Raw genomic sequence first — 54,850 nt, 5'->3', positions numbered from 1 at the left:
GCCCTCCAATCGAGTTAGCCCGGTCAGAGTTCGGCTTGCAGGGTTTCACGCTAAGCACGATCCACGCGAGCAAGGGACGTGAGGCGGATGTGGTAATCCTGATGATGCCCGAGGCCCGCAAGTCGCGGTTGGTAGAAGATGTCGTCGAAGAAGCCCGTGTTCTGTTTGTCGGTGCGACACGCGCCCGCAAGGAGCTTTATGTTGCGCCAAACAAGTCCTTGCGGACCGATCGGCTAAATTCTGGACGCCTGTTCTGTTCCAATCAAAACTATCGCGAACAACAGGTGTATATAGAAATTGGGCGGAATGGTGACATCGAGCCAAGGTTTCTTGTCGGTGCGACTGAGTTCAAGTCGGCTGAGGCTACAGCCGCTCAAGACTTTCTTGCCGCCGTCTCAAGCTCTGTCACTGCATACCATCTAGTCAAGCGATCAGGCAGCGATCTCAAATATGGGATTCACTTCGGCGAACCTGAAACGTGTGTTGGCGTCATGTCGGGCAGCTTCTCGAGAGACATTCAAGAAATATCATTCAAACCTGGCGGCGTTTCTTTTAGAATCCCGGACCAGATTGATTATGTGAAAGCGCAAGGCTGTTCATCCATTGTGCTGGCGCCAGAGGATGGTGATGCTGAGAGCTTGCATGAGCCGTGGGCGTCCTCTGGATTTCTGCTTGCACCTAAAATTGCAGGATTTCCGTCTTACAGAACTGATCGGGGCTGAGCTCATGCAAGACAAATCACTGGACAGAGATACCGTCGCCTGTAGGCTCGCCGAGGATCTGGTCGGACCCCGTGCCGAGGAAGAGGAACTGGCCGCGCGTCCTTCCGATGTCTACCTCACCGGCATCCTTTGGCCCCAGCGCACGGCGATGTCGGGCGAGGATGATGAACGCCTCGGGACCGCGGGCGCTGGCTCGGGCGATGAGACCGACGGCGAGAACGATGCAGTCAGGACTGGCTCGATCCAGAAGCCCTCCGTGGCAGGCATATCATTCAGCGTTGTTGCGTCCAGTGGTATCCCGCAAGTGCGGGTTACCTGCAGCTTCGCCACGTATCGGATCGAAAATCGCGACGACGTCGACATCTGGGTCCGCCAACCGCACAGGGCTGAGATTCCGGTTCTTGATCTGCCGCCCGGACCTACGCGTGAGATTGAGCTGGCGGAATACGGTGACGGGCTACCCAACGTCTCGCTCAGTGTCCGATGCATCAATGCAGGTGAGTCCGTTCTCGTCACTCTCTCGCTCGTGAATTCGATAGTCCCAGAACAGGGTAGAAACGAGATCGAGGCTGCATCGCTGTTCCAGACGGCACTTCGCGTCGAGCCTTGCGAGGGCACTTTGCTGGTGCCGAAGCCCCCCCGGCGCGCGGCGTCGCGGCATCAAGGGGGGGACGATGGAACCGCCGCCGTGAGTGACGAGGAAAGCGGAGCTCTGCTGTACAGGAACGTGGCCGAGTTCGCTGTCGGACATGTCTGCTCCGCCGAGTGGGAGTCCTTGGACCACGCAGCCGGAACCCGCCCAACTGCACGATGGGTCGGGACGACCTGGCTCCCTTCAGCGATCGTCGAGGGCGTCGATCCGAATGGCCACCCATTCTTTTCCGAGCTTGGGAAGGACAGCGTGGGTTTCGATCCGCTTTCGGCTGAGGCACTGGCCTCCGCCGATGCAGCAACCCTCAAGCAGGGATTGCAACTTTTCTGCGATGCCTATGACCGTTGGATAAATGTGCAGCGGAAGCGCCTCGACGATACTTCAGACGTGCGATCAGAACTGAGAGCCGTGGCTGAGGCGCATCTAGCGCAATGTGATCTGGCGCTTGGGCGCATGCGGGCATCGGTTGACCAGCTTGGCACTGATCCGCGTCTGCGCCGCGCTTTCCAGCTGGCAAACCTGGCCATGCATCTGCAGCATTCTTGGGACAACTCAAAGAGCCGCCACGGACCCCTGCGCTGGCGCCCATTCCAGCTGGGCTTCCTGCTCCTCAGTGCGCCATCCTCGGTCATCCGTGATCACATGCACCGGGGCGTCATGGACCTCCTCTGGTTTCCCACCGGTGGTGGCAAGACCGAGGCATACCTCGCGCTGATCGCGTGCATCGCCGTGTATCGTCGGCTCTCGGATGATCCGAGTGACCACAGTGGTGTCTGTGCCCTCATGCGCTACACGCTGCGACTTCTCACGACCCAGCAGTTCGCACGCTCTGCCGCGATGATCGTGGCTCTGGAGGCGATACGCTCTGGTCGCGAGTCTGCGCCCGACGGCCTGCCGCTTCAAGGTGACGAACCTTTCTCGATCGGCCTCTGGGTCGGAGGAGACGCTACTCCCAACAAGCGTGCCGACGCATGTGCCTTCTTCCGAGGGTCTTCGGAGGTGGCTTCGCCAAAACAGCTCGCCCGCTGTCCAGCCTGTGGTGAGAAACTGACCTGGTCGATGGCGAGCGCCACTTCACCCGTTGATGCCAAATGCACGAACAGCACGTGCAAGATGCACGGAATCCTGCCGGTCTTCACTGTGGACGAAGATGTCTACGACAGGCGGCCGACGTTGCTCATCGGAACGGCTGACAAGTTCGCTCAGATCGTTCGAGAAAAGCGAACCAACGGCCTGCTTGGGGTTTCGAGTGGCTCTCCGCCTGACCTCATCATCCAGGACGAGCTGCATCTGATCTCCGGTCCTCTGGGAACGATCGCGGGCGCATATGAGGCGGCATTCGACCTGATGTTCGCCGCTCGCGGACACCGGGCAAAGGTCATTGGCTCGACCGCCACGATCCGCAGAGCGTCGGAACAGGTGTTGGCCCTTTTCGATCGCGAAGCATTCCAGTTCCCACCGCCAGCGATAGATCACGACGATTCCGGTTTCGCGGTTCGTGATCGGCGGCCGAAGGCTGTGGGGAGACGCTATCTCGGTGTCACAACGGCCGGTCGATCGGCAAAGTTCACGTTGCAGGCAGTTGCGGGCTCCCTGCTGCAAACGGCGTACGGGGCATTCAGCGATGACGTTCGCCGAGACGCTTACTGGACGCTCGTCGGGTACTTCAACTCGCTTCGCGAGCTTGGAGGTGCGCTCGTCCTCATGCAGGACGACGTCACCGACAGCATAGCGCTCTATGCTGATGCTCGCGCCGAGGAGAGAAGACCCCTCAGCAACGTCGAGGAACTTACATCCCGGCGGACGCAGGAAGAAATCCGCGGAATGCTCGACGTGCTAGACATAAAGGTCGGTTTCCCTGGCGCTGTCGATGCCGTTCTCGCGACCAACATGGTCAGCGTCGGCGTGGACATTTCGCGGCTGGGACTGATGCTGGTCAACGGACAACCCAAGACCATCGCCGAGTACATCCAGTCGACCAGCCGCGTCGGGCGGGGAGACGTCAGCGGCCTTGTCGTCTCGGTTCTCAACAACGCGAAGGCGCGCGACCGTTCTCACTTCGAGACGTTCTGCAGCTGGCACCGCACGCTCTACAGGGATGTCGAGGCGACCAGCGTTACTCCCTTCGCGTCACGGGCTCGCGACAGGGCGCTGCATGCGGCACTGGTTGCCGCTGTGCGCCACCTTGTTCCCGACATGCTCGACTCTCCCAGCATGGACGACGACGCGGAAGATCTGGCGATGGACATCATCGACCTGCTCGTCGAGCGGGCGAAGCGGGTCGATCCGGAAGAGACTGAAGTCCGAAGAGAGCTTGAGCGCCGCCTCGACACATGGCGTGCAAGGTCCCCCACAGTTTACTGGAGTGACCACAAGGGAGGGAAATCCCTTCTCCAGAGTGCCGAGCGCGCTGCCGCTCGCCGGGCCGCCGGTCGCGACGCCGGTGCCGCCTGGCCCACCCTCAACTCCATGCGGACTGTGGAGGCTGGAACTCCCTTCAGGATGGCCCATGTCCTAAGGGCAAAGGATGATACGCATGAAGAATGACCTTCAGGATTTGCGTCGCAGCGCAGTCGTTTCGACATTTGGCCCCGGCTCGGTGGTGGATTTCAGGGCGGGTGGAGGAGCTGTTTCGGGTATCGCGGCGGGCCTAGAGGAATGGGATCGGTCCTTTCCCCCCGCAGGTCTGGCCCACCCTCAGGTCATCCGTGAGACGCGCTTGCAGAAGAAGCTGGGCGTGAAGGGCTTCAGGACGCCCCCTGTGACGCTCGAGCGGGGAAAGGATGACGAGCCGGATACCCGACGTCTCGTCGCCGTTCGCTTCCCGAAATGGCTGCAATGTCCCAGCTGCGATGTCATCAAGCCGGAACGGCGATGGAAGAACGATCCGGGCAAGGCCTATCGCTACTGCGCTACGTGCACGGAAAAATCCCATGGCGACAGCAAGGTCTTCGTCATCCCCGTCCGCTTCGTGATGGCCTGCAAGCATGGCCACGTCGACGAGTTCCCCTGGGACTGGTGGGTGGGGCACAAGCCGGATTGCACGGTTTCGAAGCGTGACAATGCGGAGCGTCATCCTGGCCTGATCCTGCGTTCCGAGAAACCCGGCCTTGCCGGCCTCATCCTCAGTTGCCCCAAGTGCGGCGCGCGTCGGTCGATGGACGGCGTTTTCTCGAAGAAGACTTGGGAACGTGGGCCGAAATGCCGGGGGCACAGACCTTGGCTGGCCGATGGCGATGAAACTTGCGGCAAGGAGCAGTACGCGGTGCAGCGAGGTGCGTCCAACCTGTACTTTGCCGTGACGGAGTCAGCCCTGAGCATCCCACCCTGGTCCGACCGTCTTCAGGAAGTTCTGGGCGACTGGTGGAGTTCCCTGACGAATCTCGATGACCTGTCCAAGCTTGAGGAATACATCGGATTCCTGGCTAAAGGTGACCTGGAGAGCATCCTGAAGGAGCTCGAGATGTCACCTGCCGAACTGGCAGAGGCGATCCGTGCGCGCCTCACCTCATACGGACAGATGCGGACCGACGACCTGCGTCCGGCAGAATACCGACAATTCGTCACGGAGCCTGGTCGGAGTCGGACCCCCGACATCGACTTCGAAACCCGAAGAGAAACGGTATCTCCTGATATAGCTCCGTGGATCTTCAGAGTTGTACGGGCTGTCCGCCTTCGTGAGGTGCGTGCCATCAAGGGATTCACCCGGATCAATCCGCCTGGGGATCCCGACTCACCCGAAGTGGCACGGCTCTCCAAGGCTCCGCTTGAGTGGCTGCCGGCGATTGAAGTTCGAGGCGAAGGCATCTTCCTCGCATTGAACGAGGAACGGCTGGCGACGTGGGAAGCCCGACCTGATGTCATCGCGCGCGTATCCGAGTGCGAGACGCGACACCAGGCGGACTGGAAGGAACGCTATGGCGACGATGCAAAGCCGCCGCAGGCGATTACCCCGCGCTACATGCTCTGTCACACCCTCGCGCACGCGCTCATGCGTCAACTGACGCTCGAGTGTGGATACTCCTCCGCGTCCCTTCAGGAGAGGATCTATGCCGGGACGGGCGATGAGCAGATGGCTGGGCTTCTGATCTATACCGCAACACCGGACTCCGATGGAACGCTCGGCGGGCTAGAAAGGCAGGGCAAGGCGGGGCGCATCGAGGGCATCCTGCAACGTGCCATCGACGCGATCGAGTGGTGCTCATCCGATCCGCTGTGCATCACGGATATGATGGGAGCGATCAACAGCTACTCCCATTCGGTCTGCCACGCATGCTGCCTTGCTCCCGAGACATCATGTGAGGCCTTCAACAGCTTCCTTGACCGCGCGCTGCTGACCGGGGACGGGACGGGTTCGGGGCTCGGATACTTCGAAGACATGCTTCGGAGAAGCTGATGGCGGTGCTCTGGCCAAGGAAGCTCCCCCGCTCGGTCCTCGATGATCCGAGACGTCGGGCTGAGGTTCGCGTTTACGATCGCCTCGCTGACGTCCTCGACGACAGTTTTCATGTCTTCTACTCGAGCCCTTGGCTGGGCACTGACAGTCTCGGTAACGAGAGGGACGGTGAATGCGATTTCCTGATCGCGCACCCCATCCATGGCATCCTCGCCATCGAGGTAAAGGGCGGGAAGGAAATCTCGTTCGATCCGAGAGACGGTCAGTGGCGCAGCACGGATCACGGCGGTTTCGTCCACAAGATCAAGGATCCGGTTGCACAGGCGCGAAGCGCAAAGCATGAGATCCTGAAGCGGCTCAACGAGTCAGCAAGATGGCCCAAGCGCTTCATTCATTCTGCCCATGGAGTGATCTTTCCCGGTACGGGCTCGCCTCCCGGCAACCTCGGAGCTGATCGCCCGGCCTCGATCTTCTGTTGTTCGCGCCAGTTGCAGCATGGTCTTCGCGGATGGTTGGACGACCGACTAAAGGCAGGGAAACGGCCAGACAATTGCGAGGCTCTGGGCCACGACGGCATCGCCGCGCTGGAAAGGCTGCTGGCGCATCCTTTCACGCTCAGCTTCCGCATCGGCGCTGCTCTTGCAGAAGCCGACACGGAGTTCCGCGTCCTTGAACCGTCCCAGTACCATATCCTCGACGTCATCGCCGATATCCCCCGGGCGCTCATCCGTGGAGGCGCAGGGACTGGCAAGACCGTGGTGGCAATCGAGGAAGCGATCAGGTCTGCCGCGGCTGGACGGAAGACCCTTCTGACCTGTCACAGTCGGCCGCTCGCGACGAACCTCGAGCGAAAGCTGAAGGGCGTCGAGAACCTCACGGTGGCCGGATTTCACGCTCTGTGTGGGCGCATCTCGCATCAGGCTGGTGTTCCGCCACCTTCTGATATCAGTGAGCGGGAACTTTATGAAACAGCGCTTTCCCACGCGCTCTACCGCGCGGTGGAGGTTCAGCCTGCACTCAGGTGGGACACGATTGTTGTCGATGAAGGCCAGGACTTCAGCGCCGACTGGTGGATCGCAATCGATGCCTGCCTGACCCATGGAGGACACCTGCGTGTGTTCATGGACAACAACCAGAGGGTCTACGAGAGCGCGGGGGTTAGCGTTCACGACCTGAGTGTCATTCCGGTTCGGCTTTCCCGGAACCTCCGAAACACAAAGAACATCCACAGTGCCGCTTCAGTGCATTATTCCGGTCCCGAGATAATCGCAGATGGACCCGATGGTCTCGAAGTATCCTGGATCACTGCCGAAAATGCTGATCAAAAAATCGAAGCGGCATACAGGGAGCTTAGACGGCTCGTGTTCAACGAGGAAGTTGCCCCTGGCGACATTGCCGTGCTTGTCAACGGACCAGCCGCCCGCACAAGTTTCGTCGAAAGAAGCAGCGGAACCAGCATCCCACTCACAGATGCAGAAACGATGGCGCTAGAGGATGTGGTGGTGGATACCGTGCGGCGGTTCAAGGGTCTGGAGCGCCCGGCAATAATCCTGATTGCCAGTGGCGATGAAATGGACCGCCGCGAACTGGCCTATGTCGCGTTCTCTCGCGCGCGGGCCTACCTTTGCATCGTGTCATCCCGAAGCGAGGCCAAGTGGCTGTCGGAAGGGTTGCCGGAGGACTGAGAGCGCAGGGTGAATGATTGCCAGGATCAGATCACTGCTTTCAGGACAAGCATGGCAATCTGCCTCGCAAGAAACGGCGGTACAGCATTGCCAACCTGGACATACTGCTGCGTGCGGTTGCCGAGGAACAGGTAATCGTCGGGAAAGGTCTGCAGACGAGCAGCTTCGCGCACTGTCAGGCTGCGACACTGAATGGGATCAGGGTGAATGAAGTAGTGACCATCCTTCGAGATATGGCTCGTGACAGTGGTCGAAGCCTCGTCCGCCAGCTGCACCCGAAAGCGGTCATTGAAGACACCGCTGTGCCAGTTGCGGTGGTCCGGGCTGAGCACCAAGGGAAAATCAGCGGCCTTCGGGCTGTAGCCACGGACAGACCCGAACACGGCCGCGAACAGGTAGCGGCCCAGATCCGACTTCATATGCCCGCGGGTCTCGTGCTGAGCTATCGCGCGCAGGTCTGGCCGTTCGAGCCATTGCACCAATTCATCGTTCGCGATGCCATAGCCTTCGGGAAGCCATGAGGCCGCGCGATCAGCTGGTGACGCAACTCGCATCCTGCTTGAAACGGACTGAAAGGCTTCGCGAAGCGCGCCGTCATCCTTGCCCTTGTAAATGCTGGCCAACAGTCTTGCGGCATCGGTGACTTCTCGCTGCCACGCAGTTGCGTCGTCGTAACCTCGGCTGATTCCGCTACGCAGGGGGGGCAAGAAGCCGATGACATCGCTGACCGTCCTGGTCCCTCCTGACACGGCGATCTCGGCACCCGTGGCCCGGTGCGCGAGATCAGAGCGGATCCCGACGATGATCACCCTGTGGCGGCGCTGTGGGACGCCGAACCCCTCGGCCCGGACGATGAAGTCGGATGGCTGCATCGCTTCCTTCAGGCCGGCCTGGCCATCCAGGATACGGATTGCCCGCAGCTCGTAGTGATGGTCCCGCCCAGTACCGAGCGAGGACAGGTCTTCCATCAGCATCTCGAAGACCAGTCGGCTCTCGACCGTCGACGAGAGTATGCCCTTGACGTTTTCCATCACGAAGGCGGCCGGACGGAGCTTGTCCAACACCCGAATATACTCTCGAAAGAGGTAGTGCCGCGCATCCTCCTCCGGGACATATCCGACCTTGCCTCTCGACCGAGCTCGCCCCACGAGGGAATAGGCCTGGCATGGCGGGCCGCCGATAAGGACCGTGTCGTCGTACTCGGCTTTCAGTTTCTCGACTGCCCCGTCGATTGCTGTCGCAGCAGCTTCCGTTCCAAGCTCGAGCGCACGCGCCTCTTCAACAGCATGCCGCCATGCACCTGGATCGACGGCTGACCAGTCCGGTTCAGATGTCAGCCCAGCATGGAAATCGATGAATTCTTTCGGCAAGACTCCATGACGCACGCGGTACTCGCGCAGGAACGCGCGCAGCGTCAGGGTCCGATGGGCCGACACCTCCTTCTCGACCGATATGCCGATCCGGAACGGCGCATGGCCGTCCTCGACCAGGGAAGCAAACCCTTCGCCAAGTCCGCCCGGGCCGGCAAACAGATCGACAATGCCGAAAGTGGAAGGCAAATCAGGCTCCTGACGAAATTCACCCAGCCGGTGTATACCAGGTTCAAGGACAAAAACCAGGACACAATGGCCGATATCGTCGATGAGCTGACCCGTTCCCGGATGATGTCCGGAATACGCGGAAAGAACACGAAGCCAGAGCTTGCTCTCAGGCGAGCCCTGCACGCGCGCGGCTTTCGCTTCCGGCTTCATTCCAGCGTCGTACCAGGACGGCCCGACCTCGTACTCCCAAAGTACCATGCCGTCGTCTTCGTGCACGGTTGCTTCTGGCATCGTCACGAGGGGTGTCGATACACAACCAGCCCTTCGACACGCCCCGAATTCTGGCAGGCGAAGTTCGCAGCGAACATTGCAAGAGACAGCACCGTCCGACGAGATCTTCTGGAGGCAGGCTGGCGCGTGGCGACGATCTGGGAGTGCGCTTTGCGGAAGCCTGAGCGGGTGAGCGAAGCGGTCAGCACGTTACAGAAATGGCTGCTGGGGAGCGAGGACGAGATCGAGATCGGTGGTGAAGCCTGAACCAGTTTTGCTGGAGAACAGTCAATTGCCGATGCCAATACGAAGCTGGGACTCCTCCTGCACCTCAGAAATCGGTCTCCACATAGACCCCGGCGCAGTCGTAGGCGACGGCGGCGGCTGTCGCGCCGGTGTTGAGAAAGAGGCGCGGCGACAGGAATTGCGTGTTCGCAGGCAGGTCGGCGGTGATCTCCTGCTCGAAGACCGCGCCGGAAACTTCGTCCACAACTCGCACCCAGACGGATGATCCGTTCGGCGGCGCGGCGATGAACAGGGTCAGAACGCCACCCGTGACGATGGCGAAACTCGCCCCCATGTCGGTCAGCGTCGGCGCGCCGGTCCCGTCGTTGCGAACCAGCTGCCAGTTGGCATGCGTGCCGCGCTGGAAGCCGATGCCGATGCAGTTGATGGCTGCGGCCACCGTAAGGGTGGTGGCCAGTGCGGCCGTCGATCCATAGAGGCCGAAGAATCCCATGCCCGTTGCCTGCAGGGTCGTGAGGGACAGGCGCGTGACGAAGGTCCAGCCACCAAGGCCTGCGGCATTGCCGCGCCAGCAGGCCCAGCCTGCGGATCGCTGGTCGGCCACCGAGTCCGCGACGGCCGCCGAGGTCAGACGCCAGCGGCGCATGGAAGCTGCCAGGTTCGTGGCGGCGAGCGTCGGGTGGGAGACCGTGCCGACCGAGGTGATGGGCAGGCCTTCGCTGGTGATCGTCGTGCCGGTCGAAGGCGCCCAGTTGGCGATCCGGTTCACCCCGAAGTGCGGCTGCAGGGGAAAGTCCCGGCCGGAGGGGCGCATGACGTCGATCCACGGCGCACCAGCCCGGCTGCGCGCGTAAATCGCGGCCTTTCCCGCAGGCGGCGGGGTCGGCGCGGCGGCCAGTCCCGGCAGGACCGTGGGTTGCGGCAGTTCCAACTGGCCGCTGGTGCGGTCGATGCGGATCGCGTCGAAGAAGGCCGTCCCGTCCGGGCTGACCTTGAAGCTGAAATCGTCATTGCCGAGCAACCCGATCAGCGCGCGGGCGGAGAAGCCGGTCTTGAATGCGAAGGCGGCGTCGTTCGCCGGGGCCGCCTTGTTCACGGTGGCTTCGATACCTGCGCCGGCGTTGTTCAGAAGAACGGCCGGGGTGTTCACCGACAGACGGTTGAAACTGTCGGCCGTCGCCCCGCCGAGGCCCAGAAGCTGCGCGGTGAGGTTCGCCTGCGGCATGCCGACCTGCGTCACGGCATTGGCGAAGGTAACGGTCGGCGTGTTGATGACGCTCGTCCCGCCAGCTCCGGCGGTAGCCGAGCCGATGTTCACGACCGTGGTCGATCCGGCGGCGCCACCCGTGCCGATGTTCACGGTCTTGGTGACGCCGGTGGTCGTAGCGCCGGTCCCCATGCCATAGGTCGCAGTGCCGGTTGCGGTCCCGATGGTCGCAGTTGCCCCGGATGTCGTCACCGTGCCCGAGGCGGTCAGCGTCCCCGAGAAGGTCTTGTTGCCGGTGAAGGTCTGGGTGCCTGCGAGGATCGCAAGTTCCGACGAGGTGTTCGGCAGTGTGAAGCTGCGCGTGGTGCCCGTTGTGATTCCCGCCAGCGAGAAGGTCGCCTTCTTCGTCGGATCGGCGTCGTTGACCAGGCTGAACACGGCGTCCGACACGTCGCGCGGCTCGCCCACCACCTCCCAAGCGCTGCCGGTCCAGACGAGGAACAGCCCCTCGGCCGCCGCCCAAACAAGCCAGCCGGTGCGCGGCACAAGCCGGATCCACGCACCGTCAACCCAGAAGGCCACGTTCAAGTCCCACCCAGCCCAGAGGCCGGTGGCGCCCGAGGCCACAAGATGCCGGTTCCCATCGACGGGGCTGGCGGGCGGGGCCGTCCGCGTGCGGTCGAGAACGGAAAGCTGCACCATGGCGTCGAGCAGGCGCAGGGCCTCGTTGTGCGTGGCATGCTTCTGCGCCTGAGCCGCCAGCAGGTAAGGCATACCCAGATGGGTCGTGGTGTCGGACATGGGAGCTCCCGTCAGAACTGGAGGGTCACAGACGCGGGCGTGCCGCGGCCGAGGCGGTTCGAGAGCTGGAAGATGCGGATCGCCAGCGTCTGGCCGGGCCCGAGCGGCGCGCCCCAATCGGCGCTCTGCTGGGCGGCCGTATAGAGGACGGCGGTCGTGGTGCCGGTCAGCGTGCGCTTGACGGCAGCCCCGTCGAGGATCTGCACATCGTAGCTTTCCAGGTCCTCGGCCAGCGGCACCTCGACCTGCTCCCAGGCATCGGCCACCATCGCGCGGGATCGCCGCGTCCAGCGGATGGTCAGATCGCCCGGGCTGCGGGCCGTCCGCCAGGGCTGTTCGACATGGACCGGCGCAAAGGGAACAAGCCCCCGGCCAGTGGGGGTGAAGCCCAGCGCGGTGTAGCTGTCATCCGTGACAGAACGCGCGGCCGGACCCACCCGCCAGTTCCACGGCAGTCCGAGATCGGCCTCGGCGATGGGCAGTGATGCCAACGTCGTATCCAGTACAACGACCCGCGCACCAGTCGGGACCGGATTGCCCATCGCATGTTCCGTTCCGCGCTGGCCGCGCAGGAGGCGGGTCAGTCGGTAGCGGCCGGGGGCGATGAGTTCAGCCGCGCCTGCCTGGACGATTTCCCAGACCCCGGCCTCCGTCTCCACGGCCAGCGCATTTGCCCCGCCGAACAGGGCAACGTCGGTCACGCTTTCCAGCGTTCCGGACAGAAGATCGACGACCAGCGCGTTGCCCAGATCGAAGCGGGAGGTGGGCCCCGGAAAGAAGTCGAAGGCCAGCGTACCGATCCGCGCGCGACTGCCGAAGGTCGTCAGCAGATTGAAGCCGTCCGTCGAGGCGCTGCGGAAGACCGCGATCTCGCCCGGCCAGGGGCTGGCATGGGCGGCGATCAGGGGACGATGGACGGACTGGTCCTCGCTGATCTGCGGCAGGTCCAGCATCACCACGTCTGGCGTGCCGAAGACGACGGGGCTGGCAAGGCTTGCGGGCCGGGGATCTCCGGGCGGCAGGTCATAGGCGGCGCGGTCCTGGCGGACAGCCTCGATGCCACGCCCATCGGAATCGGCGATGGACACCAGGCGCAACTCGATCTCGCGGCTGTCATGGACCAGCCGGATCACATCGGCGGGGTCTAGCGCCAGTCGCGAGGGCGGCAGACGGAAGGAGGCTGTCTCCCGGCCGATCCAGGCTTCCATCAGCGCGCGGCGGCAGCGGCGCTCGGCCTCCTCGGGCGGGATCGCCATGGGGAAGGACTCGGAGGCAATGCGGGTCGTGTCGACGGTGATGCGGCGTGCCTCGACCAGCGCGGCGTCATAGTCCTCATCCGCTCGCGCGGCCTGCCACTTCAGGGCCTGGGGCAGTTCGGTCTCCTGGCCACGGGTTAGCTCAAACGCCTCGCCTTCCCGGCTGGCCGCCAGATCATCCACCGTCAGGGTGAGGCTGGATGCCCGCCCGCGCATGACGAAGCGGATCACCCCCTCCGTTTCGATGGCGTCAAACCCGAAGTGGCGGGCCAGGGTGGAAATCGACGCGCGGGGGCTTTCCAGCGCGCCGATCACATAGCCTTCGACCGCGCCCCAGAGGCCGGAGACGTCGATGAGGTCTTCCGCCAGCCCAGCGCGCAGGCATAGGTGGCGCACGAGGGCGGCAAGCGACACCGCGCCCAACCGCCCCGTCAGCCAGTGCCCGAGCCGCCAGTTCGGCCCGTCCGTCCAGATGCCGGTCAGTTCGGGGAAGAAGGGATAGGGACGCGCGTCCCAGGTCCAGGCGGCGCATTCGGGGACATGCACCATCTGGCCGCCGTAGACGGACGACGTCGGGTTGTTCGCCCCTTCGCCCCACCAGAGGTAGCTCGCTTCGAGATAGGCCCGCTGGATCGCATCGTCGCGCCAGCCGCGCGAGAACCAGGGCGTGAAGCTCTCTGACGACTTCGGGTCGAAGAAGACGTTGGGCTGGTTCGTTCCCCTGTCGATGGCGGGACAGCCGAGTTCCGTGAACCAGATGGGTTTCGACTGCGGCACCCACGACGTCGGCGTGCCGCTCTCCACCCCGCCCGGCCGGTTGAAATGCGGGTTCGACCACCAGGCCCGCAGATCCTTGTAGCGGAACACCCAAGGCTTGCCCGCGGCGCCATCGGTGATGGGCGTGCGGATCTGGGCCGACCGGTCGGCGGCCGAGGCGTAGAACCAGTCGAAGCCTTCGCCACCGGCGATATTCGCTTGCAGATAGCCCCGGTCATGGATTGCGGGCCAGCCCTCGAGGGCATCGGCATGATCGAACCCGTCGCGCCAGTCCGACAGCGGCATGTAGTTGTCGATGCCGATGAAATCGATGTTGGCATCCGACCAGAGCGGATCGAGATGGAAATAGACATCGTCGCTGCCGTCGCTCGGCTGGTGGCCGAAGTATTCCGACCAGTCGGCGGCATAGCCGATCCTTGGACCCGCGCCGAGGATCGCGCGCACATCTGCCGCGAGGGATTTGAAGGCGGTGACGGCGGGATAGCTGCTGGCACCCGACCGGATTGTGGTGAGGCCGGGCATTTCGGAGCCGATCAGGAAGGCATCGACGCCCCCGGCCGCTTTGCACAGATGCGCGTAGTGCAGGATCATCCGGCGCAGCGACCATTCGCCGACCGGGCCGGTCCAGCTGACATTGGTGCCTGACACGCTGAAGTTCGCGGGCGCCGCCGTGCCGAACAGTGCCGAGACCTGCGTGGCAGCGGGGGCGGTCTTGTCCACCGACCCTGCAAAACCCGCAGCCGGGGAACAGGTGATCCGCCCCCGCCAGGGGAATGTCGGCTGGCCCAAGGCAGCGGCATTGGCGCTGTAGGGATTGGGCTTGGTGTTGCCGGGCGGCACGTCAAGCAGCAGGAAGGGATAGAAGGTCACCCGCAGCCCGCGTGCCTTCATCTCCTGAATGGCCTGAACTACCGCGAAATCCGCAGGCGTGCCGCCATAGACCGGACGATCCTCGGCATCTCGGCTGACCAGAAATGCGTCTGCACGGCTGACGCCATTCACGACCCAAGTCGAAGGTGTCGTGGTCTTGGTGTCCACCTCGACGCCCGGCCGCACCTTGCAGTTCCCGGCGCGCAGATCATCTCCAAACCAGGCGACGACGAGGCTGACGCTTTCGACAGCCGGGGCCATGGCCTGCAGCCGATCGAGGGCCACGACGATGTCGGCGGTGTCGGAGATCGCGTTCAGGTTCTCGGCGACGGTCATGCCGCCAGCGCCAGTGGATTTCTTGACCGGGGCGGTCGCATAGGTGAACTCGCCCGAGGCCGGGATCATGGTGACGGCCTTCACCAGCCCCTCGGCCGTGTCGGGATCAGCCAGTGGTCGGAAAACCTCGAACGACAGCTGCGGCAGGCGGTTGCCATAAGTGGAAAGCGGCAGCTCCTCGAAGACGACATAGGCGGTGCCGCGATAGGCCGGGGTGTTGGCGGCGCCCATCTTGGCCGCGATGAACGGGTCGGCCGTCTGGGTCTCGTTCCCCGGATACCAGCGCCAGGTGATCCCCGTCATGTCGAGCGGCTTGCCGTCGGCCCAGATGCGCCCGATGCCGGTGATCGGCCCTTCGCACAACGCGACGGCGAAGGACGCATAGTAAAGGTACTCGGTCGTCCGGACCTTGCCGCCGCCGCCGCCCTTGCCGCCGCCCTGCGTGGTGGTCTTCGTCTCCTCGCGGAAGTCCGTGGCCCAGACGATGTTGCCGCCAATGCGCATGCGGCCGTAAAGACGCGGGATGATGGCGCCCTCGGTGGCCGAGGTTATCCGCAGGCTATCGAGGCGTTGCCCTTCGATCTTCTGCGCCGGGGCCAGTGAGGACACGATCCAGCTGTCGACGACCGAGCCGATGGTCGAGCCGATGAAACCGCCGATGGCGGCCCCGGAAAAACCGAGGATCGCACCGCCGAAGGCCCCGCCGATGGCGGAACCGACGGCGCCGAGGACGAGCGTGGCCATGGGAAAATCTCAGCGTGCGGGGAAGAGGAAAGCGAAGGCGATGCGGCGTCGCCAGGCGGGCGTCAGCGGTTCCTCGATCACGCCCAACCGCTCATAGGCGTGCAGGAAGGTGTCGGGGCCGGTGAGGATCCCGACATGCTTTGCTATGGCGCGCGGCACCATGCGGAACAGGATCAGCGCACCGGGTAAGGCGTCGGCCGGTGCGATCTCCGGCATCATCGCCCGCGCCCCGTCGGTCAGCACCTCGCGCGGCCCGGTCTCGCCCCAGTCCCGGCTGTAGGGCGGGATCGGGAATGGCTCTGGCCCGACCACCTGGCGCCAGACGCCGCGCGCGAGGCCGAGGCAATCGCAGCCGACCCCGCGCAGGCTGGCCTGGTCGTGGTAGGGCGTGCCAAGCCACGACCGCGCGACGGCGATGACGCGGGCCGGATCGGCGGCCGGGACGGGCACGATCACAGCACCGCCCCCTCGTGGCCGCCATCCTTGGTGGCGTAGCGCATGACTGCGTCTTGGCCCGGGATGTGCGGGAAGCCCCGGAAGTTGGCGACATTGGCGAACTTCGTGCCGCAGGTGGCGATCCGCTTGTCGCAGCCCGCCCGGACCACGAGGGCATCCGTCGCCATGATCGGGCGCACCGGGGCTTCCAGCAAGGTCAGGATCGCCACGCCATCGACCAGATCGTGCGACAGCACCTCGATCCGCCGTCCGGCATTCGCGCCGCTGGTCCATTCGACCAGCCCGAAGGCGAACCAGCCCGCCGCGAAGGCGCCGAGGCCGGTTGTGGTGAAGGTCCGGTCCCGCAGCACATCGATGACCGCACCGGTCCCGTTGAAGGCCGGGGCCTCAAGATTCACCCCGCAGCGCGCATCGCCCAGCGCGGCATCGCAACTCGCCTGGAACGTCCGCCCGACCGTCTGGCCGAGGACATGGGCAAGGCTGCGCACCTCGGCCACAAAGGCGAGCCGCCCGCGCCGGATCTGGCCGATGGCCCCACGCCGCAGAAGCACGCGCTGCGCCGGGCTGGCCCAGTTCACCCGCCAGACCTCGACCGCCGCATTGTCCCACCGGCCGTCGAGGATGTCTGTCTCGGTGATCCGGTCGGAGGAGAGCACGCCTTGCGCGTCCTGCGCATCGACAGAGAGGTCTGAGCCCGAACGGACCTCGGATGCCGTCAGCCCGCTTTCCGGCTCGAACTCGGTTCCGTCGAAGGTGAGGGTCCGGTCATGATCCGTGAAACCGAAGGTCACGCCATCGGCGCGGGAGATACGCCAGCACCACGCGAGCGTCGTCGTGCCCTCGTCCAGATGGGCCTGCAGTGCGGGGTTCAGGAACTTCATGGCCGGTCTCCCCGTGCTGCAGCCGCGCAGAGGGCGGCGATCAGGATGCCGACGGCACCGCCCACGACCATGCCCGCGAGGAACTCAATCATCGCCGCGGAACCCGCGTTCGAGGCGGTCGCGCAGACCGATCAGGCCGAGGCCGAGGGCGATCAGCGCGGCAGGCGATGCATCGCCTGAGCCTGCCAGCGTTGCGACAAGGCGGGCAAGATCGGCGAGCGTGCCGGTGGCGGGCAGCAGGAGCGAGGCGGCGCCGGTGGCGAAGGCGAGCAGCCCTGCCCACCAGGTGAGCGAGGTCGGACGAATGTAGCGCATGGGATCAGGCCCTTCGGATCAGGGTGGTGAAGATGTCGGCCATCCGGGCGAGCCAGCCGGAAGGCGCTTCGGGCGCAGGCTCGGGAACAGTTGGGTGCGGCACGAGCGGCGGGCGCAGGAACGCCAAAGCCTCGGCCTCAGTCAGGCGACGAACGGGGCGCGAGAAATCGACGCGGCCCCCGCGGTCCACGGACCAGACCGGAATCGTGCCGCCGGGATAGCGGCCGTGGCGGAACAGGTCGCGCTCGGCCTCGCGGCGGGGAATGATCGAGGCCGGTCGCCGCCAGTTCAGAAACGCGTCGGCGGCTGCAACGCGATTGCCCGCGTTGAGTGCCTTCGTCAGCGTGGCCCTGGCGATGGCGCCCGTATTGTAGTGGAACGAGACCAGCGCATCGAACTCGTGCGGTTCCAGCGGCACCTTCACCGCGCGGCGCACCCCGGCCTCGTAGGCGGCAAGGTCGGCGCGGAAGAGCCGGAACGCCTCGCAGATCCCGACGTCGATGTCGGCAGGCATCCCGCGCGCCATGGTCGCCGGATCGGGCGGACCGGCGGCGGCCGTGTGGCCGATGCCAAAGGTCCAGACGGTCTTCACGTCGAGATAGGGTCCGGGCACGACGCCTTCGTGCCGGACGAGGGCCAGAAGGCCCCGGTCTGTCATGTGCATGGAATTACCTGAGAAGCGAGAGGACGAAGATCAGCGCGGCGATGGCGAGGCCCACGCCGAGGCGGTGGCGGAAGGCCTGACCGGGATCGCCCGGCTCGCAGCGAAGGGCGCGCGCGCGGCGGAGAAGGTCATTCATCGTCGGCCCCTCCCTTTGCGCCGCTGAGCCGGGCGAGGACGAGTTCGATGAAGGCGGGGCCGAAGACGCCGACGAGGTAGGCGGCCGAGCCCGCCGCCCCGCCCGCGGGGATCGCCTGCGGCGGCAGGGAGAGCCAGGCGGTGACGAGCGCCATCGAGAAGCTGCCCATTCCGGCCGCGATCAGGCCTCCGAGCAGAATGTGGCGCAGGGCGTCGCGCAGCCGCATCCGGGTGGTCAGCGCATTGGTGGCCCCGCCAAGCGCGCCCCAGGCGGCGAGGATCACCGCCGTCGAGGCCGCAAGCTCGCGCAGGACCGCCGCCAGAAATCCGGTCTCGTCGTTCATGTGCGGATCTCCAGGAGCGGGATCGAGGTGATCGACCCGAGCCGTTCGAGGTCGAGGGTGACGTCGAGGGCGTCGGTGTCGAAGCGGACGGGCACGTCGAATTCGAAGCCCCCGGTGATCGCGACGCCAGCGGCGGGGGCGGTGGTGAAGGTGATGAGGCCTGTCGCGGTCGAGACCGACCAACCGGAGGCTTGCGGCAGGCCGTTCAAGGCAATGGTGACCGTCCCGGCGACGGGCTTGGTGATGGCCCGCGACCAGGACTGCGCGCCGGATGTGTATCGCTTGGTCAGCTGGAACTGCGTGGCCGCGCCGTTGCCAGTGCCGATGGGTTGATCGTTGGGCCCCGGCGTCTGCGATGGCAGGCAGGATTTGAAATCGGCCCAGTCCTTGAAGCGGAAGCCGTGGAGGCGGCCGTTCCGCGCCTCGAAGAAGGCGACGACCGCCGCCAGATCGTCGGCGCGGCGGATGCCGTAGGCCACGTCGTAGCGGCGGCGCGAGTTGGCCCAGCTGGCGTTGCGCTCCTCGGCACCGCTCGCCAGTTCGACGATCTGGGTGCGCCGCTCGGGGCCGCCGCGCGCGCCACGGCTGATGTTGTCCGGAAACCGGACCTCGTGAAACGCCATCACATCCCCCTCCGGCCCAGCGACACGGCGCGGGCGATGTCGCTGGCGACCTGCGTACGGGACTGGCGGAAACTCTCGGCATCGCGGGCGTTGATCGTGACGTTGACGGTCGATGCGCCCGACTGGCCGAACCCTGCCGCCTCGCGCCGGGACAGGACACGCTCGCCCCTTTGCAGGATCGCGGGCACCTCGTCCGGGCGCAGACCGGCCCAGCCCCCATTGTGCATGCGCGGGGCATTGGCGAAGGCCATTGCCGAGACCATCCGTCCGGGACCGGATACGCCGACGACACCGCCCGTATGCAGGATGTTCGCGAAGAGCCCACCCGCCCCGCCCAGCGCGCCGGAAAGGGCGTTGGCAATCGGGCCGAGAATGAAGCGCCGGGCGGCCAGTTTCGCGAGGTCGGCGATCATCGACGTGACCAGATCGCGGAAGTCGAGCTTGCCGGTCTTCACGAAGTCGCCGATGGCATTCTCAGCCGAGGTGAAGGCCCCGACCAGCGCGCTGCCGACATCCCCGCCGATGTCGCGCGCCTTGGCGGCGTAGTCGGCGAGGGCTGCGGTGACGGCTTGCCAGCCGGTCAATGCGGTGTCTGCGCCCTGCGCCGCAGTTGCCCCGGCATCGCGCGCGGCACTTCCCGCGCCATCGGCTGCGGTGGCCGTGTCGTTCAGCCCGGCCGTCAGGGCATCGGCCGAAGCGGCTGCATCGGCGAGTGCGGTTTCAGCTTCGGTCCCCGTGCCAGTCACCGCATCCTTCAGCGCCTGCCAGCTGGCCAGCGGCCGACCGGCGGCATCGGCGAGCATCCCGGCCGCCTCGCGATAACCGTCGGCTCGCGCGCGGGCATCGTCGGCCATGGCACCGAGGCCAAGATCGGGTGGGTCGAGGTAGGTCCGCGACAGCGCGGCCGAGAAGGCATCTGCGGCGGCGGCACCGGCTGCGGTCGCGGCGCCCTCGAAGGGATTGCCGATGCGGCCGAGTTCGACCGGATCGAGGATGCCGATCCGTACCCCGCCTTCGCCGGTGGCCCACTCCGGCAGCAGCGCCAGCGCGGCGTTCAGGGTCTCGATGAAGCTGTTGATGCGCGTCACGACGCCATTCAGCATCGCTTCGACGCCCGAGATCAGCCCGTTTGCGGCCTGGAAGGCGAAATCGCCGATGGCCCCGGGCAGGCTGCCCCAGGTCGCCACGGCCGCGTCATAGGCTCCCTGGAAGATCGCCGCCGTCCGGTCGCCGAAGCTGACCACGCCTGCGATGGTTCCTTCGAGCGCCGAAAGACCGGCCGCCTTCAGCCCCTCCCAGCCAGCGGCCATCCGCGCCAATGCCGCGTCGAGCGACAGGCCGATCCGAGACCAGACCTCCGATGCAAGATCGCCCAGCAGGCGGAACGCTTCGCCCACGCCTCCGACCCGGGCCACGAGCTGTGAGAACTGGTAGACCAGCTCGCCCACCCCGACGATCAGGGCTCCGATCCCGGTGCGGATCAGCGCGCCGCGCAGGAAGACCAGTGCGGTGGCAAGGCCGCGCACCGACAGGGCTGCGGCCGCCATTCCCGCCACCCAGCGGCCTGCCATGACGGCGGCAAAGGCCGCGGCATAGGTAGCCAGCCGCCCAAGGTTGTCGAAAAGCGCCGTGATCGCCTGCCCGATGGGGCCGGTCGCGCGTGCCATATCGGCGAGCTTGGTGGCGATGGTTTCCAGCGCCGGGGCGACGGCGACCGTCAGGCGGTTCACGAGACCGGTCCAGATCAGGCTGAGCCGCGCGATGGCATCACCCGTGCGCTCGATCTGTGCGGCGTCGGCCGCGCCGACCGCCACCCCGAAGTCCTGCACGTCGCGGGCAGCATCGCGCAGCGTGGCGCTGTCGATCCGGAGGAACGCGAGCGCCGCCCGGTCGCCGAAAAGGTCCGAGGCGACAGCCGCCCGCTCGGCCTCAGGCACGAAGCGGGTCAGCGCGTCCTGGATCGTCACGATGCGCTGGTCGAGCGGCAAGGCCTGCAGTTCCGCCGCCGTCAGGTTCAGCCGCCGCAGCGCGCCGACCGCCGCGCCCGAGCCGCTGGCGACCTCCGACAGGCGCGTGGTCAGCTTCTTCGTCGCCTGCTCGATCTCGCCCATCGAGACGCCCGCCAGTTCCCCGGCCCAGGTCAGGGTCTGGATGCTTTCGACGGTCGTCCGCATCGATTGCGCCAGCTTGGCCTGCGCGTCGATGTTGGCGAGCCCCGAGCGCACCATCGCCGCGCCAGCCGCGGCCGCAGCAGCAGCGACCGCCGCCTGCGCGATCCCGGCCCGGCGCGCGAAGCTCGCCAGCCGCGTGTTCGCCAGTTCCATCTCCGAGGACAGGCGGCCGAAGCCACGGGATCCGGCCTCGCCAATGCCCTCCAGTTCGGCGCGCACCTGGCGGCCACCGACGGCGGCAAGCCGGACGGAGACGCGTTTCTCGGCCATGGGATCTGGGCTCCGGGTGGGATGGGGTCAGTCGCGGTTCGCCGCGATCTGTTCGTTGACGCGGCGGACCATCACCGCTTCGAGGGCGGGCAGCAGTTCGGCCATGGCAGGCGAGGAGATGCCGAGGGCCAAGCCCAGCGCCAGCGCCGCGCCCATGTCCCAGCCGATCACCGCGCCGGGGATGACGCGCATCTGCCCGCCAAGGCGCTGCGCCAGGTCCCAGACCTGCGCGCCTTCGAGCGTCAGCGGCTGGTTCAGCCGTGCGGGGCAGTCGGGACAGGATCCCGCGCAGGCCGCGCAGTAGCCCTCGCCCCCGCCGAAGGACCAGTCGGCAAGGGCGCAGAGCCGTTTTTTTCCGCGTCCAGCAGGAGAGCCTTGGCGACGTATGAAGTCTGGAACGCCTCGAAGGCGGGCCAGATGTCGAGAAGCGCGTCGATGGCCTCGGGGCTCGGATCGATGGGATTGCCATCCGCATCGCCGATCCCCTCCCATTCGAGGATCGCACGCCGCGCCAGCGCCTTGGCCATGGCGAGCGCGGCCTCCTCGGTCGCGGCCCCCTCGGGCAGGTCGGCAATCGCCGGATCACCGCGTGCAGCCACCATCAGCGCCGTGGTCAGTGGGCGGAGCCGGAGGCGCACGCCGGGGACGAGGTCGCACCACTGCGGCGCGTTCGAAAGGTCGAGGGTCAGCATGGAGGGCCTTCTCAATAGGTTGCGACGGTGTTGACGAGGACGGCGGTGCACATGCGGGCGGGGCTGGTGGCCTTGGCCGCCTGCCAGTCGAAAGTGGCCTGGATGCCCTGTGGGCCCGGGATTTCGATGCGCGGGCGCGGCAGGTAGACGGCATGCGCCGTGAAGGTGAAGCTGGCCTCGGCCCCGAGGCTCCAGGCGAAGATCAATTCGCAGGGCGTGCCGTCGATGGCCTGCGTGATCAGCGCGGTGTCGGCAAAGCGCACCTCCACCCGGCCGGTCAGCGCGGCCATGCCCGGGTCGGCCCCTTCGATGCGGCCGTCCGAGCGGATGGTCTCAATCCGGTCGAGACCGTTGGAATAGGTCACCTCGGCCGAGATGACGTTGCCGAGCGGCGTGCCATTGCGCGTGATCGCTCCGTTGAAGTGGCCGAACCGCTGCAGCGCCAGCGAGGTGGGAGTGCCTGCGGCCGTGGTGGCGGCAACATTCTCGCCCTGCGCCACCAGTCGCGCGGTGGCGGTCAGCAGCCCCGACCGCGCCATCTGCCACGACAACTGGTCGCAGACGCAGCCCGTGTACATCGCATAGCGCGGCACCTCGGGCATGGCCGTCTCGATGGCCATCGAGGGCAGCGTCCAGCTCCCGGACTGGAAGGTATGGGTTTTGGGCGTCGTACCAGAGGTGACAGGCGCACCGAAAGCCGCCTTCAGCCAGAGGCCGAAGTTCTCGACGTCGATCGGCACCACCACATCGCCGTCGGCGGTGACCGCATCCTTGATCGGGGCCAGCGGGTCGCGTCCCTGGCCCAGCAGTTCCGAGGCGATCAGCGGCTGCTCAGAGCCGAGCGTGGTGCTGGCGAAAGGCACCGTACGATAGCCCGTGGCGGGCGCGGTGCCATAGACAGATTCGAACGCAAGCGCCATCTGCGCCCGCGCCCCATGGGCTCGTGCCATCGTGTTCTCCTGTGGTGAAGGGGATCAGCCGAGCGGGTCAGCCGTGGAATAGTGAAGGACGACCGGGATCACCGCCGCCTTCAGGCTGGCGGCACCCTCCACGGCCAGATCGACCGGGCGCGGCGCTTCCGCCTCGACCCAGTCGCAGAGACCGCCCAGCGTGCGGTCGGCGGCAACCGCCGCGCCGATGCTGGCGCAGAGTGTGTCGAAGGCGGCGTCGCGGGTGGCCCCTTGCACGACCGCCTCGATCTCGGTCCGGTGCTGGTAGTGATAGCGCAGAGGCGAGAGCGTCACCTCGGGCTCGCCAGGTTCACCGTCGCGCAGGATCAGGAGGCCCGCCGTCGGCACGCGTTCGGGCAGCACATCACCGCGCAAAGCGGTTGCGGGCAGCGCCGAAAGCCGCGCGTGCAGCGCGGCGAGGATGGTTTCGCGAGAAGTTGGCATTCGGCGGCCCTTGGCTCAATTGTGACTTCTGCGACAGTCAGTGATGTGCTAAAGGTAATACCCATGAATACTCACCCGGAGCCGTACCCATGAGCGCCGTCCGCCCCATCGCCGTGAAGCTCGATCAGGATACCCGTGACCGCCTCAAACGGTTGGCGGATGCAAAGGACCGCTCGACACACTGGATGCTGCGCGAGGCCGTCGCGCAATTCATCGAGCGCGAGGAGAAGCGTGAGGCGTTCCGGCAAGCGGGGTTGCAGGCCTGGCATGAGTATCAGGCGACCGGCAAGCATGTCACACATGACGAAGCCGATGCTTGGCTTGCCAAGCTGGAAGCAGGCGAAGAGGCGGCTGCTCCTGAATGCCACAACTGATCTGGTCGCCCGCCGCGCTGCGGGATGTCGAACGGCTTTACCGCTTCCTTGCCGACAAGAACCCTGACGCTGCCCGACGCGCCGCCAAATCCATCCGCGAAGGCATGAACATCCTGCGCGATCAGCCCGGTGCCGGGCGGCCGGTCGAGGACATGGAACCGGAATTCCGCGAGTGGTTCATTACCTTTGGCGACAGTGGCTATGTGTCGCTCTATCGGCTCGACGGCGAGACGGCGGTCGTATTGGCCGTGCGCCATCAACGAGAGGCAGGCTACTGATGGGCGGATGGTGATCACACCTTGGCATCCACCCAGTTCGCGACGATCAACCCCGGCACCGCATCGTGCGCCCTCGCAGCATCCCGCGCGAGGTCCAGCCGCTTCGGCAGCTTGACCTGCGGCACCAGCAGGAAGATCGGCGCGGTGACGACACCCTGACCGGTTTTCGACCGCGAGGCCACGGCGCGGCCCTTCGTGTTCAGCCGCCCCTCGGCCACCAGCAGGCTCGGTCCCCGGCGGCGATAGATGAAGCGCAGCTTCAGCCCGGTGCGGCGTTCCCATTCGCCGGGGGTGATCCGGCCGCCGCGCGTCGATTTGCCAGCCGCTGGCATGGGGATCGCAAGCCAGAACCCGTTTTTCGAACGGATCAGCGGACCGCTATCGTGCGCGCCGACGATGACCGGGGCGTTAGACCAGACCACGGCAGCCGCGTTGAGGCTGGGCGTAGCCTTGGGGAACTGCTCCGACCGGATGGTGCGGGCAAGCCGGGCCCCGAGCCCCGCGCCGGTGATCTGCAGCCGCCAGGCGGCCTTCAGCCCTGTCCCGGCCTCGCGGATCGCCGCCGACACGGCCCGCTCGCCCGCCGCGACCTCGGCCGCCATCATCGCGACGATGTCGGGATCAATGTCGAGCTTCAGTTTCATGCGACCCTCAGATCGACGGTCCAGACCAGCCGCTCGCGGTCGCGAACGGGCTCGCCCTGGATGAGGAAGGCGTCGCCGTCGATCTCGATGCGGTCGCCGGGGCGCGGGGCTTGCACCTCGGCCACGCGCAGGTCGATGCGCGTGGTTTCGGACCAGAGCCGCGCGTCGCCGAAGTCGGTGATCGCATCGGCGCGCCGGGCAACGACGCGCACCAGCTTGGGCGCGCCGCCATCGGCGATGTAGACCGCGTCCCGGCCGATGTTCGGATCGGCGAAGAGCAAATCTACTGTGGATGCAAATGCGTTCACGGTTATGCTGCCCTCCATGACACTTGTTTCCATTTCCCAAAGCCCCGTTCGCACCCGAGCGCTTGTCGCCCTCAGAAGGGCACTGGCCCGTCAGCGTCCTGACGGGTTGATCGACGACAACGGCTATGCCGCAGATTTCAGGGGCAACCTGCTGCCGATGGTCGTGCCCGAGGACTTCGAGGCCGATCTCAGCGCGGGCGACGGCAACGAGCTTCAGACCAAATTCCGGGCGGCGCATTCCTCGTCTGCACTTGCCGTGAACTGCTTTGCACCCTTCCGCCGTCGCATCGGTGATCTGGCGATGCCAGGCGGCGCGGCCTTCGATCAACTCCAGTTCGAGCGGAAATGCCCGACTGGCCTGCGGGGCGGACGATCCCCGAACCTCGATGTTCTGCTTTCAGGCCCGACCGGGGTGGTCGGCATCGAGTCCAAACTGACCGAGTACCTTGTCAGACACCGCGCCGCCTTCTCGCCTGCCTATGCCGAGCAAATCCGCGACGGCAGGCGCGATCATGGTTATTTCCGCGAGATGATCCGTCTGATGTCCGCGCCCGACAGCTATGTCTGGCTGGATGCGGCCCAACTGATCAAGCACGCCTTCGGTCTGGCGCACACGTTCCGGGACGGCCCCACGACGCTCCTCTATCTGTTCTGGGAGCCGCAGAACCCCGATGCTTGCCCCGAGTTTGCGGCACATCGCGCCGAAATCGCTGCTTTCGCCGAACGGGTCGCGGGCGCGGGTCCGAGTTTCGTCGCCATGAGCTATCCGGAGCTCTGGGAAACCTGGGCGCAAACCGGGCCGGCTTGGCTGACGTCACATCTCGCGGAACTCCGGGCTCGGTATCTCGTCGCCATCTAGGCTCGATCAGAAGGCCCCGTTCAGGCGCACGCGACCGATGGTATCGCCTGCGCCGCCCGCCACCGCGACCACAGCCACGCCGATCAGGGTGTTCGAGGTGGTGGTCCTGGTCGCTTCCTTGGCGGTGTTGTCCCAATAGACCTTGTCGCCTGCGGCCCAGGCCTGCGATGCGACCTTCTTCAGATCGTAGACGCCGGTGAGCGCGGCCTCGACTGCCTCGCCAATGGCGGCGGTGCCAGCGGCGACGCCGAAGATGGAGCCAACAAGCAGGCCATCGCCGGAGGTGACGGCATAGGGCGCGGTCAGGGTGATGGTGTTGCCGGGCTGGACGTAGTTCTTCATGGGGATTTCCTTTCTGGTGGCAGTTGCGAGTGGTGCGAATTTTTCCTACCTTTGCGGCAGGAGGATCGGACATGGCCGGCAAGATCAGCATCTCGATCACCGACGAGCACGCCGCTCTGCTGCAGGAAGCGGTGGGCAGCGGTGCCTATGCCTCGTCGAGCGAGGTGGTCCGCGAGGCGCTGCGCGAATGGAGGGCCCGTCGGGTCGTGGGTGAACTCTGGGATGCCGGGATCGCCAGCGGCCGCGCCAAGCCGGGCACGACCATGGCCGATATCAAGCGCGAGGCCCGGAACCGCAGAAGCGCGTCCTGACACGCATGCCACGGATCTTCTTCACGCGGGCGGCCCGCGAAGACCTGATCGAGATCTGGACGCACATCGCCGAGGACGATCCGTCCGCAGCCGACCGCGTCCTCGACAGGCTGGACGAGGTCGCCAGCCACCTGGCTGACAACCCGCAGATGGGCCCAGCCCGGGACGATATCCGCCCCGGGCTGCGCTATCTGGTCAGCGGGTCCTACCTGCTGCTCTACCGGATCGACGGCGACGACATCGAGATCGTCCGCGCCGTGCACGGACGCCGCGACCTCTATGGCCTAATCTGACCTTATGCGCCCGGGTTCTTGTAGAGGCCGCGCCAGTCGATGGCCTTGGCGCCGAAGTCGAGGCGGCACTTGATCTCGACGCCGTCGACGTCGAAGCCGTTGCGGGTCTCGATGTAGGCGCCCTGCTGGCCCTCGAGATAGGCGTACTCGATGGTGTCGATCTGGTTCGGGCTCGCCGCCAGATACCAGGCGGTGGCACTGGCGGCGTCGAGACGCGGCTCGCTGATGGGCGACAGCGTCCGGATCGACTGCGGCACGACCTTGGCGCTGTCGGCGGGGACGAGGTTCTGGGCGACCAACTGCTCGGCCTTCAGTTCAAGGGCCGCGGGGACGATCAGGAAGGCGGGCCGGATGTTCAGCACCGTCTTCTTGTCGAGGCCGGTCTGCAGGGCCATCGCCGCCCGCGCCGCGCCGACACTGGCGACATCCAGCGCAGCACCGGTGCCTGCGAGGTTCTTGTGCGTGGTGTGGAACAGCGCGTTGCCGTCGGCCATCGCCGGGTTCGCGGTGATGATGCCCCAGACGACGTCCGACTCCAACTGCGCGATGGAGTTGCCGTACATCGCCGGGATCCGGGTAAAAGCGTCGAGGTCGTCGTTGATCAGCACCTGCCGGGTGATCGCGACGACCCGGCCATAGGTCTTGACCTTGTAGCTCTCCTTGCTCTCGCCGAGCGTGCCGCGCTTGAACTCACCGCTTTCGCCCACCTCAAGCAGTTGCGGGGCCTCGCCGAGCTGGACGCGGTGCATCGACTTGAAGTCGGTCGCCAGCACCTGACGGCAGAAGAGCGCGAAGGTGCGGGGATAGGCGTCATAGGCCTGCCGCAGCGTCTTGTTGGTGACGGCCGACAGGATCTCGGGGAAGTCCGAGGTCGAGTGCAGCGCCCGCGTCGCCACCTCATCACGCGAGAGGCCGCGCGTGTTGACCCCCGCATTACCGAGGCTTTCGCGGGCGAGTTCCAGCAGCGTCATCCCGCGATACTGGCGCGCGGCATCTTCCAGAGGGAACAGCGTCGGGCTGTAGCGGTGAAGAAGCGCGTTCGCCACGGCGTCGCGGCGGGTGATGCAATCATCCCGGCCGCCGAGCGGGATCGAGACATGCGGGAAGGTCCGGGTCTCGTCCGACTTCGCCGCGACCTGATCCAGGATCAGGCGACGGGACTCGTCGACGCTGACGCCGCGCTTGACCAGATCCTCGGCGAAGCCGCGCTCGAGGTTCAGCCGCCCGGCCAGATCGTAGATGGTCGAGACGCGGTCACGCTCTGCCTCGCGAGCGCGGGTCGCGATGGCCTCGCTGTCCGGCGCAGGTGCCGGTTCCGGCATGCGTGCGCTGGTCGGTTCGGGGTTCGCCGGGGCCACGACGGGCGGCTGGCGGGTCTCATGGCTGGCGGGGACATCCCCGGCCACATGGGTCGTGCTCTCAGGCATGGATGCCTCCTTTTGCATGCGGGTGTCGACGATCTCGACGGGATAGCTGGCTTGGTCGGCCGCACGCACCTGCGCGCGGGGATCGGCGGGTACGGTCACGAAGCTGACCTCAAGCGGGGTCCAGCGCTCGACGATGCGCTGCTCGACCTCGCCCTTCGCGGCGGGCTCGACCACTTTCACCCGCTCGATGGAATAGCCGACCGAGACGTTCCGGATGATGCCGTCGCTGATCAGGCCGAACATCCGGTCGGCGGCCTGGTCCAGCCCCTCGCGCGGGAAGCGGATGGTGGCCTTGCCCTCCTTGCCCTCGATCCAGGCACGTTCGACGACGCCCACCTGCGAATGCGAGGACCAGACCGAATGGCTGTCGAGCGCCGGGGCCCCGGCGTTGAGGCGCGTCAGGTCCACCGCCCGGTCGCTGACCTCGAGGATTTCATCGAAGGGCACGGAGGTGTCCCAGCCGGTCCAGCGCCGCCGCCGGACGGCTGCGCCGGTGGTGAAGACGACGTCGACCGATCTAGCCTCGGAATTGACGGTTGCGGGCAGGATGGGCGCGCGCCGCAGCTGCATTGGCAGGGCGAGCGGGGCCACCATCATCGTGTCGGGCATGGCCCTATTCCTTCTCTGGTTCGGATGCGGAGGCGGCCGGGTCACTGGTCGGGTCGCCAGCCTGCGCGCTGCCGGTCTTGGTGACGCGGCGCGGATCGCTGTCGAGCACGAGGCCGAGGCCATCGAGCTTGGCATTGGTCGCGGCGATTTCTGCCAGCACCGCGTCCGGGTTGTGGCCCTGCCGGGCAATGGCCTGCGCCAGCGTCATGGTGCCGGTCCGGATCGCCAGCAGGTCGGCCATCGCGTCCTTGTAGGGATCGACGGCATCGAACTTCGGCGGCGACCATTCCACCGGCACATCCGGAGTCGGGATCTGCCCTGCTGCCCATGCAGCCTCGGTGAACCAGCGCCAGACCGGCGCGCAGAGCATCGGGATGAAGAGCTGCCACTGGACCGCGTCGATCATGCGGCGGAACTCGACGAGACCCGCCCGGATCGAGGAATAGTTGACCTGGGACAGATCCCCGGTCAGCAATTCGTAAGGCACCCGGAACCCGGCTGAGATCGTGTGCAGGCTCGCGCGCTTGTATTCGCCATAGCCGCCGGTGGCAGCGGGCTGGTTGAACCGGATGTCCTTGCCGCCCCGCGCGTAGGCGATCAGCCCCGGCTCGAACTGCTCGACCCGGTTGCCGTCGGCATCGACCACGGAGGGCGCGATGCCCTGCTGCGCTTCGTCGTCGCCGAAGACGATCGCGGTGACGCAGGCCTCGGTCTTCTTGCGGACCAGTTCGGCCACTTCATAGTCGTCGAGATCGCGCAAGGACCGGATCACCGGCGCGCCCCAGGGAACCCCGCGGGCCTGCGTGCGCTGTTTTTCATAGACATGGGCGATCTCACTCGCCGGGACCGGGCGGCTCTGCAAGCCGTTCTGCAAGGCGCCATAGGCGTCGCCCGGATGCTCGGCGTGCAGCCAGTAGGCCCGCCGCTTGCCGACCGGATCGAACTCGATCCCCTGCACCAGCCGCCCCGCGCCGAGGGCGCCGGATTTCGTGGCGTCGAGGAAGTCAGCCTCCAGCACCTGCACTTGCAGCGGCACCGGCAGTCCGTCCGAGGATCGCCGAAGACGGCGGCGCACCAGAACCTCGCCCGCCTCAACCATTTCGCGGCAGATCAATGTCTGCAGGCCGTAGAAATCCAGCTGGCCGTCGGCATCGCACTCCGCTGTCCAGCGGGTGAACAGGGCGTCGACCTTTCGGTCCAGCTCGTCGTCGCCGCTGGCGGCACGGGGCATGATGCCGCTGCCCACGATGTTGTTCACCAGCACCGCAACGGCCTTGGCCGCATGCGGGTTGTTGCGCACCAGATCGCGCATCCGGTCGCGCAGCAGCGCCCCGGCGCCGCCGATCTCGGTGTCGGCCGAGGATCCCGGCGCACGCCAGCCCTCGGTGCGACGCCCGCGCGCCGCGCCATCATAGCCGCGCGTCAGGGTTTCGAAGGCCTGCCGCGCCAGCACGCGACGGGCGGCGGCCCGAGGGGCGACAGAGGCAATGGCCCTATCGAACCAGCTGGCCGACATCACCAGTCCCCGCGCGAGAAGCCCGCAAGCCCGGCGACCGGCAGCGGTCGCGTGGTACCCGCGATGGCGCGTTCGATGGTCCGGATGCGGCCCAGTAGATCCTCGGCCGAGCCATAGTCGACGGATTTTCCATCATAGCTGACCCGCGTCGTGCCGCTGGCATAGGCCCTGCGCAGCGCCGAGAGCTCGGTTTCCGTCCAGTCGGTCATCAGAACCACCCTCCGCGTCGGCCAAGCCAGTCCGACTGCCGCTTTCCCTGGGGTGCGAATTGCGGTCGGTGGACCCGCCCTGCGCCATCCGTTTCTGTTGGCGCCGCCCCGAGCTGATCCTCGAGGTCGTGCCATTTCTCGTCGGGCCAGCGGTCCGCACCCGCAATCCACGCGGCAGCGCGGGCGTAGACCCGGCAGTCCAGCGCCTCGTTGCGTTCGCGCAGCTTCTGCCATTCGAGTTTCGCGAAGCCGCGCTTGGTGCGGACCGTCACCAGCTGTTCGGCCACGACCTGCTTAAGCCATTCGCTTTCCACCCATGTCGGCAGGTGCACCGAGCCGGGCGGGAACACAGCCCCGTCGGCCATCTCCTCCTCGGTCGGGCGCGCCAGCCGCAGGAAGCGATAGGTCTCGGCCTTGAAGGTCGAGACCGCCACGGTCCAGAGGCGCGCCCCGCGCCGAAGGCGTTTGCCGCCCTCGGTTGCGTCGACGAAGGTCGGCCCCGACACCGGGCTCGAGCGGTTGAACCCCTCGACGCCCTTCACCGGCGACACCTGCGCGAAGCCTTGCGCCCGTGACCAGGAGTAGACGGCCGGGGCCTCATAGCCGGTGTCGATGGCAAGCCGCGCGATCCTGAGATGCGCGCCGCGTTCATGCGGCCAGCTTCTGTCCAGCATCGCCGTCAGTTCCGACCACGCGTCGTGCCGGTCGGGTCCGCCCTCGATCACCACGTGATCGACGAGCCAGCTCTCCAGCCCGCGACCCCAGGCCCAGACATCGACCTCGATCCGGTCCTTTTGCACGTCCGCCCCGGCGGTCAGGAACAACCCGCCCGCTGGCACCGTGCCCGGCTTCCACGCCTCGCGCCGGTCGTAAAGCCGCTGCCAGTCCGGCGCTTCGCCGCTTTCGACCCACGTCTCGCCGAGGATGGTGTTGCGGAACGCCTTGATCGCCTCATCCGACCCTTGGGCCGCGTCCCAGCCACGGGCGATGCGGGTCCAGCTGAGCCAGCCCACCGGCGAATAGAGCGCCGAGAGGTGGTAGCCGGCCGTGGTCGGATCGGCGGCCGTGGCGGTCGCCCGCCATTCGCCGCCCTCCAGCATCGCCGTCTTGTGGTGCTCCGCGATGGCCGCGTCGCAGCCTTCGCAATGATATTCCGCCGTTTCCGGCTTGCCTTTTTGCCAGCGCAGCCGGTCGAACTTCAGCCATTGCGAATGGCCACAGTGCGGGCACGGCACGAAGAACCGGCGCTGGTCGCTGGCCTCGAACTCCCGCTCGATCCGGCTTAGCCCCCGGATGGTGGGCGTCGAGACCAGGAACACCTTGCGCCGGTGGGCGAAGGTCAGCGACCGGGCCTCGGCCAGCGTCACCGGATCGCCTTCCTCATCGGCCGAGGCCGGATAAGCATCGACCTCGTCGAGGAAGATGTAGCGCGCCGGGGTCGAGCGCAGCCCGACCGCTGAGTTCGCCCCCGTCATGATCAGGATGCCGCCCGCGAACTCCTTCGACAGCATCGTGTTGCCCGCATCGCGGGATCGCGCGGGCTTCACCCGCTCCCGCAGCTCGGGGCTCTCGCCGATCAGCGGGTCGATCCGCTGGCGCGAGTTGCGTTTGGCCAGTTCGACCGTCGGCTGGACTGCCAGCATCGGACCCGGCGCCTGATGGATGGCGAAGCCGATCCAGTTGTTGCCCGCCTCGGTCGCGCCGACCTGCGCGGCCTTCATGAACACGATCCGCTGCGTGGGATCGCCCGGCGACAGCCGGTCCATGATCTCGCGCATATAGGGCGTGCGCCCTGTGCGATACCGCCCCGGTTCAGCCGATGCGCGACCTGACAGCATCCGATGCCGGTCCGCCCATTCCGAGACGGTCAGGTCAGGGTCGGGCCGCAACCCGTTGCCCCAGGCGCGCAGGATCTCGCCCGCGCCGTCGAAGTCCGTCAGTGCTTCATCATCACCGGAAATCGGGCCGGACCTCGCCAAGCTCGTCGAGGTGGGCACGGACATGTTTCTCCAGGACCTTCTGCATCGCGGCTGGCTCGACCCCCAGATCGGCCGCCATCAGCGCCGCCGCGCGTGCAGGCCAGTTCACCCAAGCGTCCCGCACCTCCCGCGCGAGGCGGAACACCAGCGACAGCGCGCGCGCCCGCTCGATCAACTCCCCCTTCAGCCTCGAGAGCCGGATCCGCCGCTCCTGCGCCTTCAGCACCTCGTTGGCGGTCTTCGCCTGCAGGAAGGTCGTGCCGCCACCGACCGCAGGGACCGCGAGGCCCTGTTCGCGCAGGGTGTCGCCGACGGCAGCCACTGCCGCCTCGGGGACGGGTTTCAGCTTAGGTTCGGGCGGCTTGCGGGTCTTGGACGGGTCAGTGGTTTCAGACCGACGCACATCGCTGGCGGCCGCGTTTATGCTGCCATCGGGATAGAGGACCAGCCGTTCGGCCGTCTTCGCCTTCTGGATCGCGCCCCGCGACAGCCCGACATGCGCGGCGTACTGGCGCTCGCTCATGCCCTGCATCGACGGCTCCGATTATCATTCAGTTTCATGTGCTTATCGAGTTGATAAGTGGCGCGGACGGAGCAAACGTCACTCCAACGAAACGATGCAACTCACTACGGAGCCACCAGAATGACCCGCCGCGCCACCGCCAACGAGAAAGCCCTCGACGCCTTCATCGCCGCCAAATGCGAGATCGACGCGATGCTGGCACGCCTCGCTGCCCTCAGCGCCGACCATTTCGAAACCAGCCCCGACGAGATCCATTGGGGGCACGTCGGCACCCTGAACCACTACCGCGCCAAGCTGCGCGAGATCACCGACAGCGCCTTCAAGGAGGGCGAACACGCCGAGTGACCAACCGCAACGCCAGAACTCTCGCCGTGCGCCCAGCGCGGCTTGGGGCCGTAGGAGGGCAGCGGCAGTCGCGGCCCCGAGAACGGAGACGACCCTATGCCTCAGATCCAGCTGACCGATACCCAAGCGGTCATCCTTTCGGCGGCCTGCGCGCGCGATGATGGCGCGGTCTTTCCCATCACCGCCAAGCTGAAGGGCGGCGCTGTCGGCAATGTCTGCAAGAGCCTTCTGAAGCTCGGGCTGATCGAGGAAATCCCCGCCACCGACCTCAACACCGTCTGGCGGCACGACGAGGCGCGCGGCCCGATCACCCTGCGCGCAACGCCGCTGGCACAGAGCATGCTCGGGATCACCGAGCACGATGCCACCACGACACCAGCCGAAAACGTCACCAGATCTTCCCCGCGCCGGAAGGGCACCAAGCAGGAAGCGCTGATTGAAATGTTGCGGGCACCGGACGGCGCCACAATCGAGGAGATCATGGCAGCGACGGACTGGCAGTCGCACACGGTTCGCGGCGCGATGGCCGGTGCTCTGAAGAAGAAGCTCGGGCTCGAGGTGACCTCGGAGAAGGTCGAGGGGCGCGGGCGGGTCTACAGGCTTCCCGCCGCCTGACCCAACGCCAGAAATGCTACGCCGCCGCCCCGACCGGGCGGCGGCCTGTATCTACGATGGCCTCGTCAGTGTCGCTGTGAGACCGACCAATGACACCTGCGCCAGCAGCCACTTTCCGGCTGCCATGCGCTTCTGGACATACACGCGATGCTCTTCGGGCGAGGGCGGGCACTTCCGCTTATGGCGCTGGCTGTTGCAGTACCAGCAGGCCGCAACGATGTTCTCATCCGTGTCGCTACCACCGTCGGAGCGGGCGTGTAGATGCTCGGCGGTGCAGCGTAGCGCCTTTGGGGTCCGCCTCGTTTGGTAGTTTCGTTGAGAAGTTGCGGCTTCCACAGCATCGTCCCACATCGGCATGCCGCAATAGTAGCAGCGGCCACCTTGGGCCATCATCTTCCTTTGACGGATACGTTTAACAGATCCCATGACACGGGTCCTTTCATTCGACTTCGTGAGAAGCGAATGCGCGACGCCCGTAACGGACGCTCCCCGGCTGGAAGCTCCTGCTCGCGCGAGGCCCGGTGATCCGTGGCTCCGCATGCCGGACCGCGAAACCTGCAGGACAAGACCTCAGGTCAGAGTAGCCGCTGGCTTACTCAATTCGGCCGAGGCCAAATTCGCAGCAGCGCCAGGATAAATGATCGTCCCGCATCACGTCAACGGAACCTTTCGAACAGCCGCCGCAGGACGTAGGACCGCGCGATGCTGACCACGGTGAACACCGCGCCCATCTTCAGGTTCTGGGCCAGCGTCGTGTGCAGCCCGAAGATAGGGAAGATCACGATCTGCGTGACCACGGCGACGCCATAGCCGACGATTACGTTGGCGACGGACTCGACCAGCGACATGAGGCGGGTCTGGCTCATGCCTCCACCTCATCCATCGGCCAGCAATTCAGCCGCCAGAGTTCGCAGCGCATGCGCCGCAACCAGGGGGACCACGCCATTGCCACAGAGGCGAAGCCGGTCCACCCGGTGGGCCAGCCCATCAGCGCCTCGACGAACAGCGGGTTCAAGGTCCGGCGCGCATCGCAGGTATCGCGCCCAGCCATCGGCGTCGTGAGGACCTGGCGGCCAAGCAGGCCGTTGACCGGCGTGTTCGCCAAGCTCGTCGCGCCGTCCTTGTGATCGCGCGCCGTCGGCGTCATCCACAGCCCCGCCGAATGCGTCAGGTCCGCTGTCCGGCGATTGCCCGCGCTCGGCTTGCAGCCATCGTTCGCCATCGGCGTCGGCCAGAGCGCGGCCGTCGTCGCGAGGTTCATGCCGTGCTGCCCCGCTTCCTGCGAGGGCGTCGGCTTCGTCTGCCGGTTCTCGTTCGCACTGGCACGGGGCGTCGGCCAGAGGCGCAGCAGTTCCGTCCGGTTCCCGCCACTCGACCGGGTGCCAGAGCAGGCGCGCGGGGTCGGCCAACTCGTCGCCTTCGCGGATGCCCAGGACGAAGAGCCGCTCGCGCCTGTGGTGCGCGCCGACTTCCGCCGCCGTGAACAGGCCTGCCGCAAGGCGGTAGCCCATGCCGACCAGTCCGCTGGCGACTTCGGGGAAGCCGAGGCGGAGATGATGGGCGACATTTTCGAGGAAGACGAAGGGCGGTTTGATTTCGCCGATGATGCGAGCGACATGCGGCCAGAGGTGGCGCGGGTCGTCGGCACCCCGGCGCTTGCCCGCGACGGAGAACGGCTGGCACGGATAGCCCGCAGTGACGATATCCACCGCGCCGCGCCAAGGGCGCCCGTCGAAGGTGGCAACATCGTCCCAGACAGGCGCGCGATCCAGGGACGCGTCCTCCATCCGCGCCACGAGCGTGGCTGCGGCGAAGGTTTCCCGTTCGACATGGCCCACAGCACGATATCCGGGGATGGCGATGGTGAGCCCGAGGTCAGGCCCGCCCGCGCCAGAGCACAGCGAGAGTCCGAACAGGCACGCGTCTCCGGCTCCGGAAGCGCGTCCGGAGGAAGGTAAAGCCAGGTCATGCATGTCACGCTGCGGTTTCGGTTTGGTTTTCAGGTGCGGCCGGGGCTTCGCCCAGCCGCTCGGTTCTGACCTGTGCAAAGGTCCGACCATCTCCGTCGAGGATCGCGTCGCGGCCGGTCTCGGCCTGCCAGCGCTCGACGGCGACATCGACATAGGCCGAGCTGATTTCCATCGCGAAGACGCGGCGGCCGTTGGCTTCGCCCGCCATGATTTGCGAGCCGGAGCCTGAGAACGGCTCGTAGCAAAGCCCACCGCGCGCAACATGCTGGCGCATCGGGATGCCGAAGGCGTCGAGCGGTTTCGGCGTCGGATGGTCGGGCCGGTCGTCCTTGGCGAAACTCGGCAGCGCCCATGTCGATGGCAGGGTTTCTTCCGCCACCTTGGGTGGGCGGTTCGGCCGACGCCACCCCATGAAACAGGGCTCGTGCTTCCAGAGGTAGTGGGACCGGGTCAGAACCCCGCGGTCCTTCACCCAGATGATCTGCTGATGGACGAAAGCGCCGGCCTTCTCCCAGCAAGCTTCCAGCATCGCTTGGCGGCGCGAGGCATGCCAGCAATACCACGCCGCATCCTCGGTGATCGCCTCGGCAACGGCCGCCGCGATAAACCCGTCGTAGAGCTCCGCCCCCTGCGAACTGTCGTCCCAGGTCGTGCCATAGGACTCAGACCAATCCTTGTTGCGGGTCGGATGGTTCGAGCCGTCGTAATCCACCAGATACGGCGGGTCGGTGGCGAACAGGATCGCGCGCTCGCCATTCATCAGGCGGCGCACGTCCGCCGCGCTGGTGCTGTCCCCGCACAGCAGGCGGTGATCGCCAAGGATCCAGAGATCGCCGGTGCGCGACTCCGGATTGCGCGGCGGCTCGGGGATCGTCACCGGCGGCACGGAGCCCCCGGCGCGACCTTCTTCCCCGTCCCCCTCCGGCACGAAGGCCAGCAGCTTGTCGAGTTCGCCGTCCGAGAAACCGACCAGCGACAGGTCGAAATCCTCGGCCAGCAGGTCGTTCAGTTCGGCCGACAGCAGCGCCTCGTCCCAGGTGCCGAGTTCCGTCAGCTTGTTGTCCGCGATCCGGTAGGCCCGACGCTGCGCCTCGGTCAGATGGCCCAGCAGGATGACCGGCGCTTCGGTCAGCCCGAGCTGCGTGGCGGCCAGCACGCGCCCGTGCCCCGCGATCAACTCTCCGTCTTCGGCCACGAGGCACGGCACGGTCCAGCCGAACTCGGCCATGCTGGCGGCGATCTTCGCGACCTGGTCCGGCCCGTGCGCCTTCGCATTGCGGGCGTATGGCTGCAGCCTGGCCAGCGGCCACGTCTCGATGCGGTCCGGGGCAAAGCTAAGCGTCATCTGCGGGTCATTCCTCGGATCAGGGTGGAAACCCCTGGCTTCCGGACTCCGGGGTCCAGACTGGACTCCGTGCGGGGTCCAACGGCCACCGGGGGTGTCTAGCTTCAAGGGTTTGATTTTGCGGTGTTTCAGGCGGGTTCAAGCGACGCTGGCTTTTGGGTGGCTTCCCAAAAATCCGGCCCTATCGCTGGCGATGTGCCGCGCTTCGCCCGCCAGCATACGAATATCGCCGGGAAGGAACCAAAGACCCGACATTGCTCCAAGGATTGGCGGACGGGAAGGTGATCTCGCTCCGACAAGAAAATAAGGTGCCGACGAGGAGTTGAAAAACTGATGACGATGCAAATCTACCAGCTATCTTGTTTATGCGTGGAGATGTCGAATGCCTGCAATTATCGTCCCGATTGTAATCCGTCTCGGGCTCTACGCGATCGCGATCTCTCAAGGGCCGCGGGCGCTGCGCGAGTTGTACGATACTGGAGCGCACATATGGGACGATGTGAAGCGTCGTCGATCAAGCGAGGTCTGAGAGGTCGGTCAGCATTTGCGACCATCTCTTTTGTGTCGCATTCGATGCCACCCCTGCCCCGCGCGCTCCTCTCCCGAGCATATCAACTTTCTAGCCCGGGAAAGGGCTTTCTGTCCCTTCGAAAACTGTCCGGCGGACAATTTTCTATCTGGCACGAGGGGTTACGCGCCACTGGCCAGTTCGATCACGCGCTGCTTCGACAGGTTGCGGTTGAACCGCCGCTTGTTGAGGGTGAGCGCGATCACCGCGAGGCCGAATTGCCAGTGCTGATGCGCGGCTGACCGGTGCAGCCCTGCGGACCAGCAGATCTCCTTCCACCGCTCGCCATGGGCTTTCATCCAGACGATGCGGCCGTCCATCGGCTCGAGGCAGGCAGTCCAGGTCAGCGTTTCCTCCATCCGGCTGATCGCCTGCGGCGAGGGCAGCACGCGCATGGGCTTCGGCTCCTGCCCGACCTTGTCGGCAAAGCTGTGCAGGACTGCAGGCCAGGTGCTGAAGTAGCCCTGCCTGCGGGGCTCGGGCAGACGCTTCAGGACGAAAGCGGCTTCGGCCAGCCGTTCTTCGACCAGCGCTGGGGTCCAGACGGTCATCGCTGCACCTCCCGCCCGCTGGTGGCCGGGCCATAGAGTTTTTCGCCAAGCTGGCGCACCAGTTCCCGTTCGGGCCAGGTCAGGCGGTGATCGTCGAGGGCGACGGCCAACACGCGCTGTTCGTGCCAGCCATCGCGTTTGACCTCATCGGGGTTCCGACGGCGACCGCCATAGCCTTTCGGTGCAAAACGCATCCCAGTCATTGCAGGCCCCCCTTGGTCTCGAGCGCCCAGAACAGGATCGCGATGGCATCAGCCTCGTTGTCATCGGCGGGACTGAACCCCCGCGCCCGGGCGGCGGCAATCATCGCCGCCTTGTCGGCGTTGCCCTTGCCGGTGGCGTGGCGCTTGATCGTGCCGACCGGGACACCCTCGTAGGGCACGCCGCGCAGTTCCGCCCATGCGGTCAGCGTGGCCATCAGCCCGCCATAGACATGGGCGGCATCGGTAGCCGCGTGGCGACGGACTTCTTCGAACCAGATGGATGCGATGGGCCCAGACAGACGGTCCAGCTCTGCGAGCCAGTTGGTGAACCGCAGATAGCGCATGCCACCGCCATCGAAGCGACCGGGACGGAATGAGACCGTGCCACTGATGATCAGCCCATCAAGACCGTGCAGCGCCCATCCTGTCGTGGTGCCGAGATCAAGGGCCAACAGGGTGCGGCCGGACCGGACGGAGGCCGGAAGATCGGGGATGGCCACATGGGGTCGGGTGGCGGGTGTCAGGTCAGCCATGGGGGGCTCCTCTTCTGGTTGGCTGCTCGGTGGAAGGCGACATCGGGTGAATGTTGCGGAAGGTCTGGGCTGCCGTTGCCGGATCGGGTGATCCGGCACTCGACAGGCCACGCGCGCGAAACCCCTGGGGGTGGGCGAGGGAGAACCCGCCTGCGGCGTTCTCCCCCACCCCCGTAGGGGGTGGTTTCACCCCCGAAACTTGAAAACCGTCTCAAGACACTGACAGGAAACAGGAATTCCAGTTTCGGGAGGTGGGTTTCGGTCGATCCTGCCGAAACTGGTTGCAGCGTAGCCGCTGCGGCATCCGCGCAATCCTGCAGGGGCAGTTTCGGAAGCGGGCCGAAACTGGTCACAACTGGACCCTGCGTGGTCCCGCGTAAGGATGACGAGGCAGTCTCGGCAGTGTGGCCAATCTGGTTCAAACTGGTCTCTGCGCAGTGCCGCGCAAAGCAGTTGTCGGGGGCGATCATGGCCGTTCCCCCTCCGGATAGACCCAGACATGCGGGTTTTCGACCTCGAGGAGCGCGCCGGTCTGGGGCGACTTGTAATGGGTGGGCAGCACCGCAACGCGTGCGGGGCTGACTTCGCCGGTCTCCGGATCGACCTCCTCGCCGTGCCCCACGGGCATGACCATTCCCTCGACGCAGAGGTATCCGAAACGCGAGCGTGAGGGCCCGAGGCCATAGGGGGCCGCGTTGCGGACAAACTTGATGCCACCCTTGGTGGCCTGCACGGCGATCCGGTCGCGGATGGCGTCCTTGCCGCCCAGACCACCCTTGTTCTCGAAGACCTCGGCGAACTGGTTGACGGTATAGAGCCGTCCCTCGGCCGCTTCCTCGAGCAGGATGGACAGGATCACCTCCTGCTTGCGGACGCGCTCTGCATCGTATTTCGCGCCAACCTCGGCGCGGACCAGGCGCTCGTTCATCGGGTTGATCTCGACCCATTGGCCGCCAACCTTGTCGATCAGCTTCGAGGGCAGCGCGGGACCATTTCGGAGCTCGATCTCGAGCTTTCGCTCCGGGGCGTCCTCATCCGGCCGGTGCAGGATCAGGCCGGAGGTGTAGAAGCCCCTGAGCGCGCTGGCCCCGGACAGGGCGAGGAACGGATCATCCTTCAGCTGCTGCTTCGACAGTTTTCGCGTGTGATGGACCAGGATCACCCCGCAGGCGGGGTTGATGTAATCCCGCAGCACCTCGACCCGGTCCTTGAGGAAGAACATCATTGCGGTGTTGTCGTTTTCGCCGCCACTACCCCCATGTGAATTGGCCGGCCCACCATCGAAGAGGTTGCGGATCGGGTCGATGCAGATGATGTCCGGGCCCGCATCCGGAAACGCCGCCTGGATGGCGCGCGCTACGCGCACGCTGCCCTCGGTATCGAGCAGCAGCTTCAGCTTCGGCGTTGCCACGAAGGTGTCGCGTGCGGCATCCAGAACCCTGGCGGGCAGCGCGATCTGGCCCAACCGCTCGCGCAGGTAGTGATACTGGATCTCGGCTTGCAGATAGAACACCCGCAGCGGGCGTGGCGGGGTGAAGCCGAGAAAGGGCTGACCGGCGGCCATGTGCACGAGCCAGCTGATGGTCAGATCGCTCTTGCCGACCTTCGGCGCACCGCCCAGCACCAACAAGCCACCCGGCGTCAGCACACGGGGCGCGATGATGTCCTCGGGCATCGGGCTGGTATCGTCCAGCAGCGCGCCGAGTGTGAAGGTGGGCATCTCGCTCGGCGCGGGGGCTGCGCTGTCGAGGCGGACCAGCGGCGGGCCGTTTTTCTGGACGTGCAGATCCCAGAGCCGCTCGGACTCGCGCTGCAGGCGCTCGATCGGCCAGGAGGGCCGCAACATGGCGGCGTTGTAGCCGCAGATCGCCTCCCAGCCTTCGTCCTTCGACATCCGGCCTTCGTGAACCAAACGGATGAAATGCCCGATCGCGGCCGATGCCCCCTCAAAACGGGACCAGTCGTCCTGCCCACCCTCGCGCACAGGGGTCACCAAGACATCGTCGAGGCGGGGCTTGTCCGGGGTGACACTTCCGCTGGCGACCATCCCGGCCCCCGGCAAGGGCGGCATTTCGGCCACGCGCTCTGCGAACTCGTCGAGATCGACCTCGACGGAATGGTGCTCGCGGATTTGCACCAGGCGCTGGTTGCCATGCTTGTGATAGACAGTGCCCGCCACCCTGATCGGCTGGTGCGCAGACCGGAAATGCGTGTCACCGCCGACCTTCAGGGCAATCTCGCCCCGCAGGCGGCAAAGACTGGCCAGCGCCGCCCCCTCGGCGGGTTCGGTCATCTTCCACCAGACATGGAGCTTGCTGGCACCTTCGGGCGTCCGCCCGCCGCTCTCGATGATCAGCGTGGGTTGACCCAGATGGCGCAGCAGATGGGCGAGCTTGGCGGGGATATCGCCCGCATCGAGATCGACGACCAGTGCCTGCATTTGCAGCACTTCGGCGGCTTTGGCCTGTCCTGCCCCGGCGACCGTGCCGGGGATCACAGAGACGGCGGCCCCTTCGCGCCAGGCCCAGTTGGCGAATGTGGCGAGCTTGCCCGGTGCCGTGGCGTCAGCGTCCATCCAGACGTTGTGCGGCCGGCCCTCCTTGCCCTGCCCCATATCGACAAAGCCTCGGACCGGGATCTGGCCCTCGCACCAGCCGAACACGACATCGAGGAACGTCGCGATCTGGACCGGGTCCGGCTCCACGCCAAACGGATCTTCGGCCGTCGTGGCGTCGTTGAAATCCTGCCACGGGCTGAAGTGGATGATCTTGTCGTCGCTCATTTGGGCAGCCCCCAGCAGCGCGCGGCCCATGGGCAGAAGCGGCATTCAAAGAAGTCACGATTGGTGGCGATGCGAGGCAAAAGCTCACCCGCATCGGTCGCCTGCAGGATCCGGACGCCCCGGTCGGACATGCGCTGCGCGAGCCCTGCGTCGAAGGGCACAAGCTCGTGGTGCAGTTCGGCGGTGTCCTTGTTGATCGCGGTGAACAGCGCCGGATTGGCCGAGATGCCGGGGACCGTCCCTTCCATGTAGGCCTGGTAGAGCGCCATCTGCGCGGCATAGACCGGCTTGGCGAGGGCGACCCCGTCCTTGACGCAGGCGCGCCAGTTCTTGGCGTTCATAGTCTTGCATTCCCAGAGCGTGGGAGTGCCGATGCCAAGCGGCGCTGGTGCTGCGGCGATGATCCCGTCGACGTGGCCTCGGATGCGCCCGCCCGCGACGGAAAAGCCGAACTGCTCGCCATCAGGGCGGTTGCCCTTGCGGGTGTAGAGGTCGAGCCCGGCCGCGCGCAGCCAGCGGATGGCCAGATCCTCGAGCTGATGGCCGATCTCGAAGATCCGCAACGTCTGACCGCCGAAGTCCGCACCGTCGTCCTTGGGCGCGCCCGCAAACTCGAACTGCAGGGCCCGTTCGCAGTCATGCCCCAGCCGGGATGCGCCGAGATAGATCCGAGGCGGCGTGGCCTTGCGCTCGGCGACCAACGCGGCATCGATGGCGGCGTTGACGCGTTCGGCGATGCCGGGGCGGTGATTGTAGTCCAGCATCAGAACGGCACCTCCGCCGTGGCGGCGATGCGCGACATCTCGGCGCCGTAGCCTTCCAGCACCTCTTCGATCAGCGCCGTGACGTCGGCCGCCGTGAGATCGCGAAGCCGCTTGTCCCAGCCGATCCGGTCCATCGTCTGGCCCAGACGCTTCATCACCAGCGCGATCGCTGCGCGCTCTTCCTCGGTCATTCCCTGCATGGTCAGTCCTTTGCGATGGCGGGCCGCGAACCATGCCTGGCAGGGCATCGAGCAGAACCAGCGATGCTTGCGGGGGCGTGGTTTGGCGGGGTTGAAGAAGCCGAAGCCTTGCGCGGGACGCAGGCAGACGGCGCAAGGTTGCAGACGCGGGTGCCCATGGCGCGCCGGTTCGCGCGGGGGCGCACTATGCGCGACATGGTTCACGCCGCCCTCCCGATGTCCGGGCTGGCACGGCCGACGAGCTGGCGGATTTCGCGCTTGTTGAATCCGAAGGTCATCAGCGCCGAGGCGCGATAGCGGGTCAGGCCATAGTCCTGTCGGAACTCGGTCGGCAGATACTGCAGCTGCTTTTCCGTCGCGGCCTGCTTCAGCCAGCTCTTCGATTTGAAGGCGCTCTCGTCGGTCTCGTATTCGTTCAGCCAGTCATCAGCCTGCGCGAGGCAGACTGTCCGCTCTCCCACGCCCAGCAGCCGGGGCGCGCGGCCCTTCGCGCCACCCACCGCGTGCCAGCGACCGTCGAGAAAGAAGATCCCGCCCCAGGCATTGAAGCCGTTGGCCATCAGCGCGGCATCATCGCCGAAGAGATCGACCCATGCGAAGCTTGACCGCTTCAGAAGGTCGATCTCGGACATGATGAAACCCGAAAGCGGGATGACATCCTGGCCTTCGCCGGGTTCCTCGACGTCGCGCGCGAACACCTCGCCGCAGAGCGGACATTCCATGGCGGCCAGCGGGATTTCCGCCTCACAGGCCGGGCAGGTTTTCGTCGGCGCGTCGCCGGACTCGGTCTTGCCGTCCAGATCGACATCCTGTTCCAGCGTGCCGTGGATCAGGCTCGACGTGCCGAAATCCAGCACGATGCAGTCGGTCTTCACGACACCGGGGTGTTCCTCGGGATCCACCGTGCGCAGTCCACGCCCGACCATCTGGATCATGGTCGACTTGTAGGAACTCGGCCGCAGCAGCACGACGCAGGAGGTGGGCGGATGGTCCCAGCCCTCGGTCAGCACGGCCACGTTGACGATGACGCGAATTTCGCCCGAGGCATAGGCGGCGAGGATTCGGCGACGCATGCCGGCATCAAGATCGCCATGAATGACGGCCGCCGAAACCCCAGCGTCGTTGAAGGCGGCAGCGACGTTTTCGGCATGGGCGACGGTGGAACAGAACACCACGGTCGGCCGCTCGCTCGCCTTTTCCTGCCAGTGCCGCACGACCTCATCCGTCACCGGCGCGCGGTTCATGATCTGCGCGACCTCGGTCATGTCGTAGTCGGCAGCGCTCTTGCGCACGGCACGCAGTTGTTCCTGCACACCGACGTCGATGACGAAGGTGCGGGGTGGGACAAGGTGGCCCGAGGCGATCAGCTCGCCCAGCCGCACCTGGTCGCCGACATTGTCGAAGATCTCGCGCAGACCCTTGCGGTCGCCCCGGTTAGGCGTGGCGGTGACGCCGAAGATCCGGCAGGCAGGATTGGCGCCCCGGACATGGTCGATGATCCGGCGATAGCTGTAGGCCACCGCGTGATGCGCCTCGTCGATGACCAGAAGGTCGAGCGCAGGCATCGCCGCCAGATTGGAGGGCCGCGAGAGGGTCGGCACCATGGCGAAGGTCGCCCGCCCTGCCCAGCTCTTGGCCTCGGCATCGACAACGGAGGTGGTGATGTCAGGCGCGACCCGGCTGAACTTCGCCCGGTTCTGTGCGGTCAGTTCGTCGCGATGCGCGAGGATGCAGGCCTTGGCATCACTGCCCTCGAGGGATTTGGCGACAACCGCCGACAGGGCGATGGTCTTGCCGAAGCCCGTCGAGGCGATGCTGAGGGTGTTGCCTTGATCGCAGAGCGCAGCGAGGCTGCGCTCCACGAAGAGGCTCTGTCGGGGGCGAAGGCGCATGGATCAGGCCCTCACTGCGCCCAGGAGGGACGACCGGGCACCGGCGACGCAGGTTGCGCCTGAACCGGCTGCTGCGGCGCGGGTTGCGCGGGCAGGTGGTAGCCGGGCGGTGCGGCGAGCCCCATGTGCTGGGCGTAATCCCGATGGTCCGGCGTCACAGCGCTGCGGATTTCGTTCTTGTCGTCGCCGGTGGCATCGGTGCCGACGTCGATCCGGGCCAGGAACTCGATCCCGTCCAGATCCCCGAGCCCGTTGATCCGCCGCGCCGCCTGCGCCTGCGGGGACTGGTCCTTGTCGGAAATCCCGCGCGCCGAGTTCAGCATGCCGCGGATCATGCTGCGGCCCATGTTGGCCCAGTCCGGTCCCTTCGGGCTGTAGAGGCCGATCAGCGTGAAGATCTTGCGCCGGGCATACTGCCCCTCGGTCACGGTGAACTCGCCGTTCAGGTACACGGCGCCAGTCGAGCCGCGGGTGGCATAGCCCCCGGTCCAGCCCTGCGAGGGATCGTCGAAACCGCCGGGACGGATCGTCAGGCGGACCTTGGCCAGCGTGCCCTTGGGGATGAGGTTGGTGTTGGACTGGGCGTCGTTGAAGTCGTTCCAGGAACCCATGGGGTGTCTCCTCTTGCGGATCAGGATTGCGGATGGGGGTGATCGGCCGCGCCATCAGCGGGCGGCGTGAAGGTCAGGCGACGGGGCGCGGGCGTGCCGGGGGCGCGGATCTTGTCCATCAGGCGGCCGAGATGCGGCTCTTCCACTTGGCCGAGGCGACCGGAACGATCCTTGGCCGGAAAGCCCCAGGGGTTGATGGTGTGGCAGACGAAGGCGCGGTAGGGATCACCACCATCGGCCTTCAACTCGGCCATGGTGATCACCTCGTCGACGATCCCCGGCAGCTCGAGCCCGGTCTTCGATCCGTCGATCTGCGGCTGGAAGACGCGCCGGTTGAAGTCGTCGAACTTCTCGTCGAGGATCCCCACGAACCAGACGTTGCGCCCCCGGGTATGCTGGAGGTGGGTCAGCCAGGCGATCATCTCGCGCCCGTGCAACCCGTACGCCCCACGCACGTCGGGCTTGCCGGTCTTCTCCGACACCGCTTCCGGCTGGCCCTTGCACCATTGGAAGCAGAGCCGCCCCGCCACGGTGATCGAGTCGACGAAGATGGTGTCGTAGCGGTCGAGCGCGGCCGGATCGCCGAACTTCTGGCAGACGGCAGCATGATGCGCGGGGCTGTAGGGCTGTTCGTCGCGCAGGGCCGGATTGGGCCCGCCGATGAACACCGCGAAATCCCGGCACTCGGCCCATGTGCGCGGCCGGATGCTGTCACCCGGCCAGCCCTCGATGGCGAGATCGCCCGCTTCGAGGTCGATGAACAGCGTGCGGGCCGGGTCGAGCGTCCAGAGAAGGCTGGTCTTGCCGATGCCGGACTTGCCGAAGATGCAGCCCTTGATGCCGCGCGGCTCGGCCAGCCGCTGGTCGGCGGTGATGATGGGCAGGCTCACGCGCGATCCTCCCGCTGCAGGATCTCGACCTTCAGCGTGCCGGTCTTGACGGTGCGGGCGGGCTCGAAGCCCTGGCGGATCGCCTCGGGCCAGGCGGCATAGGCGCGCTCGGGCACCTTGAAGTTGATCTCGACGTATTCGGCCGGATCTTCACCCGCAGCGCGGATGCGCTCGACCATTGCCGCGAGCTTGGCCTGGTCCCATTCGACGCGCTTCGGCAGATCGGCGACCACGGTGAAATCGCCATCGACAATGCGGACGGTACCGGTGTCCTTGGCCAGCAGGTGGCGGGCCTCGGCGGCGCGGGCGGAGTAGCGGACCTCGAGTGCCGTGGAAAAGCGCGCGGTGACGGCCTTCATCTCCTTGGCTGCCGCGTCGATCTCGCGCTGCAGGGCGGCCAGAAGTTCAACCGGAAGCTGGGCGATCTCGCCTGCGGGCAGGTTGATCAGCTGATCGATGCTGGGGGTGTTCTGCGGGAACGTCATGAGGGTCTCCGTGATGGGGGATAGGATCAGGCGGCTTCGAGAAGGCGCATGGAAAGGGCAGGACCGGCCTGGCGGGGTCTGGCCCGGGCGATGGCGATGTAGGCGAACTGGTCGGGGCCGATCCGGGCCTGCACCAGGTGGACAAGACCCTGCTCGGCGGCGCGCAGGGCGGCCGATGCCACCAGGCGCAGGGTGCGCTGCTGTTCAGCAGGCAGCTTCGAGATGACTGAGGTCGCGTCGACCGCGAGAAATCCGCGATGGTAGACCAGCGTCTCGCCGGGAGCGGCCTGCGCGATCCAGGCTGAAAGCCCGACCTCATCAAGGGCAGGTCCGGCCGCGCCAAAGATCGACACGACGCCTGTGGCGCGGAGGATGGAATTTCGGGCCATCATGCCGCGCCCCGATCCGCAGTGCTGCGCCGCTGGCGGGCCTGCTCATAGGCCAGCACATCCTCGAGCCGGTAGACCACACGGCCGCCGATCTTCAGGAAGGCCGGGCCCTCGCCGGTCCAGCGCCAGCGTTCAAGAGTGCGCGCCGAAATGCTCCAGCGTGCGGCAAGTTCGGTCTGGTTCAGGCAGGTTCTGGTCTGCATCGTCCTCTCCCGGTGTGTCGTTGGGAGGAAGATGCACGGCGCGATGCGGGGATGTCGTCGGGATCAGAGTGGGATACGGCGGGGGATCAGTCGGACCGTTTCAATCATGGGCTGAAACGCATGTCGGTGGGATCGCCATCCCCTTCCATCCCCCAGAGCATCCCACCACGGGGAGCAAGTAGGGACGCGCGGAGGGTCCGACTCAGAGGCCCGCGAGGCGATACGCCCCGCGGCCGTTCGACTCGATGAGGAGCGGCCAGTCCTTCTTGGACTTGAAGACGTCCGCCATCTTGAGGCTGCGCGACCCGGCCGACGAGAGCACCGCCTTGCCGCTCTGCCACGGATCGCCCTGCTTGGCCGCCGCATGCAGGATCCGCACGACCTGTGCCTGGATCGGACCCAGCCGGAACTCCCGGCCATGGCAGCGGACGCTCTGATAGTCGGCGGAGGCGTGAAACCCGCCAGCGGACTTCAAGCCGGAGGCACCGCCAAACCCTGTCGCCGCCTCGAAACGGTCACGTTCTTCGCGCCTTAGAACAAGATCGGGCTTGCGGATCGTCAGGCATTCACGCGAACCGTAGAAGCAGGCATAGTCCGCCTTCGCTGTCCGGAACCGGGTGATGCTGACCTCGCCAAGGCGGAAGAGCTGGAAGACGTCCTGAACGTGAAGGTCCAGCAGCCCGTTGAACAAGGACCGCACGGTGGGGATCGAGAAGCAGCGGCCATCGTCGGTTTCCTCGAAGTCGCCAAACTCGATGGGCAGGTTCAGGATGCGGACCGACAGCCGAAGCTGGTCGTTCTCGGCGAGATAGACCAGATCGACCTCGGGCATCGACCAGCGGGCGAGGACTTCCGGCAGGGTGAAATACGCCTTCTCGATCTCCATCCGTGCCCCCGATTCCCATGCAATCTGTTTGGCTTTTGTTCTAGCCGCTTGACGATCCAAATTCAATCCTGTCATATCCCACTCTATCCACAGCCCCTTGGGGAAAAGATGACCGAACATCACACCCTGGCCGACCGTCTGCGGGCTCGTTCCGACCAGCTCGGCCTGGCACCGGCCCATGTTGCGGAGATGGCCGGGGTCAACCGCTCCTTCGTCTATGACATCCTGCGCGGGCGCTCCTCGCGCCCCAGAATTGACCGGCTGGCCGACGTCGCCCGTGTGCTGAAGGTGGACCGCGAGTGGCTGATCCATGGGATCGGCGAGGTTGAGGGCCCCTCCCCCTTCACCGAGACCCCCGAAGATGCCTTCGTGGCGATCGCGCATGCGACACCTCGCCCCGCCATGGGTGGCGGCGCGGTGGTGACCGAGGATAGCGACACACCCGGCCGCGCCTACCACTTCCGCCAGTCGTGGATCCGCCACAAGCTGAAGGCCAGCCCGTCACAGCTCCGGATCATGCATGTCGAAGGCGACAGCATGGTCCCCACGCTGCAGGACGGGGATGCCGTGCTTGTCGACATGACGCGCCAGTTCCCCAGCCCCCCTGGCATCTTCGTCCTCGACGACGGCATGGGCCTGGTGGCCAAGCGCCTCGAGCACATCCCCAACAGCGACCCTCCTGCCGTGCGGGTGATCTCGGACAACACGCACTACCCCGCCTACGAGCGCACGGCTGACGAGATCCGCATCATCGGCCGCATCCGCTGGTTCGCGCGGGAGATATGAGGATGGAGGTGCCGTTCCCGCCCGGAGCCAGAAACGAAAAAGCGCCCGCGAGATCTCTCTCCGGGCGCACCTCTGCGATGATTGGAATCTGCGTCAAGGGGGGCAGGTTTGTCAACGCATTTTTCACCTCTCTTTCAATGCCTTGCATGAGACGTTCGCTCCTCATGCCTGCATCCAATACGCAAAGAGAACCGGACCGTAGCTTCAGACGCATGCAGCCTCTGAACCCTGCCGGATTTTCCGGCGGCACTAAAGTCTGAGTAGGATCGCGCCGCTAGCTGCTAGGCCGCACCGGACACACGTGGGCTTGCCCAAGCGCGGGAATTCGATGGCTGAGTCGCTTGGAACTCTGCAATACTTTGGAGACCAGTAACTTTCCGGATATCCGATGCGCATACTTCACACCGCTGACTGGCACATTGGCCAGACCCTGAATGGCTGGTCTCGCGACCATGAACACCGGGCGTTTCTGGATCGTTTGCATGATGTGATACTGGCGGAAGACGTGGACGCGCTGCTTGTAGCAGGTGATGTCTTCGACGGGATCAATCCTTCCGGCGAAGCGCAACGCCTTCTTTACGGGGCCATCGCACGCATGGTTCGGTCGCAACCGCATCTGCAGATCATCCTGACCGCGGGCAACCATGATCCTGCACAGCGCCTGGAAGCGCCCGAGGCGGTGTTGAATGAACTGGGCGTTCATGTCCTTGGCACCTTGCGGCGTGACGCTGGTGGGGTCGATCTTGACCGGCATTTGATCCCGCTACGGGATCGCCATGGGGCAATACGCGCTCATGTGCTGGCGGTTCCTTTCCTTCGCCAGGCCGATCTGCCGGGCCTGCACCTCGGTGCGGAGCAAGGTGACGAACCCGCCATCACGGTCGCCGTGCGCGCCCTGCACCGTGAGATGAGCGAGGCCGCTGTTGCCCGTGCCGGTGGATTGCCGCTTCTTGCGATGGGCCACCTCACCTGTTCAGGCGGACTCGCCTCGGAAGGGGCAGAGCGCCGCATCCTGATCGGCGGTGAACATGCGGTGCCGCCGGATGTTTTCCCGGCCGAGCTTGGCTATGTCGCACTTGGCCATCTGCACAGGCCGCAATCGCTGGATGGTGGGCGCGTGCGCTATTCAGGTTCAGCTTTTCCGCTGTCCGCCTCGGAAATTGCCTACGATCATGGCGTGACATTGATCGACCTGACAGACGGCATCGCGCATCGGCATGTGCCCATAGACCGCCCCGTCCAGATGTTTCGTCTCCCACCTTCGGGGCACGGAAAGCTGGAAGATGTGCTGGCAGGGCTCGTCAAGCTTGCCTTGGACCCAGACACCCCGCGTGACGAGCAACCCTTCGTATACTTGTCTCTGACGGCTGATCGTCCCGCAACGATGCTCGCTGCCGAAATCGAGACCCAGATGGAGCGGACGCCGGCCCGGCTCGCCGGTCTTTCGATCATTCGCAACGATCAACCAGCAGGAGAACGTCCGCCCGCGACGCTGGCAGAAACGTCACCCGAAGATCTGTTCCTGTCGGCCTTCGCCGAAGTGCATGGAACGCCCCCGGATCCACATCACCTTGCGGCCTTCCGCGATGCCCTGTCGGAGGCCTGATTCATGCGTATCCTGTCGATTTCCGGTCAGAACATCGCAAGCCTGTCGGACCGTTTCGAGATTGATTTCACTGCGGCCCCCCTGAATGGCGCAGGGCTTTTTGCCATCACGGGCGAGACTGGGGCGGGGAAATCCTCGATCCTCGATGCCATGTGCCTTGCACTTTATGGCGATGCGCCGCGCCTTGCCACGGGTGCGTCCAGCGACGAGGTGCCCGATCCTTCGGGCGATGCCATCAAGGCCAAGGATGCACGCGCCATCCTGCGGCGTGGCGCGGTTCAGGGTTGGGCAGAGGTGCGCTTCACCGCGCAGGACGGGAATGACTATATCGCCCGCTGGCAGTCCCGTCGCGCCCGCGACAAGGCGGACGGCAAATTGCAGAACGTCGCACGCTCTCTAGCTCGGGCATCAGATCAACAGGTGCTGGCCGGCCAGACCACGGCCGTGAATGAGCAGATCATCGCCCTGACCGGCCTGACCTATGAGGAGTTCCGGCGCACCGTTCTGCTAGCACAGGGGGATTTCGATGCCTTCCTGCGCGCCGACACCAATGAACGAGCAGGGCTTCTGGAAAAGGTCACCGGCACCAGCCTCTATCGTGCCGTTTCGACGCGCGTTTTTGAACGGACCGAGGCGGCTCGTCAGGCCCATGATGCGCTGGCCTTGCGTCGGGGAGAGCATCGGCTGCTGTCGGATGAAGAACAGGCCGCGCTGGCCGAAGAAAATGCGACCCTAGTGGCTGAGAACGCGGCAGCCATGGCAGAGCGAAGCAAGCTGCAGGCGGATATTGAGCGCCATGCCCGCCATGCCGATGCCGCCCGCCAGTTTGGGCTTGCCGAGGCGGCCGAAGCGGCGGCGTCGATGGCGAATGCTGCTGCGACCTCGGATCGGGAGCGGCTGGCGCAAATCGATCGATCGGAACCCCTGCGGTCCCTGTGGATCAAGGCCAAAGATGCCACTGTGCGAGTGGCAACCGCCGCCACTGGACTTGAGGCCAAGCGCGATGGGCGTTCCCGCGCGGAAGCCTTGGCGGAAGGCCTGCGCACGGCCGCAGCCGACGCCGAAGCTGCCCTTGCCACCAAGGAAGCTGAGTTCAAGATTCTGGGTCCGCAGTGGGATGAAGCGGCAACCTTGGATGCCCAAATCCAGTCGGCTGCAACAGAGGTGAAAACAGCACAATCGGTGGCAGAGGACGCAGCAGCCAAGGCCAAGATCGAAGCAGCGGCTCTGTCAGAGTTGCGCGCGGCGGTCATCAAGGCTGAGACTGATCTGACCAATGCGGATGCCGAGATTCTCAGACTGGCGGCAGCCTCACCTCTTGCTGATCGTTGGGAACAGGTGCGGGCCGACATTCTGGCCTATGGTGCAGCCATGGCCGAAGCGGCCAAGGCGGCGACCGGGGCCATTGATGCCGAAGCAAAGCGCCGAGGGTTGCAGGAAGAAACGGATGCCTTGACGTCAGCCATCACAGAGGCGAACGACAAGGACGCCATTTTGCAGGCACAGACGATGCAGCTTGCCAAGCAGATATCAGAGCTGGAACTTCAGCATCCGCCACAGGCTTCGCGTCAGCTTGCAGATCTCGCCGCAGCCCTGACCGCATTGCACCGCGCCGGGGGCGACCATGCCACGGCCAAGCGCGATCAGGCTGCGGCGCTCATCCAAGGACAGGCCGGTCAGGCAGGTGCGACGGCGGCAATGGCCGCCATCGCCACGGCAGCGGACGCGTTGATCCGGGCCGAAGCGCAGGTGGCGGCCCTTGTCGCGCCGTCGCAGCAGGCCGACCTTGCCCTCTCGGAGGCCGCGCGCACCTTGCGCCTGCATCTTGAACCCGGCGCGCCTTGTCCGGTCTGTGGCTCTGCCGAGCATCCGATCCATGCCGATGCGGCTTTGGCCAATCTGGCGACCAGGCTGCGCGCAGATATGGCAAGGGCCAGAAAGGATGAGCAGGAGGCCAGATCGGCGCAGATGGAGGCCGAACGTCAACGTGCCATTCACGAGGCGCAGATTGCACAGGCCGGGTCTGCACTTGCGGCAACAACGGCAGCCATTGAAAAAGCAAAGGACGACTGGGCAGCAGCACGAGCCAAAGCTTTGGCAATACCCGGTTGTCCGGTGGGCCTGTCCGAAACACCCGACGCAGATCTTGCCGGGGTCGAGGGCGCGCGGCTTCGCATCGGTGCCGCGCAAGAGGTTGAGGTCAAGGCGCAGGATACGCTCGCTCAATTCCGCAAAAGCCTGGCCGGGATCACGGACCAACGGGAGGCATTGCGGGCATATCTTGCGACCAAGGTTACAGAACGCGACACCGTAACGACTGCAAAAGCAGAAGCAGAGCGTATACTGGGGCTGGCACGTCAGGCTGAGCTAAACCACCGGGCGACTGCGGAACGGCACGCATCTGTAGTCAATCCTCTATTGCGCGCACTGAACGAGGGCGACAGAGCCCTTAATGATCCTGATCTCACTGGACGCCTGGAAAGTCTGGTCGAGCGCGTCACCAAAGCCCGACAATCTCAGAAATCGGCGAAGGATCTCTTGGCCGAGCTTGCGCCAAAAGTCGCTGCGCAGGCCACTAAGTCGGATGCGGCGGCTCAGATGGCAGATGGCGCGCGGCAAGCAGCCAACGCCAGACAGCTTGCTCTGGATGCACTGCGGCAGAAACGTGCCCTACTTTTGGGTGGCGAACCCACCTCGGCGCACAGGACTCGTTTCAACGACAGTCGGAAGGCCGCACTGGCCGCGCGGGAGGACGCACAGAAGATCTACACGGACGCCTTGAACAAGGCGGTTGCCGCCGTCACGGAACATCAGGCGGCAGAGGCGGAGTTCTCAGCCGCGGGGGCCGCTGCCGCTGCGGTTCAAGCAGAGTTGGCAAAGAAAAAATCAGACCTTGGTCTGGGGACAGAGGATCTTGAGGTGCTGTTTGCACTGGGGCGGGATGAAGTGCAGGCGCTGCGAGATCACCTTCGCGGACTTGACGATGCCTTGATCGCCGCACGCGCCGCCTTGACCCAACGCCGGCAAGACCTCTTCGATCTTCAGCAGGATCTCCCCGAGATGCCAGTCGATGACCTGCGTAAAGGGATCGATGCACTGGATGCGGCGATTACACTGCGCCAGCAGCGTCAGGGCGCCATTGAAAACCAGATCACCGTGGATGCCGCAAACCGCCAGAAACTGGCCGGGTTGGAGGCCGAGATCGCGAAGGCGCGGGCTCAACTTGACGTTTGGCAAGCGGTCAACGCTGCGATCGGCTCTAGGAATGGCGATCGTTTCGCCCGCTTCGCGCAATCCATCACCTTGGATGTGCTAGCCGACAACGCAAACCGCCATCTTGCCGACCTGAACCCACGCTACCGCCTGCGTCGCGCGGCTGACCTTGCGCTGCAAGTTGAAGATATCGACATGGGCGGTGAGGCAAGGGCGACCCGCAGCTTGTCAGGCGGGGAGCGCTTCCTTGTGTCATTGGCCCTCGCACTGGCCCTGTCCCGGATGGGCGGCAAAGCCGGTTTGGCCGCAACTTTGTTCATCGACGAAGGCTTCGGCTCTCTTGACGCTGCGAGCCTCGATATGGCGATCGACGCGCTGGAAGGTCTTCAGTCCCAGGGCAGACAAGTGGGCGTAATCAGCCACGTGGAGGCCATGAAAGACCGGATCCCGGTCCGTATCATGGTGACCAAGCAAGGCGGAGGGAAAAGCACCGTCAGGATTTCTGCGGACGGATCCAAGTGATGATATTAGGATCCTTGTTGGAAGCGTCAGCATTTTCAGCCACGTCAAATCGCCGACGCATTTGCTGCGCGTCCTGCTTACAGAACAATCGAAAGCTGCAGGGCAATCCCAGAAAACACTCGCAACTGCTCGACGTTTCAAAGGCATGTCGGTTTTCGCTGTGTTTCTAAGGACTTCGGCCCCTCTTGCTTCCACAGTGCTTCCACGGGTGGTGCAAACGCAAACGCCGCCCCGGAGGGCGGCGCATAAGTGTTTGATAACGCGTGTAAAAATGGTTGCGGGGGCAGGATTTGAACCTGCGGCCTTCAGGTTATGAGCCTGACGAGCTACCGGGCTGCTCCACCCCGCGCCGGTTGCGTCACGGTATCCGG

At 65.7% G+C, this 54,850-nt stretch carries 55 protein-coding genes, 1 tRNA gene and 2 pseudogenes (1 of these 58 cut by a window edge); 16 read left to right on the top strand and 42 right to left on the bottom strand.

Annotated features, from left to right (window positions below):
* The 4 genes in view from L0V05_RS19835 to L0V05_RS19820 are tightly spaced (each overlapping or abutting the next) and all read left to right on the top strand, a layout consistent with a single transcriptional unit that may run on beyond the window.
* A protein-coding gene (locus tag L0V05_RS19835) for a UvrD-helicase domain-containing protein (RefSeq protein ID WP_234873238.1) crosses the window boundary here: on the top strand, window positions 1-722 show its final stretch. The gene continues 1,156 nt to the left of window position 1, outside the view; only the last 722 of its 1,878 coding nucleotides appear in the window; the start codon falls outside the window, past its left edge; its stop codon occupies window positions 720-722.
* Window positions 643-3,921 (top strand): helicase-related protein, encoded by a 3,279-nt coding sequence (locus L0V05_RS19830; protein WP_234873237.1) that lies wholly within the window; start codon window positions 643-645, stop codon window positions 3,919-3,921. The genes L0V05_RS19835 and L0V05_RS19830 overlap by 80 nt, the downstream gene beginning before the upstream one ends.
* On the top strand, window positions 3,911-5,770 hold the full coding sequence (gene drmB, locus L0V05_RS19825; RefSeq protein WP_234873236.1) for a DUF1998 domain-containing protein: 1,860 nt from the start codon (window positions 3,911-3,913) through the stop codon (window positions 5,768-5,770). The genes L0V05_RS19830 and drmB overlap by 11 nt, the downstream gene beginning before the upstream one ends.
* The gene (locus L0V05_RS19820; RefSeq protein ID WP_234873235.1) at window positions 5,770-7,455 is read left to right on the top strand and encodes a nuclease-related domain-containing DEAD/DEAH box helicase; all 1,686 of its coding nucleotides are present in this window, start codon (window positions 5,770-5,772) and stop codon (window positions 7,453-7,455) included. Before drmB ends, L0V05_RS19820 begins: the two co-directional genes overlap by 1 nt.
* Window positions 7,456-7,481: 26 nt before the next feature.
* On the opposite strand, the gene L0V05_RS19815 is transcribed toward L0V05_RS19820, so the two are convergent.
* A complete protein-coding gene (locus L0V05_RS19815) occupies window positions 7,482-9,014 on the bottom strand; it encodes a DNA cytosine methyltransferase (protein WP_234873234.1) in 1,533 nt (510 codons plus the stop codon).
* Between L0V05_RS19815 and L0V05_RS19810 the strand changes: the two genes are divergently transcribed.
* Complete coding sequence (locus tag L0V05_RS19810; protein WP_432759349.1) at window positions 8,928-9,533, top strand: very short patch repair endonuclease; 606 nt, start codon at window positions 8,928-8,930, stop codon at window positions 9,531-9,533. The genes L0V05_RS19815 and L0V05_RS19810 overlap by 87 nt on opposite strands.
* 64 nt (window positions 9,534-9,597) lie before the next feature.
* Here L0V05_RS19810 and L0V05_RS19805 read toward each other — a convergent pair whose 3' ends face one another.
* The 14 genes from L0V05_RS19805 to L0V05_RS19745 all read right to left on the bottom strand — a co-directional run bounded on the left by L0V05_RS19805 (window position 9,598) and on the right by L0V05_RS19745 (window position 23,448).
* A complete protein-coding gene (locus tag L0V05_RS19805) occupies window positions 9,598-11,520 on the bottom strand; it encodes a DUF2793 domain-containing protein (protein ID WP_234873233.1) in 1,923 nt (640 codons plus the stop codon).
* A gap of 11 nt (window positions 11,521-11,531) precedes the next feature.
* A complete protein-coding gene (locus L0V05_RS19800) occupies window positions 11,532-15,503 on the bottom strand; it encodes a baseplate multidomain protein megatron (RefSeq protein ID WP_234873232.1) in 3,972 nt (1,323 codons plus the stop codon).
* A gap of 9 nt (window positions 15,504-15,512) precedes the next feature.
* The gene (locus L0V05_RS19795) at window positions 15,513-15,959 is read right to left on the bottom strand and encodes an NlpC/P60 family protein (RefSeq protein ID WP_234873231.1); all 447 of its coding nucleotides are present in this window, start codon (window positions 15,957-15,959) and stop codon (window positions 15,513-15,515) included.
* Window positions 15,956-16,840 carry a DUF2163 domain-containing protein gene (locus L0V05_RS19790; protein WP_234873230.1) on the bottom strand — a complete coding sequence of 295 codons (885 nt, stop codon included), beginning with the start codon at window positions 16,838-16,840 and terminating at the stop codon, window positions 15,956-15,958. The genes L0V05_RS19795 and L0V05_RS19790 overlap by 4 nt, the downstream gene beginning before the upstream one ends.
* 84 nt (window positions 16,841-16,924) lie before the next feature.
* Window positions 16,925-17,155 (bottom strand): hypothetical protein, encoded by a 231-nt coding sequence (locus tag L0V05_RS19785; RefSeq protein ID WP_234873229.1) that lies wholly within the window; start codon window positions 17,153-17,155, stop codon window positions 16,925-16,927.
* 4 nt (window positions 17,156-17,159) lie between these two features.
* Complete coding sequence (locus tag L0V05_RS19780) at window positions 17,160-17,819, bottom strand: lysozyme (protein WP_234873228.1); 660 nt, start codon at window positions 17,817-17,819, stop codon at window positions 17,160-17,162.
* Window positions 17,820-17,823: 4 nt separating this feature from the next.
* Window positions 17,824-17,955, bottom strand: a complete 132-nt coding sequence (locus L0V05_RS20595; RefSeq protein WP_255683876.1) for a hypothetical protein — start codon at window positions 17,953-17,955, stop codon at window positions 17,824-17,826.
* Window positions 17,948-18,298: a hypothetical protein gene (locus L0V05_RS19775; RefSeq protein ID WP_234873227.1), complete on the bottom strand. Its 351-nt coding sequence runs from the start codon at window positions 18,296-18,298 to the stop codon at window positions 17,948-17,950. The genes L0V05_RS20595 and L0V05_RS19775 overlap by 8 nt, the downstream gene beginning before the upstream one ends.
* Entirely contained in the window at window positions 18,295-18,921 is a 627-nt protein-coding gene (locus L0V05_RS19770; protein WP_234873226.1) for a DUF2460 domain-containing protein, read from the bottom strand. The genes L0V05_RS19775 and L0V05_RS19770 overlap by 4 nt, the downstream gene beginning before the upstream one ends.
* Window positions 18,921-21,362, bottom strand: a complete 2,442-nt coding sequence (locus L0V05_RS19765) for a phage tail tape measure C-terminal domain-containing protein (RefSeq protein WP_234873225.1) — start codon at window positions 21,360-21,362, stop codon at window positions 18,921-18,923. The genes L0V05_RS19770 and L0V05_RS19765 overlap by 1 nt, the downstream gene beginning before the upstream one ends.
* A 27-nt stretch (window positions 21,363-21,389) precedes the next feature.
* Window positions 21,390-21,554 carry a DUF7697 family protein gene (locus tag L0V05_RS19760; RefSeq protein WP_169728722.1) on the bottom strand — a complete coding sequence of 55 codons (165 nt, stop codon included), beginning with the start codon at window positions 21,552-21,554 and terminating at the stop codon, window positions 21,390-21,392.
* Window positions 21,555-21,616: 62 nt separating this feature from the next.
* On the bottom strand, window positions 21,617-22,054 hold the full coding sequence (locus L0V05_RS19755; RefSeq protein ID WP_234873224.1) for a phage-derived protein YdaY family protein: 438 nt from the start codon (window positions 22,052-22,054) through the stop codon (window positions 21,617-21,619).
* Between the two features lie 11 nt (window positions 22,055-22,065).
* Window positions 22,066-23,004, bottom strand: a complete 939-nt coding sequence (locus L0V05_RS19750) for a phage tail tube protein (protein ID WP_234873223.1) — start codon at window positions 23,002-23,004, stop codon at window positions 22,066-22,068.
* Window positions 23,005-23,028: 24 nt separating this feature from the next.
* Complete coding sequence (locus tag L0V05_RS19745; protein WP_234873222.1) at window positions 23,029-23,448, bottom strand: acyl-CoA transferase; 420 nt, start codon at window positions 23,446-23,448, stop codon at window positions 23,029-23,031.
* Between the two features lie 89 nt (window positions 23,449-23,537).
* Between L0V05_RS19745 and L0V05_RS19740 the strand changes: the two genes are divergently transcribed.
* The gene (locus L0V05_RS19740; RefSeq protein ID WP_234873221.1) at window positions 23,538-23,822 is read left to right on the top strand and encodes a CopG family ribbon-helix-helix protein; all 285 of its coding nucleotides are present in this window, start codon (window positions 23,538-23,540) and stop codon (window positions 23,820-23,822) included.
* Complete coding sequence (locus L0V05_RS19735; RefSeq protein WP_234873220.1) at window positions 23,810-24,100, top strand: type II toxin-antitoxin system RelE/ParE family toxin; 291 nt, start codon at window positions 23,810-23,812, stop codon at window positions 24,098-24,100. Before L0V05_RS19740 ends, L0V05_RS19735 begins: the two co-directional genes overlap by 13 nt.
* 14 nt (window positions 24,101-24,114) lie before the next feature.
* Here the strand turns inward: L0V05_RS19735 and L0V05_RS19730 are convergent, their stop codons facing one another.
* Both L0V05_RS19730 and L0V05_RS19725 read right to left on the bottom strand, forming a co-directional pair.
* Entirely contained in the window at window positions 24,115-24,744 is a 630-nt protein-coding gene (locus tag L0V05_RS19730) for a DUF6441 family protein (protein ID WP_234873219.1), read from the bottom strand.
* Entirely contained in the window at window positions 24,741-25,070 is a 330-nt protein-coding gene (locus L0V05_RS19725) for a head-tail joining protein (protein WP_255683875.1), read from the bottom strand. Before L0V05_RS19725 ends, L0V05_RS19730 begins: the two co-directional genes overlap by 4 nt.
* On the opposite strand from L0V05_RS19725, the gene L0V05_RS19720 reads away from it, so the two are divergent.
* Window positions 25,069-25,911, top strand: a complete 843-nt coding sequence (locus L0V05_RS19720; protein ID WP_234873217.1) for a PGN_0703 family putative restriction endonuclease — start codon at window positions 25,069-25,071, stop codon at window positions 25,909-25,911. The two genes, L0V05_RS19725 and L0V05_RS19720, sit on opposite strands and share 2 nt — an antisense overlap.
* Before the next feature lie 6 nt (window positions 25,912-25,917).
* On the opposite strand, the gene L0V05_RS19715 is transcribed toward L0V05_RS19720, so the two are convergent.
* Window positions 25,918-26,253, bottom strand: coding sequence for a DUF2190 family protein (locus tag L0V05_RS19715; RefSeq protein WP_234873216.1), 336 nt, complete (start codon window positions 26,251-26,253; stop codon window positions 25,918-25,920).
* A 71-nt stretch (window positions 26,254-26,324) separates the two neighbouring features.
* On the opposite strand from L0V05_RS19715, the gene L0V05_RS19710 reads away from it, so the two are divergent.
* Together L0V05_RS19710 and L0V05_RS19705 are read left to right on the top strand one after the other, a co-directional pair.
* Window positions 26,325-26,564 carry a ribbon-helix-helix domain-containing protein gene (locus tag L0V05_RS19710; RefSeq protein WP_234873215.1) on the top strand — a complete coding sequence of 80 codons (240 nt, stop codon included), beginning with the start codon at window positions 26,325-26,327 and terminating at the stop codon, window positions 26,562-26,564.
* A gap of 5 nt (window positions 26,565-26,569) precedes the next feature.
* The gene (locus tag L0V05_RS19705; protein ID WP_234873214.1) at window positions 26,570-26,857 is read left to right on the top strand and encodes a type II toxin-antitoxin system RelE/ParE family toxin; all 288 of its coding nucleotides are present in this window, start codon (window positions 26,570-26,572) and stop codon (window positions 26,855-26,857) included.
* Window positions 26,858-26,859: 2 nt separating this feature from the next.
* Here L0V05_RS19705 and L0V05_RS19700 read toward each other — a convergent pair whose 3' ends face one another.
* From L0V05_RS19700 to L0V05_RS19680, 5 genes are read right to left on the bottom strand one after another with little or no spacing between them, the layout of a single operon-like run.
* On the bottom strand, window positions 26,860-28,893 hold the full coding sequence (locus tag L0V05_RS19700; RefSeq protein ID WP_234873213.1) for a prohead protease/major capsid protein fusion protein: 2,034 nt from the start codon (window positions 28,891-28,893) through the stop codon (window positions 26,860-26,862).
* A gap of 4 nt (window positions 28,894-28,897) precedes the next feature.
* Window positions 28,898-30,409, bottom strand: coding sequence for a phage portal protein (locus L0V05_RS19695; RefSeq protein ID WP_234873212.1), 1,512 nt, complete (start codon window positions 30,407-30,409; stop codon window positions 28,898-28,900).
* Complete coding sequence (locus L0V05_RS19690) at window positions 30,409-30,618, bottom strand: phage head-tail joining protein (protein ID WP_234873211.1); 210 nt, start codon at window positions 30,616-30,618, stop codon at window positions 30,409-30,411. The genes L0V05_RS19695 and L0V05_RS19690 overlap by 1 nt, the downstream gene beginning before the upstream one ends.
* On the bottom strand, window positions 30,618-32,621 hold the full coding sequence (locus L0V05_RS19685; protein ID WP_234873210.1) for a phage terminase large subunit family protein: 2,004 nt from the start codon (window positions 32,619-32,621) through the stop codon (window positions 30,618-30,620). The genes L0V05_RS19690 and L0V05_RS19685 overlap by 1 nt, the downstream gene beginning before the upstream one ends.
* On the bottom strand, window positions 32,569-33,129 hold the full coding sequence (locus L0V05_RS19680) for a hypothetical protein (RefSeq protein WP_234873209.1): 561 nt from the start codon (window positions 33,127-33,129) through the stop codon (window positions 32,569-32,571). Before L0V05_RS19680 ends, L0V05_RS19685 begins: the two co-directional genes overlap by 53 nt.
* 111 nt (window positions 33,130-33,240) lie before the next feature.
* Here L0V05_RS19680 and L0V05_RS19675 point away from each other — a divergent pair, with 111 nt between their 5' ends.
* Both L0V05_RS19675 and L0V05_RS19670 read left to right on the top strand, forming a co-directional pair.
* Window positions 33,241-33,465: a hypothetical protein gene (locus L0V05_RS19675; RefSeq protein WP_028031059.1), complete on the top strand. Its 225-nt coding sequence runs from the start codon at window positions 33,241-33,243 to the stop codon at window positions 33,463-33,465.
* A gap of 96 nt (window positions 33,466-33,561) precedes the next feature.
* Complete coding sequence (locus tag L0V05_RS19670) at window positions 33,562-34,080, top strand: DUF3489 domain-containing protein (RefSeq protein WP_234873208.1); 519 nt, start codon at window positions 33,562-33,564, stop codon at window positions 34,078-34,080.
* Between the two features lie 51 nt (window positions 34,081-34,131).
* Here L0V05_RS19670 and L0V05_RS20765 read toward each other — a convergent pair whose 3' ends face one another.
* The 18 genes and pseudogenes from L0V05_RS20765 to L0V05_RS19585 form a co-directional block, all read right to left on the bottom strand.
* Window positions 34,132-34,431: an HNH endonuclease signature motif containing protein gene (locus L0V05_RS20765; protein ID WP_406565997.1), complete on the bottom strand. Its 300-nt coding sequence runs from the start codon at window positions 34,429-34,431 to the stop codon at window positions 34,132-34,134.
* Between the two features lie 305 nt (window positions 34,432-34,736).
* Complete coding sequence (locus L0V05_RS19665; protein WP_071166974.1) at window positions 34,737-34,946, bottom strand: DUF7220 family protein; 210 nt, start codon at window positions 34,944-34,946, stop codon at window positions 34,737-34,739.
* Complete coding sequence (locus L0V05_RS19660; RefSeq protein WP_071166975.1) at window positions 34,943-35,341, bottom strand: hypothetical protein; 399 nt, start codon at window positions 35,339-35,341, stop codon at window positions 34,943-34,945. Before L0V05_RS19660 ends, L0V05_RS19665 begins: the two co-directional genes overlap by 4 nt.
* A gap of 205 nt (window positions 35,342-35,546) precedes the next feature.
* Window positions 35,547-36,053: pseudogene (locus L0V05_RS19655) on the bottom strand (DNA cytosine methyltransferase); the annotation flags it as partial.
* 1 nt (window position 36,054) lies between these two features.
* Complete coding sequence (locus L0V05_RS19650) at window positions 36,055-37,395, bottom strand: site-specific DNA-methyltransferase (protein ID WP_234873207.1); 1,341 nt, start codon at window positions 37,393-37,395, stop codon at window positions 36,055-36,057.
* A gap of 690 nt (window positions 37,396-38,085) precedes the next feature.
* Complete coding sequence (locus L0V05_RS19645; protein ID WP_234873206.1) at window positions 38,086-38,514, bottom strand: DUF6362 family protein; 429 nt, start codon at window positions 38,512-38,514, stop codon at window positions 38,086-38,088.
* Window positions 38,511-38,717 (bottom strand): hypothetical protein, encoded by a 207-nt coding sequence (locus L0V05_RS19640; protein WP_432759348.1) that lies wholly within the window; start codon window positions 38,715-38,717, stop codon window positions 38,511-38,513. The genes L0V05_RS19645 and L0V05_RS19640 overlap by 4 nt, the downstream gene beginning before the upstream one ends.
* Complete coding sequence (locus L0V05_RS19635; protein ID WP_234873205.1) at window positions 38,714-39,250, bottom strand: hypothetical protein; 537 nt, start codon at window positions 39,248-39,250, stop codon at window positions 38,714-38,716. Before L0V05_RS19635 ends, L0V05_RS19640 begins: the two co-directional genes overlap by 4 nt.
* Before the next feature lie 466 nt (window positions 39,251-39,716).
* Window positions 39,717-42,032, bottom strand: a complete 2,316-nt coding sequence (locus L0V05_RS19630) for an AAA family ATPase (RefSeq protein WP_234873204.1) — start codon at window positions 42,030-42,032, stop codon at window positions 39,717-39,719.
* Entirely contained in the window at window positions 42,029-42,796 is a 768-nt protein-coding gene (locus tag L0V05_RS19625) for a PD-(D/E)XK nuclease family protein (RefSeq protein WP_234873203.1), read from the bottom strand. The genes L0V05_RS19630 and L0V05_RS19625 overlap by 4 nt, the downstream gene beginning before the upstream one ends.
* On the bottom strand, window positions 42,796-42,996 hold the full coding sequence (locus tag L0V05_RS19620; RefSeq protein WP_085377270.1) for a DUF6511 domain-containing protein: 201 nt from the start codon (window positions 42,994-42,996) through the stop codon (window positions 42,796-42,798). Before L0V05_RS19620 ends, L0V05_RS19625 begins: the two co-directional genes overlap by 1 nt.
* A 200-nt stretch (window positions 42,997-43,196) precedes the next feature.
* Window positions 43,197-44,888: a DEAD/DEAH box helicase gene (locus tag L0V05_RS19615; RefSeq protein WP_234873202.1), complete on the bottom strand. Its 1,692-nt coding sequence runs from the start codon at window positions 44,886-44,888 to the stop codon at window positions 43,197-43,199.
* A gap of 11 nt (window positions 44,889-44,899) precedes the next feature.
* Window positions 44,900-45,499: a hypothetical protein gene (locus L0V05_RS19610; protein WP_234873201.1), complete on the bottom strand. Its 600-nt coding sequence runs from the start codon at window positions 45,497-45,499 to the stop codon at window positions 44,900-44,902.
* A gap of 20 nt (window positions 45,500-45,519) precedes the next feature.
* A complete protein-coding gene (locus L0V05_RS19605; protein WP_234873200.1) occupies window positions 45,520-46,389 on the bottom strand; it encodes an ATP-binding protein in 870 nt (289 codons plus the stop codon).
* A complete protein-coding gene (locus L0V05_RS19600) occupies window positions 46,386-46,874 on the bottom strand; it encodes a hypothetical protein (RefSeq protein WP_234873199.1) in 489 nt (162 codons plus the stop codon). Before L0V05_RS19600 ends, L0V05_RS19605 begins: the two co-directional genes overlap by 4 nt.
* 26 nt (window positions 46,875-46,900) lie before the next feature.
* The gene (locus tag L0V05_RS19595) at window positions 46,901-47,263 is read right to left on the bottom strand and encodes a hypothetical protein (protein WP_234873198.1); all 363 of its coding nucleotides are present in this window, start codon (window positions 47,261-47,263) and stop codon (window positions 46,901-46,903) included.
* A complete protein-coding gene (locus tag L0V05_RS19590; RefSeq protein WP_071166986.1) occupies window positions 47,263-47,466 on the bottom strand; it encodes a helix-turn-helix transcriptional regulator in 204 nt (67 codons plus the stop codon). The genes L0V05_RS19595 and L0V05_RS19590 overlap by 1 nt, the downstream gene beginning before the upstream one ends.
* Before the next feature lie 202 nt (window positions 47,467-47,668).
* Window positions 47,669-48,352: a hypothetical protein gene (locus L0V05_RS19585; protein WP_234873197.1), complete on the bottom strand. Its 684-nt coding sequence runs from the start codon at window positions 48,350-48,352 to the stop codon at window positions 47,669-47,671.
* 108 nt (window positions 48,353-48,460) lie between these two features.
* On the opposite strand from L0V05_RS19585, the gene L0V05_RS19580 reads away from it, so the two are divergent.
* The 4 genes and pseudogenes from L0V05_RS19580 to L0V05_RS20700 all read left to right on the top strand — a co-directional run bounded on the left by L0V05_RS19580 (window position 48,461) and on the right by L0V05_RS20700 (window position 54,479).
* Window positions 48,461-49,138, top strand: coding sequence for a LexA family transcriptional regulator (locus tag L0V05_RS19580; protein WP_234873196.1), 678 nt, complete (start codon window positions 48,461-48,463; stop codon window positions 49,136-49,138).
* Window positions 49,139-49,526: 388 nt separating this feature from the next.
* Entirely contained in the window at window positions 49,527-50,744 is a 1,218-nt protein-coding gene (locus L0V05_RS19575; RefSeq protein ID WP_234873195.1) for an exonuclease SbcCD subunit D, read from the top strand.
* A 3-nt stretch (window positions 50,745-50,747) separates the two neighbouring features.
* Window positions 50,748-51,410, top strand: a pseudogene (locus L0V05_RS20760) (AAA family ATPase); the annotation flags it as partial.
* A gap of 300 nt (window positions 51,411-51,710) precedes the next feature.
* A complete protein-coding gene (locus L0V05_RS20700; protein WP_234873194.1) occupies window positions 51,711-54,479 on the top strand; it encodes an SbcC/MukB-like Walker B domain-containing protein in 2,769 nt (922 codons plus the stop codon).
* Window positions 54,480-54,751: 272 nt separating this feature from the next.
* On the opposite strand, the gene L0V05_RS19565 is transcribed toward L0V05_RS20700, so the two are convergent.
* A tRNA-Met gene (locus L0V05_RS19565) sits at window positions 54,752-54,828 on the bottom strand.
* Window positions 54,829-54,850: the final 22 nt, after the last annotated feature.

The sequence above is a fragment of the Alitabrizicola rongguiensis genome (assembly GCF_021491355.1).
GTDB classification, from domain to species: Bacteria; Pseudomonadota; Alphaproteobacteria; order Rhodobacterales; family Rhodobacteraceae; genus Aliitabrizicola; species Aliitabrizicola rongguiensis.
The sequence above is the reverse complement of the archived record's forward strand: the minus strand, read 5'-3'. Positions and strand labels throughout refer to the sequence as shown.

Excerpts from the sequence above, each read along its gene's own strand:
- L0V05_RS19665 (WP_071166974.1), bottom strand. The coding sequence starts at position 34,946 with ATGAGCCAGACCCGCCTCATGTCGCTGGTCGAGTCCGTCGCCAACGTA.
- L0V05_RS19725 (WP_255683875.1), bottom strand. The coding sequence starts at position 25,070 with ATGGAGGGCAGCATAACCGTGAACGCATTTGCATCCACAGTAGATTTG.
- L0V05_RS19600 (WP_234873199.1), bottom strand. The coding sequence starts at position 46,874 with ATGACGTTCCCGCAGAACACCCCCAGCATCGATCAGCTGATCAACCTG.
- L0V05_RS19580 (WP_234873196.1), top strand. The coding sequence starts at position 48,461 with ATGACCGAACATCACACCCTGGCCGACCGTCTGCGGGCTCGTTCCGAC.
- L0V05_RS19700 (WP_234873213.1), bottom strand. The coding sequence starts at position 28,893 with ATGCCCGACACGATGATGGTGGCCCCGCTCGCCCTGCCAATGCAGCTG.
- L0V05_RS19740 (WP_234873221.1), top strand. The coding sequence starts at position 23,538 with ATGAGCGCCGTCCGCCCCATCGCCGTGAAGCTCGATCAGGATACCCGT.
- drmB (WP_234873236.1), top strand. The coding sequence starts at position 3,911 with ATGAAGAATGACCTTCAGGATTTGCGTCGCAGCGCAGTCGTTTCGACA.
- L0V05_RS19790 (WP_234873230.1), bottom strand. The coding sequence starts at position 16,840 with ATGAAGTTCCTGAACCCCGCACTGCAGGCCCATCTGGACGAGGGCACG.
- L0V05_RS19585 (WP_234873197.1), bottom strand. The coding sequence starts at position 48,352 with ATGGAGATCGAGAAGGCGTATTTCACCCTGCCGGAAGTCCTCGCCCGC.
- L0V05_RS19625 (WP_234873203.1), bottom strand. The coding sequence starts at position 42,796 with ATGCTGGACTACAATCACCGCCCCGGCATCGCCGAACGCGTCAACGCC.
- L0V05_RS20595 (WP_255683876.1), bottom strand. The coding sequence starts at position 17,955 with ATGAATGACCTTCTCCGCCGCGCGCGCGCCCTTCGCTGCGAGCCGGGC.
- L0V05_RS19635 (WP_234873205.1), bottom strand. The coding sequence starts at position 39,250 with ATGGCTGACCTGACACCCGCCACCCGACCCCATGTGGCCATCCCCGAT.
- L0V05_RS19830 (WP_234873237.1), top strand. The coding sequence starts at position 643 with ATGAGCCGTGGGCGTCCTCTGGATTTCTGCTTGCACCTAAAATTGCAG.
- L0V05_RS19730 (WP_234873219.1), bottom strand. The coding sequence starts at position 24,744 with ATGAAACTGAAGCTCGACATTGATCCCGACATCGTCGCGATGATGGCG.
- L0V05_RS19610 (WP_234873201.1), bottom strand. The coding sequence starts at position 45,499 with ATGGGTTCCTGGAACGACTTCAACGACGCCCAGTCCAACACCAACCTC.
- L0V05_RS19675 (WP_028031059.1), top strand. The coding sequence starts at position 33,241 with ATGACCCGCCGCGCCACCGCCAACGAGAAAGCCCTCGACGCCTTCATC.
- L0V05_RS19650 (WP_234873207.1), bottom strand. The coding sequence starts at position 37,395 with ATGACGCTTAGCTTTGCCCCGGACCGCATCGAGACGTGGCCGCTGGCC.
- L0V05_RS19620 (WP_085377270.1), bottom strand. The coding sequence starts at position 42,996 with ATGCAGGGAATGACCGAGGAAGAGCGCGCAGCGATCGCGCTGGTGATG.
- L0V05_RS19685 (WP_234873210.1), bottom strand. The coding sequence starts at position 32,621 with ATGTCCGTGCCCACCTCGACGAGCTTGGCGAGGTCCGGCCCGATTTCC.
- L0V05_RS19640 (WP_432759348.1), bottom strand. The coding sequence starts at position 38,717 with ATGACTGGGATGCGTTTTGCACCGAAAGGCTATGGCGGTCGCCGTCGG.
- L0V05_RS19575 (WP_234873195.1), top strand. The coding sequence starts at position 49,527 with ATGCGCATACTTCACACCGCTGACTGGCACATTGGCCAGACCCTGAAT.
- L0V05_RS19735 (WP_234873220.1), top strand. The coding sequence starts at position 23,810 with ATGCCACAACTGATCTGGTCGCCCGCCGCGCTGCGGGATGTCGAACGG.
- L0V05_RS19820 (WP_234873235.1), top strand. The coding sequence starts at position 5,770 with ATGGCGGTGCTCTGGCCAAGGAAGCTCCCCCGCTCGGTCCTCGATGAT.
- L0V05_RS19760 (WP_169728722.1), bottom strand. The coding sequence starts at position 21,554 with ATGCGCGTCATCCCCGGCGCGGTGATCGGCTGGGACATGGGCGCGGCG.
- L0V05_RS20765 (WP_406565997.1), bottom strand. The coding sequence starts at position 34,431 with ATGTGGGACGATGCTGTGGAAGCCGCAACTTCTCAACGAAACTACCAA.
- L0V05_RS19800 (WP_234873232.1), bottom strand. The coding sequence starts at position 15,503 with ATGGCCACGCTCGTCCTCGGCGCCGTCGGTTCCGCCATCGGCGGGGCC.
- L0V05_RS19670 (WP_234873208.1), top strand. The coding sequence starts at position 33,562 with ATGCCTCAGATCCAGCTGACCGATACCCAAGCGGTCATCCTTTCGGCG.
- L0V05_RS19660 (WP_071166975.1), bottom strand. The coding sequence starts at position 35,341 with ATGAACCTCGCGACGACGGCCGCGCTCTGGCCGACGCCGATGGCGAAC.
- L0V05_RS19750 (WP_234873223.1), bottom strand. The coding sequence starts at position 23,004 with ATGGCACGAGCCCATGGGGCGCGGGCGCAGATGGCGCTTGCGTTCGAA.
- L0V05_RS19710 (WP_234873215.1), top strand. The coding sequence starts at position 26,325 with ATGGCCGGCAAGATCAGCATCTCGATCACCGACGAGCACGCCGCTCTG.
- L0V05_RS19745 (WP_234873222.1), bottom strand. The coding sequence starts at position 23,448 with ATGCCAACTTCTCGCGAAACCATCCTCGCCGCGCTGCACGCGCGGCTT.
- L0V05_RS19755 (WP_234873224.1), bottom strand. The coding sequence starts at position 22,054 with ATGCTGACCCTCGACCTTTCGAACGCGCCGCAGTGGTGCGACCTCGTC.
- L0V05_RS19780 (WP_234873228.1), bottom strand. The coding sequence starts at position 17,819 with ATGCACATGACAGACCGGGGCCTTCTGGCCCTCGTCCGGCACGAAGGC.
- L0V05_RS19765 (WP_234873225.1), bottom strand. The coding sequence starts at position 21,362 with ATGGCCGAGAAACGCGTCTCCGTCCGGCTTGCCGCCGTCGGTGGCCGC.
- L0V05_RS19705 (WP_234873214.1), top strand. The coding sequence starts at position 26,570 with ATGCCACGGATCTTCTTCACGCGGGCGGCCCGCGAAGACCTGATCGAG.
- L0V05_RS19695 (WP_234873212.1), bottom strand. The coding sequence starts at position 30,409 with ATGTCGGCCAGCTGGTTCGATAGGGCCATTGCCTCTGTCGCCCCTCGG.
- L0V05_RS19630 (WP_234873204.1), bottom strand. The coding sequence starts at position 42,032 with ATGAGCGACGACAAGATCATCCACTTCAGCCCGTGGCAGGATTTCAAC.
- L0V05_RS19715 (WP_234873216.1), bottom strand. The coding sequence starts at position 26,253 with ATGAAGAACTACGTCCAGCCCGGCAACACCATCACCCTGACCGCGCCC.
- L0V05_RS19785 (WP_234873229.1), bottom strand. The coding sequence starts at position 17,155 with ATGCGCTACATTCGTCCGACCTCGCTCACCTGGTGGGCAGGGCTGCTC.
- L0V05_RS19680 (WP_234873209.1), bottom strand. The coding sequence starts at position 33,129 with ATGCAGGGCATGAGCGAGCGCCAGTACGCCGCGCATGTCGGGCTGTCG.
- L0V05_RS19615 (WP_234873202.1), bottom strand. The coding sequence starts at position 44,888 with ATGCGCCTTCGCCCCCGACAGAGCCTCTTCGTGGAGCGCAGCCTCGCT.
- L0V05_RS19690 (WP_234873211.1), bottom strand. The coding sequence starts at position 30,618 with ATGACCGACTGGACGGAAACCGAGCTCTCGGCGCTGCGCAGGGCCTAT.
- L0V05_RS19775 (WP_234873227.1), bottom strand. The coding sequence starts at position 18,298 with ATGAACGACGAGACCGGATTTCTGGCGGCGGTCCTGCGCGAGCTTGCG.
- L0V05_RS19590 (WP_071166986.1), bottom strand. The coding sequence starts at position 47,466 with ATGCAGACCAGAACCTGCCTGAACCAGACCGAACTTGCCGCACGCTGG.
- L0V05_RS19810 (WP_432759349.1), top strand. The coding sequence starts at position 8,928 with ATGGCCGTCCTCGACCAGGGAAGCAAACCCTTCGCCAAGTCCGCCCGG.
- L0V05_RS19720 (WP_234873217.1), top strand. The coding sequence starts at position 25,069 with ATGACACTTGTTTCCATTTCCCAAAGCCCCGTTCGCACCCGAGCGCTT.
- L0V05_RS19805 (WP_234873233.1), bottom strand. The coding sequence starts at position 11,520 with ATGTCCGACACCACGACCCATCTGGGTATGCCTTACCTGCTGGCGGCT.
- L0V05_RS19770 (WP_234873226.1), bottom strand. The coding sequence starts at position 18,921 with ATGGCGTTTCACGAGGTCCGGTTTCCGGACAACATCAGCCGTGGCGCG.
- L0V05_RS19645 (WP_234873206.1), bottom strand. The coding sequence starts at position 38,514 with ATGACCGTCTGGACCCCAGCGCTGGTCGAAGAACGGCTGGCCGAAGCC.
- L0V05_RS19595 (WP_234873198.1), bottom strand. The coding sequence starts at position 47,263 with ATGGCCCGAAATTCCATCCTCCGCGCCACAGGCGTCGTGTCGATCTTT.